At 52.3% G+C, this 57,671-nt stretch carries 37 protein-coding genes and 1 pseudogene; 21 read left to right on the top strand and 17 right to left on the bottom strand.

Annotation, left to right across the window (positions count from 1 at the left end; genetic code table 11):
• Positions 1–207: 207 nt before the first annotated feature.
• Positions 208–1,281 (top strand): LacI family DNA-binding transcriptional regulator, encoded by a 1,074-nt coding sequence (locus F1593_RS09890; protein WP_149401391.1) that lies wholly within the window; start codon positions 208–210, stop codon positions 1,279–1,281.
• 146 nt (positions 1,282–1,427) lie between these two features.
• A complete protein-coding gene (locus F1593_RS09885) occupies positions 1,428–3,389 on the top strand; it encodes a glycoside hydrolase family 9 protein (RefSeq protein ID WP_149401390.1) in 1,962 nt (653 codons plus the stop codon).
• Between the two features lie 108 nt (positions 3,390–3,497).
• On the opposite strand, the gene F1593_RS09880 is transcribed toward F1593_RS09885, so the two are convergent.
• A complete protein-coding gene (locus tag F1593_RS09880; protein WP_149401389.1) occupies positions 3,498–4,304 on the bottom strand; it encodes an alpha/beta hydrolase family protein in 807 nt (268 codons plus the stop codon).
• Between the two features lie 174 nt (positions 4,305–4,478).
• On the opposite strand from F1593_RS09880, the gene F1593_RS09875 reads away from it, so the two are divergent.
• The 3 genes from F1593_RS09875 to F1593_RS09865 all read left to right on the top strand — a co-directional run bounded on the left by F1593_RS09875 (position 4,479) and on the right by F1593_RS09865 (position 7,215).
• Positions 4,479–5,030, top strand: coding sequence for a DUF6036 family nucleotidyltransferase (locus F1593_RS09875; RefSeq protein WP_149401388.1), 552 nt, complete (start codon positions 4,479–4,481; stop codon positions 5,028–5,030).
• A gap of 160 nt (positions 5,031–5,190) precedes the next feature.
• A complete protein-coding gene (locus F1593_RS09870) occupies positions 5,191–5,643 on the top strand; it encodes a hypothetical protein (RefSeq protein ID WP_149401387.1) in 453 nt (150 codons plus the stop codon).
• Between the two features lie 219 nt (positions 5,644–5,862).
• Positions 5,863–7,215: a hypothetical protein gene (locus tag F1593_RS09865; protein WP_149401386.1), complete on the top strand. Its 1,353-nt coding sequence runs from the start codon at positions 5,863–5,865 to the stop codon at positions 7,213–7,215.
• Between the two features lie 89 nt (positions 7,216–7,304).
• Here F1593_RS09865 and F1593_RS09860 read toward each other — a convergent pair whose 3' ends face one another.
• Both F1593_RS09860 and F1593_RS09855 read right to left on the bottom strand, forming a co-directional pair.
• Positions 7,305–8,954: an FAD-binding oxidoreductase gene (locus F1593_RS09860; protein ID WP_149401385.1), complete on the bottom strand. Its 1,650-nt coding sequence runs from the start codon at positions 8,952–8,954 to the stop codon at positions 7,305–7,307.
• A 303-nt stretch (positions 8,955–9,257) separates the two neighbouring features.
• On the bottom strand, positions 9,258–10,892 hold the full coding sequence (locus F1593_RS09855; protein WP_443092061.1) for a cellulase family glycosylhydrolase: 1,635 nt from the start codon (positions 10,890–10,892) through the stop codon (positions 9,258–9,260).
• Between the two features lie 440 nt (positions 10,893–11,332).
• On the opposite strand from F1593_RS09855, the gene F1593_RS09850 reads away from it, so the two are divergent.
• The 5 genes from F1593_RS09850 (at position 11,333) to F1593_RS09830 (ending at position 18,182) form a co-directional block, all read left to right on the top strand.
• Positions 11,333–12,754, top strand: coding sequence for a helix-turn-helix domain-containing protein (locus tag F1593_RS09850; protein ID WP_149401383.1), 1,422 nt, complete (start codon positions 11,333–11,335; stop codon positions 12,752–12,754).
• A gap of 6 nt (positions 12,755–12,760) precedes the next feature.
• Entirely contained in the window at positions 12,761–13,144 is a 384-nt protein-coding gene (locus F1593_RS09845) for a hypothetical protein (RefSeq protein WP_149401382.1), read from the top strand.
• Between the two features lie 43 nt (positions 13,145–13,187).
• Entirely contained in the window at positions 13,188–16,352 is a 3,165-nt protein-coding gene (locus tag F1593_RS09840; protein WP_149401381.1) for a winged helix-turn-helix domain-containing protein, read from the top strand.
• Positions 16,353–16,549: 197 nt separating this feature from the next.
• Positions 16,550–17,428: a haloalkane dehalogenase gene (locus F1593_RS09835; protein WP_149401380.1), complete on the top strand. Its 879-nt coding sequence runs from the start codon at positions 16,550–16,552 to the stop codon at positions 17,426–17,428.
• Between the two features lie 241 nt (positions 17,429–17,669).
• A complete protein-coding gene (locus F1593_RS09830; RefSeq protein WP_149401379.1) occupies positions 17,670–18,182 on the top strand; it encodes a dihydrofolate reductase family protein in 513 nt (170 codons plus the stop codon).
• A 230-nt stretch (positions 18,183–18,412) separates the two neighbouring features.
• Here the strand turns inward: F1593_RS09830 and F1593_RS09820 are convergent, their stop codons facing one another.
• The 3 genes from F1593_RS09820 to F1593_RS09810 all read right to left on the bottom strand — a co-directional run bounded on the left by F1593_RS09820 (position 18,413) and on the right by F1593_RS09810 (position 26,509).
• Positions 18,413–20,869 carry a serine/threonine protein kinase gene (locus tag F1593_RS09820; protein WP_149401378.1) on the bottom strand — a complete coding sequence of 819 codons (2,457 nt, stop codon included), beginning with the start codon at positions 20,867–20,869 and terminating at the stop codon, positions 18,413–18,415.
• An 8-nt stretch (positions 20,870–20,877) separates the two neighbouring features.
• Positions 20,878–23,559 carry a hypothetical protein gene (locus F1593_RS09815; protein WP_149401377.1) on the bottom strand — a complete coding sequence of 894 codons (2,682 nt, stop codon included), beginning with the start codon at positions 23,557–23,559 and terminating at the stop codon, positions 20,878–20,880.
• Between the two features lie 337 nt (positions 23,560–23,896).
• Positions 23,897–26,509: a serine/threonine-protein kinase gene (locus F1593_RS09810; protein WP_172632006.1), complete on the bottom strand. Its 2,613-nt coding sequence runs from the start codon at positions 26,507–26,509 to the stop codon at positions 23,897–23,899.
• 352 nt (positions 26,510–26,861) lie between these two features.
• Here F1593_RS09810 and murJ point away from each other — a divergent pair, with 352 nt between their 5' ends.
• A complete protein-coding gene (gene murJ / locus F1593_RS09805) occupies positions 26,862–29,117 on the top strand; it encodes a murein biosynthesis integral membrane protein MurJ (protein ID WP_149401375.1) in 2,256 nt (751 codons plus the stop codon).
• Between the two features lie 14 nt (positions 29,118–29,131).
• On the opposite strand, the gene F1593_RS09800 is transcribed toward murJ, so the two are convergent.
• Positions 29,132–29,479, bottom strand: coding sequence for a hypothetical protein (locus F1593_RS09800; protein ID WP_149401374.1), 348 nt, complete (start codon positions 29,477–29,479; stop codon positions 29,132–29,134).
• Positions 29,480–29,547: 68 nt separating this feature from the next.
• Positions 29,548–30,108 (bottom strand): REP-associated tyrosine transposase, encoded by a 561-nt coding sequence (locus F1593_RS09795; protein ID WP_149401373.1) that lies wholly within the window; start codon positions 30,106–30,108, stop codon positions 29,548–29,550.
• A gap of 542 nt (positions 30,109–30,650) precedes the next feature.
• Between F1593_RS09795 and F1593_RS09790 the strand changes: the two genes are divergently transcribed.
• A complete protein-coding gene (locus F1593_RS09790) occupies positions 30,651–33,953 on the top strand; it encodes a type ISP restriction/modification enzyme (RefSeq protein WP_149401372.1) in 3,303 nt (1,100 codons plus the stop codon).
• Between the two features lie 59 nt (positions 33,954–34,012).
• On the opposite strand, the gene F1593_RS09785 is transcribed toward F1593_RS09790, so the two are convergent.
• The 3 genes from F1593_RS09785 to F1593_RS09775 form a co-directional block, all read right to left on the bottom strand.
• On the bottom strand, positions 34,013–34,810 hold the full coding sequence (locus F1593_RS09785) for a DUF1838 family protein (RefSeq protein ID WP_149401371.1): 798 nt from the start codon (positions 34,808–34,810) through the stop codon (positions 34,013–34,015).
• Between the two features lie 663 nt (positions 34,811–35,473).
• A complete protein-coding gene (locus tag F1593_RS09780; protein ID WP_149401370.1) occupies positions 35,474–36,790 on the bottom strand; it encodes an MFS transporter in 1,317 nt (438 codons plus the stop codon).
• A gap of 46 nt (positions 36,791–36,836) precedes the next feature.
• Positions 36,837–38,066 (bottom strand): HAMP domain-containing protein, encoded by a 1,230-nt coding sequence (locus tag F1593_RS09775; RefSeq protein WP_149401369.1) that lies wholly within the window; start codon positions 38,064–38,066, stop codon positions 36,837–36,839.
• 270 nt (positions 38,067–38,336) lie between these two features.
• Between F1593_RS09775 and F1593_RS09770 the strand changes: the two genes are divergently transcribed.
• Positions 38,337–38,906 carry a DnaJ family domain-containing protein gene (locus F1593_RS09770; protein ID WP_149401368.1) on the top strand — a complete coding sequence of 190 codons (570 nt, stop codon included), beginning with the start codon at positions 38,337–38,339 and terminating at the stop codon, positions 38,904–38,906.
• 221 nt (positions 38,907–39,127) lie between these two features.
• Here F1593_RS09770 and F1593_RS09765 read toward each other — a convergent pair whose 3' ends face one another.
• The 3 genes from F1593_RS09765 to F1593_RS09755 all read right to left on the bottom strand — a co-directional run bounded on the left by F1593_RS09765 (position 39,128) and on the right by F1593_RS09755 (position 42,240).
• Positions 39,128–39,961: a PIG-L family deacetylase gene (locus F1593_RS09765; RefSeq protein ID WP_149401367.1), complete on the bottom strand. Its 834-nt coding sequence runs from the start codon at positions 39,959–39,961 to the stop codon at positions 39,128–39,130.
• 303 nt (positions 39,962–40,264) lie between these two features.
• The gene (locus tag F1593_RS09760; protein ID WP_235932536.1) at positions 40,265–41,188 is read right to left on the bottom strand and encodes a DUF5996 family protein; all 924 of its coding nucleotides are present in this window, start codon (positions 41,186–41,188) and stop codon (positions 40,265–40,267) included.
• A 68-nt stretch (positions 41,189–41,256) separates the two neighbouring features.
• The gene (locus tag F1593_RS09755; protein WP_149401366.1) at positions 41,257–42,240 is read right to left on the bottom strand and encodes a ring-cleaving dioxygenase; all 984 of its coding nucleotides are present in this window, start codon (positions 42,238–42,240) and stop codon (positions 41,257–41,259) included.
• Between the two features lie 564 nt (positions 42,241–42,804).
• On the opposite strand from F1593_RS09755, the gene F1593_RS09750 reads away from it, so the two are divergent.
• On the top strand, positions 42,805–47,826 hold the full coding sequence (locus F1593_RS09750) for an ATP-binding protein (protein ID WP_149401365.1): 5,022 nt from the start codon (positions 42,805–42,807) through the stop codon (positions 47,824–47,826).
• A gap of 56 nt (positions 47,827–47,882) precedes the next feature.
• On the opposite strand, the gene F1593_RS09745 is transcribed toward F1593_RS09750, so the two are convergent.
• Together F1593_RS09745 and F1593_RS09740 are read right to left on the bottom strand one after the other, a co-directional pair.
• Positions 47,883–48,305 (bottom strand): methionine-R-sulfoxide reductase, encoded by a 423-nt coding sequence (locus F1593_RS09745; RefSeq protein WP_371873810.1) that lies wholly within the window; start codon positions 48,303–48,305, stop codon positions 47,883–47,885.
• Positions 48,306–48,650: 345 nt separating this feature from the next.
• Entirely contained in the window at positions 48,651–49,283 is a 633-nt protein-coding gene (locus F1593_RS09740) for a tetratricopeptide repeat protein (RefSeq protein ID WP_172632005.1), read from the bottom strand.
• A 97-nt stretch (positions 49,284–49,380) separates the two neighbouring features.
• On the opposite strand from F1593_RS09740, the pseudogene F1593_RS09730 reads away from it, so the two are divergent.
• The 4 genes and pseudogenes from F1593_RS09730 to F1593_RS09720 all read left to right on the top strand — a co-directional run bounded on the left by F1593_RS09730 (position 49,381) and on the right by F1593_RS09720 (position 51,123).
• Positions 49,381–49,857: pseudogene (locus tag F1593_RS09730) on the top strand (sensor histidine kinase).
• Positions 49,858–49,860: 3 nt separating this feature from the next.
• Positions 49,861–50,022: an ATP-binding protein gene (locus tag F1593_RS28260; RefSeq protein WP_172632004.1), complete on the top strand. Its 162-nt coding sequence runs from the start codon at positions 49,861–49,863 to the stop codon at positions 50,020–50,022.
• Positions 50,023–50,075: 53 nt separating this feature from the next.
• Positions 50,076–50,360 carry a response regulator transcription factor gene (locus tag F1593_RS09725; RefSeq protein WP_235932534.1) on the top strand — a complete coding sequence of 95 codons (285 nt, stop codon included), beginning with the start codon at positions 50,076–50,078 and terminating at the stop codon, positions 50,358–50,360.
• Positions 50,361–50,652: 292 nt separating this feature from the next.
• Complete coding sequence (locus tag F1593_RS09720; protein WP_149401361.1) at positions 50,653–51,123, top strand: heme-degrading domain-containing protein; 471 nt, start codon at positions 50,653–50,655, stop codon at positions 51,121–51,123.
• A gap of 209 nt (positions 51,124–51,332) precedes the next feature.
• Here the strand turns inward: F1593_RS09720 and F1593_RS09715 are convergent, their stop codons facing one another.
• Complete coding sequence (locus F1593_RS09715) at positions 51,333–52,481, bottom strand: V4R domain-containing protein (protein ID WP_149401360.1); 1,149 nt, start codon at positions 52,479–52,481, stop codon at positions 51,333–51,335.
• 579 nt (positions 52,482–53,060) lie between these two features.
• Between F1593_RS09715 and F1593_RS09710 the strand changes: the two genes are divergently transcribed.
• From F1593_RS09710 to F1593_RS09700, 3 genes are all read left to right on the top strand, one after another.
• Positions 53,061–53,705, top strand: a complete 645-nt coding sequence (locus tag F1593_RS09710; protein ID WP_149401359.1) for a TetR/AcrR family transcriptional regulator — start codon at positions 53,061–53,063, stop codon at positions 53,703–53,705.
• Between the two features lie 86 nt (positions 53,706–53,791).
• Positions 53,792–54,595: a class I SAM-dependent methyltransferase gene (locus F1593_RS09705; protein ID WP_149401358.1), complete on the top strand. Its 804-nt coding sequence runs from the start codon at positions 53,792–53,794 to the stop codon at positions 54,593–54,595.
• Between the two features lie 336 nt (positions 54,596–54,931).
• Positions 54,932–57,415 carry a beta-glucosidase gene (locus F1593_RS09700; RefSeq protein ID WP_149401357.1) on the top strand — a complete coding sequence of 828 codons (2,484 nt, stop codon included), beginning with the start codon at positions 54,932–54,934 and terminating at the stop codon, positions 57,413–57,415.
• Positions 57,416–57,671: the final 256 nt, after the last annotated feature.

The following is a 57,671-nucleotide window of genomic DNA, read 5'->3' as shown; positions in this document are numbered from 1 at the left end:
ACTCCGCCTCATGCTTGCTAGTTCGTAATTCTCGCATCAAGCATACTCTGTGGTTAAACTATCTGTAAGAGTACTCTTGAATTTTCGTCAGCAATTGACTTTTCTGTCAAACTCAATTATGCTATTTTAGTGAATATTGCGATGAAATAATAACAATATGATTTCATGAAACTCATTGCTATTGAATAACAAGGAGAGTTTTAGGACGTGGCATCATCAATAACTGCTAAAGACGTCGCCCAACATGCAGAGGTGTCTGTGGGCACTGTTTCGCGGGTCTTTAACAATCATAGCAATGTCAGTGAGGAGATACGGCAGCGCGTCCTGAAAGTCGCCGCTGATCTGGGATATTTTCGCTCCAGCAATCAGCCTGCGGCAACTAATGCGACGGGGCGTGTCCTGCGCGAAGTTGGCTTTCTCTATTCTTCCAGTATTGAAGAGACGCCAGCCACGACCGATCCTTACTGGGCCCCTATTTTTCATGGCGCGGAGAGCGCATCGCGTAAGGCCAACATCAAAATTACCTATCGTACAATTACCGATATTTGTCGCGTTCCCCATTTATTGACAAACATGCTCTATGAGATGCGTCTGGGCGGTATTTTACTGGTGGGACAGGCAGACGCCGCCACAATCAATAGTATTCGGGCCACGCGCACCCCGGTTGTCCAGGTGGATAACTACGCGCCCGATCTCTCTGTGCCCATTGACACGATCCTGCCTGACAATGGGCGAGGAGCGGGCATGGCGATGGATTATCTCTTCAGTATGGGGCATCAGCGCATCGCTTTTATCGGTGGCCCCACACTCCCCGGATCACGTCCAGCCTATCGGATACACTCGGTGCAACAACGCTGGATGCAGTATTGTATGGCGTTACTGGATCGCGGTGTACCTGTAGAATATGACCTGGTGGAAGCTGGAAATCTGACGATGGAAGGAGGCTATAAAGCCTGCAAGCGTCTGCTCGAACGAAAAGTAGATTTTAGCGCTATTTTTTGCGTGGATGATATTACCGCGATTGGCGCTATGAAGGCGCTACGCGAGGCGGGCCGTAGAGTACCAGAAGATGTTTCATTGATTGGCTTTGATGGCATTGATCTGGGACAACATATTACGCCTGCCCTTTCAACCATCCGTGTCGATGCGGAGGCTCTGGGCGCTGTTGCACTGAAAACCTTACTTGAGCGAGCTAACGAGCCAGATGCTCCCTATGTCACCCGCTTGATTGGTGTGGAACTGATCAAAAGGGAAACAGTTGCTCCGGCAAGATTGACATAACAAGAGCCTGCTATGTTGCTTCATAGACCAACCTATAGCGTAAGCACACTAAACCCATGGCGTAAGCACAAAGAACGATTTTCAATGCTTATTGCGAGAGACATGCTTATTGCGAGAGACATGCTTAGCGGAAAAGAGGAAGACCCGTGGAACACAACGTCAATCGTCGTCACACGCGCTTTTCTTTGGTCCCAGTGGGAATGATCCTTTGTAGTGCGATCCTCGTATGCTCATTATTTTTGTTGCAGATCACCAATACTCACGCGGCCAGCAGTGCCTATGTACGCTTGAATCAGGTGGGCTATATTACCGGTGAAACCAAACAGGCGATATTGCTGGCATCTGGTTCGGACAGCGGGGCCAGCTTTAGTCTGGTTAATACCACCACGGGAATAACCGTCTATAGCGGCACGGTCGGCAGCAGTAAGGGTAGCTGGAGTAGCACGTTCCCCGATACCTATTTGATTGATTTCTCTTCTTTCCAGACTGCAGGCAGTTACAGTATTCATGTCAGCGGTTCGATTAAAGCAACATCCCCAACCTTCAAGATCGATAGTGGCGCGAACCTCTATACGAATTTGTTGTCTAATGCGCTCTTCTTCTATCAGTCGCAGCGGGATGGCGCGAACGTCAACTCAAGCGTGCTGAACCGTCAGCCCTCTCATCTCACCGACCAGACGGCATCTATCTACAGCACGCCCAGCTATAACAGCAGCGATACCTTGCAGGGTTCGTTGAAAAAGATCGGTGGTCCTATCGATGTTTCGGGTGGCTGGTTTGATGCTGGCGATTATGTCAAATTCGTAGAAACCGCCAGTTATACCGACGCCATCATGCTCTTTGCCGCACGCCAGTATCCCGCCCTGCTTACTGGCGGCTCGGCAGATATCAATGGTGAAGGTAAGTACGGCCTGGATTGGTTGCAGAAGATGTGGAATAATTCCACAAAAACGCTCTATTATCAGGTGGGCATCGGCGATGGCAATGGTGGTAGTATCCTGGGCGATCATGATCAGTGGCGCTTACCACAGGCGGATGACAAGTTGAGCGTCTCATCCAGTAGCCCTGCGTACTACATCAAATATCGTCCTGTCTTTGAAGCTGGCTCAGCTGGCGCGCAGATCAGCCCGAATCTGGCAGGTCGCCTGGCTGCTGATTTTGGACTCTGCTATCAGTTGTACCACACCAGCGATCCCACTTATGCGAACCAGTGTCTGAGCAGCGGTGAGACCGTCTTTGATCTCGCGAAAACCAGCAGCGTCAGTCAACTGCTGACCACGGCTCCAAATGATTATTATCCAGAGACTGAGTGGCGTGATGATATGGAGTTAGGCGCGACCGAGCTCTACAACGCGACCGCGCTGGGGAATCTGCCCTCAGGACTGGCTCATAGTGATCCTTCATTCTATCTGAGCGCAGCCGCCAAATGGGCCAACGCCTATATCACAGGACCCAATGACGGTTCTGACTCCCTGAATCTCTATGATGTCAGTGGTCTGGCCCATTATGAACTCTATAACGCCATTACCAGGGCGGGCAATCCCAGTGGCCTGGCCGTCTCACAGGCCAGCCTGCTCAGCGATCTCAAGGCGCAACTGGATGCTGGTACCACGCAGGCAAAGAGTGATCCTTTTGGCTTTGGTATCGCCTATGCTGGTGCTGACGCTACGCCGCATGCTCTTGGCTATGCGCTTGAAGCCTCTTTCTATGATCAACTGGCAGGGGTCAGCACCTATAAAACCTTTGGCCTGACGCAGCGTAACTGGGCGCTGGGTTCAAACGCCTGGGGCTCATCCTTTATCGTCGGGGCTGGCAGCACCTTTCCCAATTGTATGCAATCTCAGATTGCTAACCTGGCGGGATCGCTGACTGGAGGCTCACCGCTCCAACTTGGCGCGGTCGTCGACGGGCCAAGTGCTACCTCCAATTTCAGCGGACTGAGCCTGCAAAGTGGTATGAAAGCCTGTCCGCCCAGCGGTGGTGACATCTTCAAGACCTTCACAGGCAAAGGGGCCCGCTACTATGACAACGTCGTCGCCTGGCCCAGCACCGAGCCCGCCGATGACTATACCGCCCTCAGCATCCTCGTCTTTGCCCAGCAAATCTAATCCCTGAGCCAGACAGGATTCTGCAACGAGAGATGAGCGCATTGTCCTTCCCGCGCTCATCTCTTGGGTCGTTCACACATTTATGATAGAACCTGCGTAACTTCTGTTTTATCGCATCTGGATGGCGGCCAGGGTTTGTCGCCATGCGTCTGTATTGGGATCGATGATGGTGAAATGGTCGGCTTCGGGCACTTCGAGATAGGTGATCTGGTCACCAGCGGCGTGCGCTTTACGGGCATAATTCTGGCTGACAATTAAAGGGACATGCTTGTCGGCGGTTCCGTGAACCACGATCTGGGGAATGCCCAGTGGGAGATGGGCGGCGGGCGAGGCGGCTGCGTAACGCTCCGGTACGGCTGCTGGCGTGTCCCCAAGCAGTTCAACTACCGCGTCGTGGCTAAGATGCAGTTGATACGCCTGTACCAGATCGACCACGCCCGCGAGGCTGACGACTGCGCTCAGGTGCAAAGGGGATGTGGCAGTCGCCAGTGGACTCTCTTTGGAGAGTTGTGGTCGCGTCGCCAGCCAGCCAGCCAGATGTCCCCCCGCCGAATGCCCCACTGCGATGACGCGTTGTGTATCCAGTTGATAAGTAGAGGCGATTTCATATATATAATCGGTGGCCTGCGCGACATCCAGGAATGTGCCGGGCCACGCGCCTCCGGTATTTCCGACGCGACGATATTCTATATTCCATACCGCATATCCATGTTGGGCCAGATTCTTCGCCAGCGGATGCATGAGCGTCAAATCATAGGCTTTGCGCCAATAGCCGCCATGCACCAATATGACGACGGGATGTGGTCCGGTACTTTTTGGAAGATATAATTCACCGTATTGCCAGCGACCTTTTCCATATGCCAGCCTCTGACGGCTCTGTGCGCGTTTTTCATATTCAGAAGAAGAAGACTGCATTGTAATTCTATACACCTTTCGTCGTAATTGATTTATACTAGAGAATAGCAGGGCGACGCTCATGATTTCCATTTGTAACACAGCAATGATGATCTCTTTGAGTATAGCGTATGCTTGTTGCCTTGAGTAGCTTTTTGGTGCTGTAAGACGTGAAGAAAGAGAGACGATGGCGGCGTGCAAAGGCAAGAAATTGAACAGTATTTGCAAGAACTGGGTGATGAGTTGGAGGTGCAAGGCTTTGAAATGCCGGTGCGGGTCATGGTGGTTGGTGGCGTTGCGATGCTCTTTCTGGCCTATAATCGGGAGTCAACTGAAGATGTCGATGTGGTCTTGATGGATATTGAAGGTGATTCATCCACCAATCCGACCCCTGAAACGAAGGCCTTCAAGTCGGCTGTGCATGCGGTGGCGAAGCGCTACAAGATGAAGCGTACCTGGATTAACGATGATGTGGCATATTTTATCCGGGACATGGCCCCTAATCCAGAGGCATCTCTCTGGCGTGCGTTTAAGAAGTTGCATGTGTATCTGCCATCCAAAGAATATATCCTGGCCTTGAAGCTGATGGTCTATCGGCAGAAGGATATGTCTGATATTGAGGCGCTCCTCAAGCAGCTCAATGTGGAAACACGCGAGCAAGCACAGGCTATTGTTGATCACTTTATTCCCGATGATGCCTATAAAGAACATTATCAAATCGAAGATACGCTGGACGAGTTGTTTTAAGATGCTGTAAGCTATTTTATTTTTTGCTAGCTTGACGTCCTTATTGTAGAGATGTAGTGTTACACCAGAGCTTATCCAGGAAGTTTCATCGTCAATTGGCCGCAGGATGATTGGTCCGCATGTTACAATACAAATAGGAAGACAGGAGCGAGGTGTCCAGATGAAGACGTGTACCGAATTGCAGACAATGGCAGTTTCTTATCAGGAGATTTGTGCTGGGGCGGACCCGTGGTTGCCGCTGGGAAATTTTATGAACGATTTTTTCGGCAACTTTACGGAGCAACGTGCGGAATTACTGTTGGAGCCATTACAATTACCTGATGATCCGAGCGAGCACGAGCTACGCTGGGCTGTCTTTTGTATTGCTTCGGTCGAATATCTCAGCCTGCGCTATGACCTGCCCATCCCTGCCTGGATTAATTATCCTGCCTATCGTTTATGTCTGGATGAAGCCTGGTATCAATCGCCGGGTGCGCATAAACCCAATGTACGCGAGCGCCTCCAACGCGATACGCCCGAGCCATTTGCGCGCCGCAACGTCTACTGTGGCGGACGCGTCTTTGCCAATAAATATGAACTGGCCGCCGAACTGCGCCAGCGCCGCTCAGCCTAAACATCCCTCACGGGCAATGCCGCTCAAAAACGAGGAATGTAGGGGAAAAGCACAAATGACGAAAAACGTATCTCAATCATGATTCTCGGTATTTGAGCGGTATTGCCTGTGAATGGCGGCTGCTACATGTAATTCATTTTTTTGTGTGCTATACTTCTGCTACAGATACTGTTTTCCTTTGCTCTATGGATGTTGGCGTGAGTTGGGAGGATGAAGCAATTGGATGATAAAAATTATCTTGGAACGCAACTCGATGTGGCGTCTTCGTCAGGCGATCACGATATCCCATTCTGGTCCTGGCGTCCTCTGCTCTTGATTGGCAGCCTCTCTTTGTTCTACATTATTACTGCTCTCTTCACCCATGTCTTTCGTCTTCCTCTGCTTCCGGTTGTCCCACAACCATCGCAACCATCAGCCCTACGCCACTATTTCTCGGCAGTACAGCATGTGACAGGCACCTTCTCAGGATCACATTTTATCTATCTCGCGAATGGTTGGTTGCAGGGACATCTCTATATCAATCAGCCAGTAGGTGGTACAGGCGATTATACTTTTTTTCATGGACACTGGTATGTGGCGTTTCCTCCCTTGCCAGCTGTCTTCTTCCTGCCTCTGGTCGCTATCTTTCACTATACCCATCAGCTGGAACTCTCGTTGGGCGTCGCGCTATTTTTTGGGATTGTCAACATTGTCCTGATGTTTTTTGTGCTACAGCGTCTTCCGGTGCTGGCCTTTGCTCACATCGCATGGCTCCTCAGCTTTTTTGCGTTGGGCACTGAATTGTTTTTCGTGACCATGCAGGCCAGCGTCTGGTTTCTCGCGCACGTCATCGCCACTACCTTTCTCCTCTGCTATCTGCTGGAATTGATCGGTCCGCGCCGTGGCTGGCTGGCTGCCCTCTGGTTAGGATTGGCCGCCCTTTCACGCAGTACTGTTCTGTTGGCCTTTCCCAGTTATCTCATTCTGATTTATCTCTCTGAACGGCAGAAGCCGCGTCTGATGTGGCAGCAGGTCCTCACGTTTAGCTGTGTGCTGGGCGCTTTTGTCACTGGTATGCTCCTCTACAATCTGGCCCGCTTTGGTTCTCTCCTGGATTTTGGCTATCTCAGCATGAACGTCAGCCCCAGGCTAAGCTACAGACTGCATACCTATGGACAATTCAGCTTGCACTTCTTATCCACTAACATGTATTATATGTTTATCCAGCCACCACAATTCCTGACCATCTGGCCTTATCTGCAATTCAATCCCTGGGGAACGAGCATCTTCTGGACCATGCCAGCGCTCTACAGGGCTGTGCGTGTCTTTCTAGCGCAGCCATCCTCCTGGCTCCCGTGGGGAATGCTGGGAGGATGCATCTTGCCGCTGGGAGCAATCCTGCTCTACTTTAATACTGGTTGGTATCAATTTGGCTTTCGCTTTGTACTGGATATCCTTCCTTTCCTCTTTGTGCTCGCTGTTTTCGGCTATCGAGGACGCCTGCCCTGGTACGATAAAGGTCTGATCGGTCTCTCAATTGGCTTGAACCTGTGGGGCTGGATGGATTTCCGCTATTTCCCGCCTCTCCATTAACTTTTATCCCCAAATGCCTGTTAATAATATATACTGATAGAGGAGAAATGTTTAAATGTATCGGATGTAACTGATGCCTACATCTTCCTTCATGATTTCAATGGGATACTCTGTTTGAAATGGAAGAGGTTATTGGGATCATAGGTGGCTTTGACCTGTTGCAGGCGGGCCAGATTGTTGCCATAGTACGCTTGCTGCCAGTTAGACAGGTCGGGATCAATATAGTTTTGATAGGCGCTACCGCTGGCATAAGGACGCATGCCCTGCCAGGTCTGATCCAACCAGCCAATATTGCCCGCAATGGTTCTCTGCGTATCGTTCGGAGACCAGGTGGCGGTATATTGAATCGAGAAGAGCGTGTTGCGATGGACAAAGGCCGTGGCATCCGGTGCGACCTGATTGATTTTTCCTCCGAAAGCATCAATGCCGATGCCAGCCGTGCCTGAGGTTGGCGATATCTGCCGTTGCTCGATGGCGTTGACGAGCGTTTTGATACCCTGCTGGGATAATCTTCTGGTAATATAATCCGATTTGGCTTTAGAGGTGTCGCGTTGCAGGCTTCCCTGAGGACCCATACCGGGTAAGCGACACGCTTCGATGCTTTTATTGTAACAACCCGCTTCATAGAGCATGGTATCCAGCACGCTGGTTGTGTTACTATAGCGACCAGTTGGCGCGACGCCGACCTTATCAATGACCTGTTGCAAGAGTGTATTCAGTGGACCAAGATCGCCAACATAGACGCCGTTAATGCGTACCAGTGGATCTCCCTGACCATCGCTACTTGTCAGGAGCAAGCAATTGGACCATAGTTCGTCAGGCGCGCTGGGAGCCCAGTTTTGCCAGGCATCCAGGACAGCAGCGGCATTGCTCCATGACCAGCTCAAGGTAAAGATTGAGAGCGTGTTAAGTGGATAGGTGCGGAAGGTGAAGGAGGTGACGATACCAAAGTTGCCACCGCCTCCACCACGCAGGCCCCAGTAAAGATCAGCGTTGTTCTGTGCGTCACAGGTGACGAGGCGACCATCCGCCAGAACTACCTGCGCGGAAAGCAGATTATCACAGGTCAATCCAAATTTGCGACCGATCACGCCGACGCCACCACCCATAGTAAGTCCAGAGATACCAACAGTTGGACAGGAGCCACCAGGGAGGATTCGATTGTGCTGCGTGAGCGCTTGATAAATATCGATCAGGCGTGCGCCACTTCCGATAGTTGCATTGCCTGATACGGCATCAATGCTAATAGAGTTCATACGGGTCACATCGAGCAACAATCCCGTGGTGGTTGAATAGCCCGCATAGGAATGTCCACCCGCACGCGGCGTGACTGGCAAATTGAACTTGCGCACAAACTCCAGGCAAGTCTGGACATCTTTGGGTGAAGAGCAGTAGGCAATAGCAGCCGGTTTGATCGTATCAAAGCGTGTATTAAACAGTTGATGTGCAGTCTCATATTGAGCGCTATTCGGCCGTAGCAGCGGACCAGCCAGCTTCTTGCCAAGCTCTGACCAATCTTGTTCTGATAATACAGGGGCCTTCGTCGGAGTAGGTTGCGCCGCTTTTGTCGCCGCGCTAGTAGCTGTTCCAGTCGGAGTTGGATTAGCATTAGCCGTTGGTGCCGTCTGGCAGGCACCCAGCAGAATAGGTAAAGTACCGGCGGCGCAGAGCGAGAGAAAATTACGTCGGCTCACCTGATTATCTGTCAACCACTGTCCACTATTTTTCTGTTTATCCATACGAGTATCCTTTTATATATTACTATTGATAGAGCTATTGGTGCATCTCTTCGCTATACTCTCGTCTCGCTAGCCGTATCAGTATTGGATTATCTGGAGTATACATAGATTTTAATTGATACACGCATGGAATGCTGTGACTAGCTTCACATTTTCAGCAGAAGTACACGTCCAAAGGACAGCACTCTGTCGATCTCAAGCAAGCTCCGGCAAAGGAAAACGATGCAGGATGGCACGACCTTTGTAATGGGTCATGCCATCCTGCAGGATAAAAGTTTTGCTTCTCAGGTGTACAGCGTAAGACTAGGGTTCGGTCCCCCAGATGAGTTGGCCTTGATAATAGGCAGTGATTTTGGTTGAAGGTGCGTAGCTGGTCTGGCTACCGTTGAATGAGTAGTCGTTGGTTTCGTTATAGCTTGTCCAGTCGCTTTTATTGATACGGTTTTGAATGTCTCCAGTATTAGCACCCGGAGCCAGATTGCCTGCGCCAGTACCGAAACCGATTTGTAGATAGTAGTCGGCGTTGGTGCGACCGCTGACCGCTACAAATGTGCCTTTGATATTGGTACAGCCAAGGGCGGCATAGTCGCAGCTATAGGTCTGAGCCTGATTGCTGTCGATGGTATACCAGTAGCGGACAGTGACATCGCTTAGGTTGATGCTGTTAGAGCCTGTGTTGACAAGCTCGATAGAGGGTGAGATCTGGTTGACGGTAGTAGAGCCTGGATTTCCTACCTTGTAGTTGACCTGCAAGTTGATACCGGTTACCGGCGTGGGTGTTCCCGTGCCGCCGGACGTTGGCGTGGGTGTCGGTGTTCCAGTTGCGCTACCGCTCAATGCGAACTCAATCGGCGTAAGATAGGCTTGCTTGGCCTGGTTGACGGTTGTCCAGTCGTCCTCCAGGATGCCTCCCGTATCGCCTGAGTCGGGATTCCAGCACCAATAGGTCCAGTTCAGGCCGCTGGCTCCTTTGCCCAGATAGTTGGTAATTGCCGTGAGCCATTGTTTATCGGAGGTTGTGGCAAGCGTAGTGCCAAATTCGCCCAGCCAGACCGGCGCGATATTCTGTTTGGCAATATAGCCCCAGTGTTTGTCCCAGATGGCCGGCAGATTGTTAGGATAGGTCGGATCGCTGAACCAGGGCTGGCTGGCGACATCCAATGGATAGTCGTGTGCGGAGTAGACGACGCGGTTCGCTACGTTCAATACTACTGGCTTACTGGCAACTCCTTCGAGATTGCCTCCCCACCAGTAGCAATCGCCGCTCGTCGCGCCATTAGGTCCATAGCAATCGACGCCTTCCACAAAGATCAGCCAGTTGGGATTGACACTCAAAATGGCATTGCCACCTTTCGTGGCCGCTATTTGCCAATCGACCGTTGGATCACCACAGCCCCAACAGGCGGGGGAGTGTGGCTCATTATGCAGATCGGCCCCGATGACCGTAGGATTATTCGCATAACGTTGCGCCAGCATCTTCCAATCCGAGAGCCAGCGGGATTCTGGATAGGCCGAGGTATACCATAGGGCTGATTGTGAGCCTGAGTCCGGGCGATGCTGATCTAGAATGACTTTCATGCCCTTCTGGCCCGCGTAATTGATGATCTTATCCATGATCTGAATGCTGCTCAGTCCTTGCAGATCAGGATTCTTGTTATAGTCAATGCTATTTGGAGCGCTCCCGGCATCAAATAGTTGATTTGAGAATGGTAAGCGAATCGTATTATAGCCCAGGCCACTCATTTGATCGATCATATCTCTATAGTTGCGTGTCCAGAGTCCATGGGCTACATAGTTTCCGGTCTCAAATCCAAACCAGTTGATTCCTGTAATGCGTACCGGCTGATTATTGGCATCCAGGATTTGTGAGCCGTTGGTGTGCCAGTAGCCGCTCCCGGCTGCTTTGGCTTCATGGCTCTGAAATTGAAACATTCCCATACTGAGTATAAATGCTAGCGTGCCCAACATCAAAAATGAACGGCGCCAGTGCCATCCGTTCGTCCTATGAACGTGTATGATAAGCATGCAAGCTTCCCCTTTCAAAAAAACATCGGCCTGCATCGGCGGATGTTCTATAAGATCTCTCTTATGCATAAGCTATCAGCCCATGTGCCGTCAATCAATTGTGTAGGACTGAATAAGAACTGACTAGATTTTTGTCATTTTTTCTTCATTTTTGTGCTTAATAATAGTTATTCATTGTAGACGTGCTGCAGATCGTGATGGCACTATAGGTTGCACTTTCTGGAGAACTTGACAGGTAAAGATCAGAATAGGTAAAATAAGGGAAATCTTGTTTAAGGAAAGCAAAGAAGCTTTAATGGGGAACAAGATAAGCAGAGTGCCTGGTTCTAAAAAAGTCTAGGGGGACTTAGGGTATGGGTACACATCTCTTACGTAGCGCACGTCGTCAGCACAATCTCACCATCAAACAACTGGCGGATGTCGCCGGTATTGGTGCCTCAACGGTGTGGCGTGCCGAGCATGACTATCCTATCAACGCGGAATCACGTCGTCGTCTTTGTGCGTATTTTAGTAAAACTACCTGTGAACTTGGTCTGATACAAGAGGATCAGCCAGCCAGCCAGCTCCCCGCCCCACAGGCCGCGCCATATATTTCCCTCTCCACACCTGCTGCGCATCCAGTGCTGCAAGCGGGCAATAGATCGCACGCCTATGAGGAGCAGGTGCATCAGCGCAGCGCCAACTCCACGCAAGGACAGCATATTGGCACATGGTTAGCGCTCAATGCAACCGAACTCTCATCCCTCTTTGAGGCGGGCTGGTCGCTGGATGAGGTTCTCAATTCGTTACGTGTCGTCCTACGTAGTGCGCAAGGATTGCCGGTAGGAGTGCGGCAAAAAATTGGTCAACTAAAAGACATTCTTCCCAACTCGGACAGACATACTTCCATCGATGAGCGGGTACAGCTTACTAACGCGATGCGTCAGGGCGTTGCCGAAGGCTGGAAACGCTTTCACACCATGCGCCCCTCGGAAGTACTGGTTGCCACGCAGGCCCAACTCTATCTCGTTCAGCAAACGCACGATCTGATCCTTCCTGAATACCGTTCCAGCCTTTACGCGGCCCTCTACAATCTGACTGGCGCGGCTTTATTTTATCAGGGAGCTACTGAGGCGGCGCAACGAGCCTATACTCAGGCTCATATTGCCGCGCTTGAGGGAGCGGACATCTGGAATCTTGCCCAGAATCTCAACTGGCAAGCGATCAGTGCTAATTCTCATGGACACTATGACAAGGCCATCGAGCATATTGAAGCTTCCTTCCGCTTGATCAATGGGCAGCAGGAAGAGCAACTGGTGCGACTGCGAGCGCATCTCCTGGCGGACTGGGCCTACAATGCGGCTCTATTACAGGATGGCAATTGTGTCGAAGCCAAACTTGAAGCCTCCTCCTCTTTCCTCGATGCCTTAGGTCCCGCTGAAGAGTTTGATCGGACGAGATGGTATCAGGTTGCCGGTAGTTGTATGCTTAATTTGAAACATTATAGTAGCGCGATTGAACATCTCGAACGATCTCTATCGCTCTTGCCATCCACATGGATCAACCGCAGAGTGTTGACACTCGTTCCGCTAGCGGAAGCTTACGCCCGGCGGCACGAACGGGACGCCAGCATCGCTGTCGCTGAAAACATCATCACCCTGTTAGAAGAAATTGACTCAAGTCTATTGAATCAAAGTTTCTACAATTATCAACAAATCTTGCTCAAAGCCTTCCCGCGTGATCAACGCACCCAGACCTTCGTCGAAAGCATCCGCCATCATCCCTTGTTGGCGTAACGTTTTGTGCCCATTGGAGAAAACCTTTTCCTCAACGGGCACAATCCATCAGAACCGGCCGTCGCTACACATCCGGTAACCGAGAGCAAGGCTCCCATTGGCACCTCGCGTGGCAAGATGATCTACGAACTGTTCTTCACTGCCTCACCTATGGATGCGTTTACTCCTGCTGATGTCGTTGCCCTGTATTTGCATCGTGGGGTGTTTGAAACCGTGCTTGCAGACGAAGATGGCCCGCCGGAGAAATTTACAATGCTAAGCTTCAACCTGCTCTCTGAGCGGGGATCAGGCACAACACGAAGCATTCCAGTAAAATGGCGGCGTTGCAACTCATCTTTTTGTTGCCTAACCGGCCAGGCTGTGCTATATTTGTTGGGTTACAATTGTTAGGCAACACCATGTGCTTCTTGTTAGCGCGCCGAAAGTACGCTCTATGCCCAGATATGCCCATTCTCAGCTTCGGTGGTCCGAGCAAACACAAACCTATGTCCTCTCTCTTGGCGATCAGGGAAGCGAACAGGCTTTCACGAGTGATTGGCTGGAGCAGAGCAACTCGTTCGCTTTTCACAGTCGTTGGGGTATGCACTATACTGTCCGGAAGCAGAGGGTGCAACGCGGGAGCAGCTACTGGTATGCGTATCGACGCTTGCACGGGCGCATCGTGAAGCGCTATCTTGGCAGAACGGCAGACCTCACACTTGCTCGTTTGGAGGAGATCTCTCACCTGCTGGAAAACGAGTCCGAGATGCCCCACCGTGCTTTCCAGCCGTCACAAACAACGAGTCTCATCCATTCTCTGCCAGACAGCTTGCCCGCAGAGGATGCCTTCAGCTCTTCTCATATGGAAGCACACCCGCTGCTCCGCTCCAAGCTGTCGCAGCCTCGCCTGCCTGTTTTTCTGCTTGATCGCCCGCGCCTGCTTTCGCTGCTCGATACTGGACGAGCAGGTCCGCTCACGCTGCTCTCGGCTCCTGCTGGCTTTGGAAAGACGACCCTGGTTAGCCAATGGATAGCAGCACGACGCGCCAGTTCTGATTTTCCTCCGGTGGCCTGGGTTTCTCTGGAGGTTTCTGAGAATGATCCGCTGCGCTTCTGGCGCTATCTCATTGCGGCCTGCCAGGCGTTTCAGGTTGATCTTACACAGGTTCACCGCGCGTTCGTTGTGCTGACTCCGCAGCCCCCCTTTTTGCCTGTAGATCTTTCGGGGTGGCTTTCGATCCTCCTCAACGCACTGATTCAGGCCCCGGCAGGGGGCATTCTGGTGCTGGAAGATTATCAGGTGATTACCGAGCCCACGATTCATGAAACGCTCTCATTTTTTCTCAACCACCTCCCAGAAACGCTCCACGTGCTGATGGTTACAAGAGCCGATCCTCCTTTCTCCCTGGCCAGCCTGCGTGCTCGCAACGCGCTTATCGAAGTGCGTACCGCAGATCTGCGCTTCTCGCAAGAGGAAACAGTCATTTTATTGCATCACTCTCTGCCGTTTCCTCTGGACGCGACGATTGTTCAACGACTCCATGCACAGTTGGAAGGCTGGGGAGCCGGGCTGCATCTCGCGAAGCTTGCACTTCAGCGCGCCACTTCTTCCACAGAAGAAGTTCGCACGATAGCGCTCTTTTTCCGGAACAATGCCTCCTTTCAAGAGTATTTTGTCACTGAAGTACTCAATCTCCAATCAGAACCAGTGCGGCAGTTTTTGCTCCAAACCAGCCTGCTTCCGCGCTTGACGGCATCTCTCTGCGATGCTGTTACTGAGCAAATACATGGTCAGGATATGCTCGCCCAGCTGGAGCGCACCAATATGTTTCTCGAACAGCTTGACTGCGAGCCGCAGCGGGATGAAGCAGAGGCTCGCCAGTGGTATCGCTATCATGCGCTTTTTGCCGAAGCCATGCGTCACGAGGCGCGCCGCCGGTTGAGCGAAGATGACCTGCAGCAGATCTCCGCACGCGCCTCCCGCTGGTATGAGCGCTACGGTTTTCTGCACGAAGCTATTGATGCTGCGCTGGCTGCCCGGGATTACGCGCGAACTGCGATGTTGCTGGCTCGTTTTCTGGAGGAGCGCATCCTTCCAGGAGAAGTACAGGAGCCGCAGGCATTGCTGCGCTGGTTCAAGCAATTACCGGAGGCCCTTTTAGAGCAGAAGCCTGCCTTTTGCCTGTGTTATGCTACTGCGCTGCTCTTGCAGAGCGCTACCTGGCTACCCGATGCGTCGTTACTTCCCTTGATGGAAAAGATCTTGAGCATGGCTGAACGCCGCTGTCGTGCGGAACAGAATCTTCCCAAGCTGGGGGAGCTTTTTGCCTTTCGCGCTTTATTCGCTCTGAGGCAGGGGGAGATGCGAGTTGCGGTCACGTATGCAAGACAGGCGTTGGATTGGCTTCCCCAGACGCAAGACATCTGGCGGGGCCTCAGCGCGACCATTGCTGCGACGGAATTGGTAGAGTTGGGACAGTTCCGGCTGGCTCACGACGGCCTGGAAGAAGCCTGTGTTCGACTTGCAAAGACGAACAATCACCTTTTCCGCCAGGTTGCTACGATCAAGCTTGCACAGGTGTATTTTGAACTGGGAGAAATCCAGCAAGCGGCTTCTTTGTATCGCCAGGCCCTTGAAGCTGCCACTTCTCCTCTTGACGAAAACCTCACAACACCGCTCGCCAATTGGCGTTGTACGGCATTGCTTGGCATGGCCGCACTTTCTTATGAATGCAATGAGCTGGAGCGAGCCTCTCAGCTTCTTCAGGAGGCTAAGACTTTCAGTCAGACATACGCGTTTTTGCATCACGAAGTCTCTGCGTCTCTTGTGCTCGCGCGTGTGCAACAGGCCCGGGGCCAGGTTTTTGTTGCCCAACAACAACTCGCAGACCTCCTGGAGCATATAGCCGCTTCCCAATCCCGGCTTGTTCAGGATATCCAGGCAGCGCAGGCACGCCTGGCGCTCTCTGCGGGCGACCATCTGACCTTGCAGCATTGGGCGTTGCTCCGAACACCGCACACTGATTTTACACAGAGAACTGAGACGGATCTGCTGCTGGCGCGCTGGCTGCGCACCCAGGGCAAAGAGGAAGAAGCCTATCGTCAGCTTGAGCAGACCCTCCTTGCAACGCAGGAAGCAGGACATACCCGCTGCGTGCTTGAAGCGATGGTGGAAATGGCGCTGAGCGCCCTGGCCTGCAAACGCAAAGCCGAGGCTCAAGACATGTTGCGTGAGGTGCTTATCCTGGCTCTGCCCAATCACCCGGTACGCCTGTTCCTCGATGCTGGTGCACAGATGGCCGTGCTTTTGCGCTCTCTGCTTTCCCAAATCCACGACCAGCCTTTGCTTGCGTACATCCGTAGCCTGCTTCTGGCTTTTCCTGCCCAACAGCAAACAGGCATGCCTGCCCTGGCAGCAGCGCTGGTTGAACCGCTCTCGCCTCAAGAACGGCGAGTTTTACGCCTGCTGGCTGAGCATCGAACCAACGCGGAGATAGCTGAGGCGCTGGTTGTCTCGATCAACACCGTGCGCACCCAGGTGCAGAGCATTTATAGCAAGTTGGGCGTGCATAAACGCAGCGAGTCCCTCGAAGTTGCTCGTGACCTCAAGCTCCTCTGACCGCTCGCAATCTCCTCGCACGCTGCTGTGTGCGAATCATGCAGGCAATCACCCGAACGGATGAGGCCCACCTGCCTTGCGCGGGCTATACTTCTGACATCGGACGAACACCGCTGCTTCATCAAAGCCAACAAACATCTGGCTCTGAAAAAAGCAAGATATTGTATCACATGATTTCAGAAAGGCGCAGTCCATATATGATAAGCGCAGCATTTCCCTACACAAAAAAACGGAGAGCCGTCCTGGGGCTTGAGATGGCCTATGTCGAAGAGGGACTGGGTGATCCCATTGTTTTTCTCCACGGCAATCCTACCTATTCCTATGTCTGGCGCAACATTCTGCCGTATGCGCAGGGTTTTGGCCGCATCATCGCCCCGGACCTCATCGGCATGGGCGATTCGCAGAAGCAGCCGGAAAGCGGCCCGGGCTCCTATACCTTTGTCGAACATCGTCGTTATCTCGATGGGTTGTTCGAAGCGCTGGGAGTACATGAACGGGTCATCCTCGTAGGGCACGACTGGGGAGCAGCTCTGGCGTTCGATTGGGCGCGTCGCCATCCAGAGGCGGTGCGCGGCATTGCCTATATGGAAGCAGTCATGGGAACCTCCTTGTGGAGTGAGATACCAGAGATCGCTCGCTCACGCTTTCAAGCTCTGCGATCCGCACAAGGTGAGCAGTTGGTGCTAGAACAAAACTCGTTCATCGAGTTCAACCTGCCCAAGACCATTCTGCGCACCTTAACAGATGAGGAAATGAATCAGTATCGTCGCCCATTTGCCGAGGCCGGCGAAGCGCGTCGCCCGACCCTCTCGTGGCCACGTCAACTGCCGATCGAGGGCGAACCAGCCGATGTCACCGAGATCGTTACCGCCTCTGGGAAGTTTCTTGCCCGGAGTCCCATTCCCAAATTGCTCATCCAGGCCGTTCCGGGGACACAAGACCCACAGAAGGTCGCGTTCAATCGCATGTGGCCAGCGCAAACCGAGGTGAGCGTGCGCGGGCATCATACCCCTCAGGAGGACTCTCCTGATGAAATTGGGCAGGCCATCGCAAGCTGGTTGCAACAACTGCAATAGATGATGCTGAAGTATTGAGGATGGCTCTCCGTCCTTGCGGGTGAAAGCGGGGTACAGGGGCGGCAGCCCATGACGGAGCGCGAGGTGTCCTCGCAAACTCCTCCTCCTCTCAATCCCCCGGAAGGATAGAGAGCCTTGAGGATGCAGGAAAATAAACGTAATTTCCTGTGAATGAACCCTATAACGGATAGTTGTCTTATGTGTAATCACACATGTATTAGAAATAGAAGGATATCATTTCATGAAAACAATTCTTTGGGCAACCTTGAGCGCAAATGGAAACTACGCACGCAATGCCAGTCCCGAACACCCTCCCAAGCAGGAATCGTTCAGCGATTTCCTGGATCAGGTGAAAGCGGCAGGGAATTTCATCGTCGGACGTCGAACCTTCGAGAGCTTTCAAGCAGGTGGAGAGAGTCCTTTTGGCGATGTTGACATCGTCGTGCTCTCGAAGAGCGTCAAAGATATTCCCGGTGTCAAGGTTGTGGCGTCGCCGCAAGAGGCCCTGGCGTACCTGCAAGCAAAAGGCCATACCACCGCCCTTCTTTCAGGTGGCGCGGATCTGCACAACACCTTTTTACAACAAGGACTTGTTGACGAGATCATATTCCCAATCGCACCAGTATTGGAGGGAAAGGGATACAATATCTTGCTCAACCAGGACCACTATCAGTACAAGGATATCCAGTTGTTGGATTTCAAGTCCCTTGGCGGCGGCGTCGTCCGGTTGCATTATGCGATTGAGCATGAATAAAGCCATTCGATAAGCATACTCGATCCACGGGCGCGTAGGCGAAGCCGGATATCACGGTGCCTCGCCTGCGCGCGCCCGCTTGAGAGTGTCTCTCCACATCTGCTGCGGCATAGCCTGGCGCGACGCATGCTCAAAAAGGGAGCGCACCTCCCCGAAGTGCAGCGCATGCCTGGGCCTAGTCGGCTTTCTACTGCCTCGTAGTGCTGGTAAATGCCTGTAATGATGTTCTGTTATGATCCCTGGTTGGGATCTGGGGATGTGAGGGTGATGTTGATGTCTTTGGTGATGGTGGGGAGATGGTTGCTGCCAAAGGGGAGCTGGATGTCGACGGCGGCGATGCCGGGTTGCTTTTGCAGGTAGGTTTTGGCGGCATCGCTGCTGTTGCCTTTGATCGATGTGGTTAGCTTCTTGATCCGGGTGGCGCTAAGACTATAGATCCAGGTGCCTTTGACGTTGAGGGTGAGGTAGAGGATGCCGTTTTTGCCAGCCTTGATACTGGGCTCTCCGATGAGCGTGGGTTTGCCCTGGAGTTGATAGCCGTCACCGAGCTTTTTCTGGGCATCTCGATTGAGCAGGACCATGGCGGTCGATACTGCGACGTTCTTCTGGTAGACGATGAGCCTGCCCTGGATTTTGACTTTGACCTGTACTTTGTCGGCGCTGGCGTTGACAGGATTGTCACTCTCTACACTGATGATCTGATAGTCCGCTTGGCCGAAGGTGCTTTCACCACTTTTGATCTGTTGATTGAGTTGCTGGTTAATCTGCTGCTCAAGTTGCGGAACCAGGCCGTTTTTGGCGTTATCCAGATCGGACTGCGCGACGAAGTGCGTGCTACTGCCGTCAACTCCTCCCTGAAAGGCGCTGGGATTGTTGATGAAGAGGGTTGGCTGGCAGCAGGTGCCGCTGATGGCATTGGGAGGGATATTTCCGACCTGCCCCGCCTGGACGGCTTGCGCGGGTACTTCGATTTTGCCGGGTTGAGTATCTTGTTTACCCGGGACCGTGGTGTCTTGCGTGAGCTGGATCTGTACACCGTTGGCGGCGTTGAGCATGAGGGATTTGGGGACGGTGACGGGCTGTTTGTTGGCATTGGTCAGTTGAACCATGCCGTGTGCTTGCTGTCCCTGGATGGTATTCTTGCCGGTTGTGTTGACGGTGACACTACTCTGCTCGGTGACGCTTAGCCAGCGATCAGGGATGGTGTGCGTGTCGAGATTGCTGGTCTGCGTTTGTGGGGAGGCGGTGAGCAGGAAGGCGTTCTGGATGACGCTGGCTTTGGGCGTGATATGGATGTTCGCGGTGCTTGTTCCTCCGACCCATGAGACCATTGTGGTGGTGCCGTTGCCGTTAGTGAGCTGGGAAAGCAGCAAGATCATGAGCAGGAGTAATGGGACGAGTACGATCAGAAATAAAAAGAGGAGGCGGCGCGGTCGTCTGGTGACTGGTCGGGATCGCATAGGCTCTTCGGTGATACGCTGCCTGGCCGCTTCGGCCCGATAAGGACGCTCGGTTTTTTCTGGATACTCAAGCACTTCTGGACGGTTGAGCCTTTCGGTGCGTTCAGCATATTCCGGGCGTGCGTTTCTGGCGCTGCGTTCGCGTTTCTCGCGGATGGTTGTGGCTGGCGGGGAAGGCTGAACTTCGCCGCCCCGTGGTCTCTGATGCATGATAATTGGCCTGGGTGGCTCCATGGGCCGTCCCAGGGCGGCGGTTTTGCGGTTCTTCCCGTTGGGCGCGGCTGGCTCAATCTCTCCGGTGAGCTCGTCGAGACTGATGGGGCGTGTGGGCTTGTGTCCTGGCTTGACATCTTCCGTGACCGGCAGGGTGATTGTGGGACCCTTGAGCGCGCGCTGAAAGGCGGTGCGGAGGGCCGCGACATTCTTATACCGATCTTGTGGATCTTTCGCCATGGCCTTATTAACCACATCCCCGAGTTCCGCCGGGATTGAGGCATCGTCTTCGCAGGGCGAGGGTATCGGCGCTTGCAGATGCATCTGTATGACGCGCACCTCGTCTGGATCGTTATAGGGCAGGTTGCCGGTTAGCATCTGGAAGAGCAGGACGCCCAGGGCATAGATGTCGGTTAGCGGCGTGACAATGCCCAGGGTTTGCTCGGGAGCCATATAATGCGGCGTGCCGGGTACCTGCTCAAGAGGGATCGGTTTACCTACCTGTGTGGATGCATTCTGCCGGACCGTACGCACGAGGCCGAAGTCTGCCAGATAGGCATAGGGAGCTGTGTTGCGCTTAAGGTCCAGCAGGACATTCGACGATTTGATATCCCGATGGATCAAACCATGGTCATGCGCGTATTCAACCGCATCCAGGATCTGCTCATAGAGGGTCGCCACCTCACCAGTCCCCGGCAGATTATGCCGGAGATAGCTGGTGAGGGTGCCACCATCAATGAAAGGCATGACTAGATAGAGAATGCCTTGCTCATCGCCAAACTCGATCAGTGGCAAGATATGCGGATGTTGCAGACGTGCTACTGTCTTCGCCTCACGCGCAAAGCGCCGGCGCATATCAGGATCGGCGGCATAGTCCCCAAGAATTACCTTGATGGCGACGCGGCGATCAAACGCAGTGCGTTGTCGCCCTTCGTAGACGGCCCCCATACCTCCCACGCGTATACGCCGGGTGATATCGTAGTTGCCGAGCTGCTTACCCTCCAGAGACAGCATGTATGCATTTATCCTTTCAGTGCTTTCGTCGGAATATCTCCACGCCCGATCGAGGGCGTCGCGGTCGCATTTGGTCCATTGACGGGAAGAGGTGTGCTACCACCGCTCGGCGTCGTGCCTGGGCCCGCGCTACCGCCGGTCACGGCTTCCAGCTCAAGCTTAATCTGGTTTGGATCGGTTGGCAAGGTTGCGTTATTGCCGCCTGCCGTCGTAATTGTCGCTTGCTTAAATCCCTGCTGCGCATTCAGAATCGCCTGGGCGGCAGCTACTTTCTTGCCAGCCAGTTGATTGACAAGAGCCGTCTTCTGAGCATCGCTCAACTGATAAGCCAGCGTCTCCTGTGCATTCACCTGCAGGGCCACGCTTTGTCCCTGTGGGGTGACATTCACGATATGGGTTGTCACATCACCGGACAGAGCATAGCCGCTACCCAGATCAGCGGCAGCCTTTTTCTGCAAGCGATCCTGCGCCACTTTTTGTGCCCCCGTCTGATCATAGGCCATACCAGTACAGGTCGCCGAAACAGTCACATTCGTCGAGTTGACATTATGTCCCTGATCCCCGATGGCGGCATTGTTCTTATCAACATTTTGTGAGCATTGCGGCGTCCCCACCAGCTTCTCATTGGACTTCAGCTCTTTATTAAAGGTAGTTTGTGCCTGCTGAGCCAGCGAGTTCACCAGCGGCGTCACCACCGCATCCACATCGCTCTTCTGCACAAACACATAATCCTGTGGGTTCTGTCCACCTGTAAATGAGTTCTGGTTTTCTGCGATTACATTTGCAACGCAGCATGATCCATTTATTCTTTGTGCAGCAATGTTGCCTGCTGTGCCAGCGGCAAGTGCATGTGCTCTGACTGTACGTTGTCCAGGTGTGAGGGACCCATTCAATGTACCTGCCGGTATATTAGCCATGGTATCCGTTGCGATTTGTACGCCATTTGACAGAGTGAAAATGGTGTTTCCTTTGATGGTAAGTGGCGTTGGTGGTGCAGTGAAATTAAAAAATGTAATGGTGCCAGTGGCCTGTGTTGCTGTGGTCTGGGTATGGCCGGTGGCGTTGACTTGCCGGGATTGTGGGGCTGGCGAGGCTGTGAGGTGGCGCAGGCTGATCTGTCCGAGATTGGCCTGTGGATTGCCGGTCACGGCTTGCAGGACATAGCTATCTTGCACGACATGGCTGTTGGGTGTAATTTTGACGGTCACGGCGGGTTGCACGGCCGGACCGGCATTTTTACTACCGGGCATGATCTGCGAGAGCGGTTGGACAACCGTGCTATTAAAGGTGCTGGGAAAGAAGAACGAGCAAAGGAACAGGCTGAGTACCAGGAGCAAGATCAAGCCAATGATGAGCCCGCCGATGCGACCACGATTGCTACGCGTGCTGCGCTGGTTGCGATTGGGAAAATTGGCCGGGGTGGGACCAGTACCGAGCGGAATCGGGCGTTGCGCGGCCATATGACCGGTTGAACCGCTCCCTGTTCCCTGCTGATTCCCTGCGCTGGCATTGCCAGCTGCGGCACCCGCGGCCAGGGCACCAGCGCCTGCGGCGCTAGATGCCATACTGCCGGTGCGGCGTTTCTTACTGCCGGTCGCGCCATGTGTGGGCGGCGGCGTATAATCCTTATAATCCTCATAATCCTCCTCATCCAGATCGTTGGGTGTGGAGGCGGGTGGCTCATTGGGTCTTAATGGATTATGCGTGATGCGTCCACCTGTGCGCGGCGCGTTCACTGGTTGCAGATCAATGATGCCCGGTCCGTTGCCAGTATCCGCGTTGCCCTGATTGGTATTTTGATTGGAGTTCTGCGCGAGCGGCGCGGATAAACGCGGGCTGCGCTGTCCGGGTGTGTTGGCCCGGGGATTGGTCGCCCCACGTCGTGGAGGGAGATCTTCCATATCGTCATCATCGATGGCAGATGGCTGCTGTGGTTGGCGACCTGGTCCCCCCAAATGATCGGCGGCCAGACCCGCGCCCGCGCCCAGTGCAGCGGCACCCCCGCTACGTTGTTGTTCAGATGGAGGTGGTGGCAGGGCATCATCCTCATCCTCATCCAGGCTGGAGCCATGATTGGCGCTCGGTGTGGATGGGAGGCGTGGCGTGGCGGGTATTTGATTCTCTGCCGGGTTGCCGGGTTGTGGGGTCGCATTAAAGGCCGGGAAGCGTCGCGGCCCCTGGAGCGTTCTATCGAGCGGCTGCGAAGCCGGACGATTGGCTGCCGCGCTCCCTAAAGCTGCGCCAGCGGCCGCGCCAGCCGCAGCGGATTTGCCGCGACCACCAAAGAGGCCCCATTTCTTCTCAGGCGCGGGCGCTGGCTCTTCATCGGGCAGATCATCAATCTCGCCATCGCGCAAGGCTTGCGTATACTCCTCAAGCGAGTCATAGACCGGAAATTGACGCTGACGAGCAAATTCCGCCGGTCCGGGGCCATGGGGTGCGATAAAAATAATTTCGCCCTGGACTCTGAGGCGGACACTCTTGAGATCGTCGAAATCCTGTGGACGTTGAAAAGATTTATTGGGGTTTGGTAGCACAATGACTATCTCTTGGCGGCTCAGCTTGCCCTGCGTCAGGATGGCAGCGAGCACACTCTTGCGATCATCAGTGGGAGAAACATAGATGACACCTATACTTGCACTCCGAGGGTCATTCATTCCCAGCAAATCCGTGCCGTTACCCTGTCTCATAATTCTATCCCTCTATGCCATAAAATTGCGTTTCTCGCCTATGGCGTTCATTTTACACTATATCAGCCAATTCGGAAAGAGATGAACAAATTGTTTATCCGGTATGAGAAAATTATCTTCCATAATAAATGCCAGACAGGTGTGCGTTGAGCGATCTGGCTGCAATGGATCGCCGAACACAGGGTATATATTCGTGTCTGGTCGCTAAAAAGATTATTCCAGGGTTTATGCGATATTCCTGGTATACTATTGTCTGGTATACGTTTGCGCGGCGTCGAATGGCTCGCGAGGTTGACCTTTTCCTTTTTTGCCACCTGATCACCGCTATCGTTATAAATTATGGTTGTCGGATGATAATGGTGATGGCGCTTGGATCGGTAGGTAAGATGGCTGTATTATTGCTCCCGCTCGCGCCATTCTCCCCCATTGAAATAAACGCAGTTGCGACGCCCTTTTGCCCATTGATCAGATTTTGGGCTACCGTGACCTGTTTTCCGGCCAGTTCCTCGCGCAGGTGCTCTTGCTGGCTCTCGCTTAGTTGATAGGTCCAGCGGCCCGAACTGGTTGTAAGCAGTGAAAGCAGAGCACCCGATTGTGTCGTAGCAGAAGTCTCGGTCGTCTGAAGCGATCCAACCTGAGCATATCCCGTTCCCAGCGTCGCGAGAGCCTTTTGCTGTAGACGCGTCTGCACCAACTTCTGCACTGCCTCCTTGTTATAGGACGTACCGCTACAGGTGAGCGTCACAGTCGCCTTTGTACTGGTAACATTATGGCCCTTATCTCCTACTGGTTGCTCAGTTTTAACCGTCGGCTGACATTGTACACTCTCAGTCAATAACTGCTCGCCCGCCGGAACCTGCTGACCGAGCGCGCTACGCGTAGACGACTCCAACCCCTGCGCAAGTGTCTTCACTACCGCATCCACATCCCCCTGCTGAACAAACGTATAATCCTGCGCATCCTGACCACCAGTGAATGCGGCTGTATTTTTGACCGCTACAAAATTTCCCTGCGTGCAACACGCCTGATTTATCGCTAATGCCTGGATATTTCCCTGTGCCCCAATCTGAGTTGCATGTGCTGGTACTGTTACTTTGCCTAATAATTTTGTATTGGGGTCATTGGCTGGGATCGTAAAAGGACCGTCTGTTAAGAACTGAACGCCGTTAGGACCAGGGATTGTGATTGCTGTGCTTACGCTGAAAGGATTGAAGGAGCCATTTAGAAAGGTGAGCATGCCTCTGGCGACGGTTCCATTGGTGTGTTTATGGCCGGTGCCCTGGACGGTCTGGTTCTGGGGCAGGCTATTGATGCTGATGGTGTGGCCGGGGGCCTGGAGTTGTTGGGTATTGGTCGGCCCGTTGACGAGCTGGATGTTCTGGCTATCAGTTATCGTCTGGCTGAGTGGATTGATGGTGACGGTGACTTTATTGCTGTGGATGAGGCCCAGGCCGGGCGCGATCAGCACAAAGAGCAGCCCGAGGATGGGCATGAGGACCAGTATGCCGCCACCGATGAGCCAGCGTCGTGATACTGACGCGGCTTTCCTGGTGCCTGTTGTGACCGGCTGTCCCGGTGCGCTGTGCTGACGGGTTGACGGCGTGCCGGGCATCGGGAGCATTTCATCCGGTTCGGCTATGCTCAGGGGCTGGCTACGATGGGAGGCGCTGGAATCGCGTGGCATGGCTGACTGCTCACTGTCCGACGGCGTAATCGGCCCGCGATTGGATAGTACCGCCTGCCCGCCCGTTTGCTGTGAGCGGGCCTGGATGGCTGTTCGCCGACCTGTTTGTTGTGAGCGAGCCTGGATAGCTTGTTGCCTGCCCGTCTGCCTATTGCCGATCTCTATGATGTCGCTGCCCACCTGTGCTTGCATGGCCGGGAGGTGGGCAGTATTGCCGGGCATGGCTGGTATGCGTCTGGTATCTCTTCTTGAGCGCAGGCCAGGTTGTGAGGGATGTGAGGAGCGAGTGACGCGTGGCAGGGCATTGGTCGCCTCCATCCCGGAGGATGAGTCGGGCATGGCCTGCATGGATGGATTGGAGAGGGTGCGGCGTAGCGCTTCACGGCGCGAAATCGCGGCGATGGTGCTGGCTGAGACGACTTCCTGGATGGCGGCCCAGAAGTCGAGCGCATCGGGATAGCGCTGCTGCGGCTGCTCGGATAGCGCCTGCATGATCACAGCATCCAGTTCGGGTGGCAGGAGCGAATTGAGCATGCCGGGTCGTGGCGGTGTGGGCAGTGGATCACGGCGGCGCAGATCGACCAGCGAGCGGCGGAAGGGCAGGCGACCAGTGCAGAGTTGATAGAGGATCACGCCGAGCGCGAAGATATCGCTGGCCGCTTCAGCCTGGCCCCGCAATTGTTCAGGTGCCATATAGGGGAGAGTGCCACCGGCGGCGAAGGTAAAATGGGATGCATCCTTCTCCACGGCCAGTCCGAAATCGCTCAGCACCATCTGCTCGCTACCATCGGGCAGGGCGCGGAAGAGGATATTAAGCGGCTTCAGGTCACGATGGATCACACCCTGGGCATGGGCATACGAAACGGCCTCGCAGAGCTGCTCAAAGATCGTGAGTGTCTGGGAGAAAGGATAGGCTGTGCCGGGTCGCAGGCGCTTCTGTAGATCCCCATTGCGAGCATACTCCATCACTATATAAGGAACTATCGATCCTTGCCGCACATCCAACAGCTCCAGGCGTACATCGCCATAGATGCGCAAGATATTGGGATGTCGCCAGCGCGCCACCTGAGCTGCCTCCTTCAAAAAGCGATCCAGCGTCTGCTGATCGAGATCATTGGGCTTGATCACCTTGATTGCCACCTCATGAGCATCGTGTTCATCCCAGGCCAGACAGACATCGGCCATTCCGCCACTTCCCAGCACCCCATCCAGGCGATAGCGCTGTCCCAGTATCTCCAGAGGTCGATTATAGCGCCACAGTTTCATCGTTAAACCCTCGCACATATTTAAGGACGACAGCAAAGAAGTCGTCTCAATATCAGAAATACATCGTATAGCGCATAAATATATATCATACAGGCAATTATTTCATGCTGATAGGAGAAAAGCAAGGGTGAGCGCATCGCTCTCTGCAAAGAACATATCAGAATCAGGCGATATGCCGGTAACAGATGATATTAGCTGTCAGGAAGGAGGTATATGGGTGGCTGGAATCGGTACTTTTTTGTGGTAACACTAGTCATAGCTGGGATAACTATGTTAAATTGGATATATCATAAGATAGAGTTTTTTTGTCATTGATTATCTCAATATATTTAATGCATCAATAGAGAAGAATGTGGAAAACGAAACAGCATATCCGCACCCGGAGCAGCAGCCTTCTAATCCTGAGGATTCATCGGTGCCACGCCATCATTTAGATGGAAGACCAGAGATTGCACAACCAGATGAGACGCCAGCACCGGCAGAGGATCTCATACCGCCTTCGCCAGCGCCCACGGGACCGGAACGCCGTCCCAATGGGACACTACAAGATCCAAAGTATCAGCAGCCTATTCAAGATATGGGTGCCACCTTTGGGTTTGGGCAGACCACTGATCAGCAATATTTCGAGGTTCCGCAGCCAGCCCAACCCATCGCGCAACTCCGACAGGAGCGTCTCCAGCAGTTTCTTGAGGAGCGCATGCGTCGTCGACAGCGCAATGAGCAGGATGGAGACGGCACCGGAACGTTTCCCTGGCGCAATGGGAAAAGCCCTCGCTTCAGTGATCCTGAGCTGCCGATACCGGATAACGGTAGTTCCGGCGTGCATCCTCTGCCGACCGCCAGCGCGACGTTTCCACCAGTCTCCCAGCCGCTTGCTCCCAGTGTTCCGGTAAGTGTTGAGAGTTCGCCTGTCACGCGCCCCTTTCGCCAACCATCCGGCCTCTTAAAGCAGGATACAGGTGTGATGCAAAAGGTGACTGTGCGCCGGGCCACCGCCATCTTAACCGTCGCCTTTGTCGCCAGCCGAGTCCTTGGCCTGTTACGTTCAATGATGTTCACCTCTGTCTTTGGCGCGAACCATCTCACCAACATCTACTATCAAGCCTTTCTCGTCCCCGACTTTATTTTCAATATTATCTCAGGCGGCGCGCTCAGCTCTGCCTTTATCCCCGTATTTACCAACTATATGATCGGGGAAGGGAACGCGAAAAAAGCCTGGCACATCGCCAGTTCGGCCCTGAATCTCTCTCTGGCCTTGATGACCTTCCTGGCCCTCGTCTTTATCATTTTCGCACGTCAGCTCGTCCCGCTTTACAGCTTCAACTACTCGCCCACAGAACTGGATCAGATTGCCTCCTTGACCCGCGTCATGCTATTGCAATCGGTGATCCTGGGTGGTGGGGTCATCGTCACGGCGGTGCTCAACGCCAGGCAAAATTTCAAGCTGCCCGCCATTGGCACCGTCCTCTATAACGTGGGGTTGATCCTGGGACTCCTGCCCGGCCTGTTCCTGTTACTGATTGGGCATCGCAACGATGATCTTGCCATGTCTCTGGCTACCTGGGGAGTCGTGCTGGGCGCGGCATTACAGGTAGCCTATCAGATCCCTGGCCTCTTCAAAGTCGGCATGCAATACTCCCTGCGCGCCTTTGACTGGAAGCATCCCGGCGTTATCCAGATCGCACGCCAGATGTTGCCGCGCATCATGAACTCTGCGATGGTCTATTTATCCACCTTTGTGGACCGCACCCTGATCTCCCTCGTCGTTGATCCCACCGGTGGCGGTTTCACGCTCTACAACCTTGCCTTCACACTCGTCCTCTTACCCTATGGTATTTTTGGTCTTTCCGCCGCCTCGGCCGCCTTTCCCATGCTGGCCGAAAATGTCGCCCTCAGGCGTTTCGAGCGTGTTCGCAACACTATCCTGGAAACATTGCGCAGCATCATCTTCCTCTCAGTCCCTTCCAGCATTGGACTAATCATCCTGGGACTGCCCGTACTCCAGGTCCTCTACCAACATGGTAACTTCACCCTGGATCTGGCACAAGCCACCGTCGTCCCGCTGGCATTTTACGCCCTCGGCCTGCCCGCGCTGGCCGCCGTCGAAATCCTCGTGCGCTCATTCTACGCCATGCGCGACACCCGCACCCCCGTCATTGTCAGTATCGCCCAGTTTATCTTCAAGATCGCTCTGAGCATCACCATCGTCAACGCCACCTACTTCGGCATGGTCTGGGGCTTAGGCGCGCTCGCCCTATCCACCTCGATTGCCAACCTTGTTGAGGCCGGTGTACTCCTCTTGCTCCTGCATCGACGCCTTGGTGGCCTGCGTCTGCGTGAACTTAGCCAATTCGTCGGACGTGTCCTCATCGCCGTGCTCCCCATGACTGTTGGACTACTCATCGTCCGCCTCATCCTCGACGCCGTCTTTGTCACCACCAGCACACCCAATCTAGGCGTCAGAGGAGCACTGGAAGCCGTCATCAAGCTGCTCATCGAATGCTTCGTAGGGGTATTCCTCTATGTACGCATGACACGCTGGCTAAAAATCGAAGAACTCAGCTCACTCAAACGCATCCTCGACCGCCTCAAACTCTCCTGGATCTAGCGCACCAACCAAGCTCACCCAAAAAATGCCCAACCGCATAAAAATGAACAACAACGTAGGTGCGTGCCGAGGTCGCAACCGAGGTACGCTTTGCCGTTGTTCGTACGACCATCGCGCCCCAACGCTCCCTCTTGTCCCCTGGCACCGCTGTCGGGGTATGGATGAGCCGACGGCGACGGGCACGCAGGTATGGGATCAACAACGTAGGTGCGTGCCGAGGTCGCAACCGAGGTACGCTTTGCCGTTGTTCGTACGACCATCGCGCCCCAACGCTCCCTCTTGTCCCCTGGCATCGCTGTCGGGGTATGGATGAGCCGACGGGCTACGGGCGAGCGGATCGTACGATGAAGAGGAAAGCGCACCTCCACTTCTCCATCAAGATTCGCGTTATTGGAGCGGTATTGAGGATCACAACGCTAGGGATGAGCTGTTATTCGGGGAAAGGAATATGCTCGCAGGAATCGTAAGGGCATTGGTGGTCATTATAGACGTAATTTTGTATAGGTTCTAGTTGAGCCTTGATGGGGTTATTGCGCATGTAATTGCGCTGTGCTTCTAAATCATTTTCTTGGCGGATGATATGTTCATAGAAGCTCATTTGCCATACTTCTTTGAGCGTCTCGTCTTCATTCTTGTTGGCGGTCAACAGATTACGCCAGCGGCGCGTCACGTTTGATTTATAACCACATACAATATTGGATACGCTTGTGCGTTTTTCACTGTGAGCAGAATCTAACAAAAGGATAGAATGTAAATGGTCGGGCATAATCACGATGATATCGATAAACGCGTTGCTATAGCGCCGTGGGAGCTTTTCCCATTCTTGAATGAGGATCTCTTTTAGTTCGGGGAGGTCCAGAAAATGTTCTCGGCGACGGTCCTGGGCACAGATACAGAGAGCATAAGCTCCATCATTGCTATAATCATAATGGGGCAGACGACGAGCTTTCACTTGAACAAAACCCTGATTTGGAAGATTCTTCAATTTCATCTACTACCTTTCAATTCACCACGTCACAACATTCCTTCTACTCTTTCTATACATCGATCGCATCCCAAAATGGAAACATGCAGAGCAATGGGTTGCGACCTCGGCACGCACCTCCACTTCTCCATCAAGATTCGCGTTATTGGAGCGATATTGAGGGTAACGGACCTCAACCACATTTGTGGGCCTCGATGCCGACGGGCACGCAGGTATGGGATCAACACTGTAGGTGCGTGCCGAGGTCGCAACCGAGGTGCGCTTTGCCGTTGTTCGTACGACCATCGCGCCCCAACGCTCCCTCTTGTCCCCTGGCACCGCTGTCGGGGTATGGATGAGCCGACGGGCTACGGGCGGGCAGAGCATACGAGGAAGAGGAAAACGGTTGGGACCTTGGCACGCACCCACGTTTTTCGGGGTGCAGAGCCGACGTTTTCCACCATTGCGATCAGGTGGTTTATTTATTGCTTATGATGCAGATATAAGGTAAACTATAAAAACATTACAAATAAATATATGAATGTCTTTCTCTATAGGGAGGGAATCCTGTGGCTGATGCGCTATTAAAAGGATATTTGGATAAGATTGAAGCGTACTTTCAGGGTGGTGAGGCGACGGAACATACTTATCGTGAAACATTGCAAAATCTTCTTGAGCAGATAGGCACGGATGTGAAGGCGATAAATGAGCCGAAGCGCATGGAGTGCGGCGCGCCGGACTATGTGGTGCAGCGCAAGCACGATAAACTGACGATTGGCTATGTGGAGGCGAAGGATGTTGGCCGTCCTCTGGATAAGGTTGAGAAGGATGAACAACTGAAGCGCTATCTGCGCGCCCTGGATAATCTGATCCTGACGGATTATCTGGAGTTTCGCTGGTATGTGCAGGGCGAGAAGCGCATGTCGGCCCGCCTGGGGAGTATCCGCAATAAGAAGATTGTGCTGGATAAGGATGGCGTAAAGCTGGGTGAAGAACTCCTGCAACTCTTCCTGCAACATCGCGGCGCACGGATCAGTAAGCCGGAGGAACTGGCGAAACGGATGGCCCGCCTTGCCCATATGATCCGCGATATTATCATTGATGCGTTCGACAAGAAGCAAGCCTCCGACAATATCAAAGATCTCTATACGACCTTCCAGAACCTGCTGATCCCCGATCTGACCACGAATGCCTTTGCCGATATGTTTGCCCAGACGATCGCTTATGGCCTGTTCGCGGCCCGCTACAATCATACAGGCAATGCGGCTTTCACCCGTAGGGACGCCGCCAGTGAGATCCCACGTACCAATCCCTTCTTGCGGAAGTTCTTTGGCGCGATTGCCGGTCAAGATCTGGATGATGAGCCGTTTGTAGGCTTTGTAGATGAGCTGGCCCAGGTGCTGGCCTTTACCGATATGGAGGCGGTACTGGCGGATTTCGGTAAACGCACGCGCCAGGAAGATCCGATTGTCCACTTCTATGAAACCTTTCTGTCACAATATGATCCTAAGATGCGCGAGATGCGTGGCGTCTATTATACTCCTGAGCCGGTTGTCTCCTATATTGTGCGCTCCGTTGATCACCTGCTCCGTGAACATTTTGACTGTGCCGAGGGCCTCGCCGACACCTCGACCGTCCCCTATTCCTATACTGGTGAGGATGGCAAGGAACACATTGAAAGAACCCCACGTGTGATGATCCTTGATCCAGCCACGGGCACCGGCACCTTTCTCTATAACGTCATCGCCCATATTCGAGAAAGCTATCAGCGCATGGGCAACGCCGGTATGTGGTCCGGCTACGTACGAGAACATCTCCTGCCGCGCCTCTTCGGCTTCGAACTGCTCGTCGCCCCCTATGCCATGGCCCATCTCAAACTCAGCATGCAACTCGCCGCCCTCGACCTCCCACCAGCCGACCGCAAAACCTGGGCCTACGACTTCAAAACCAACGAACGCCTCGGCATCTACCTCACCAACACCCTCGACGAAGCCCTCAAACGCTCCGACCTGCTCATGGGACGCTATATTTCTGATGAAGCCAACGAGGCAGCCAGAGTCAAACAAAACTATCCTGTGATGGTAATTTTGGGGAATCCACCTTATTCTGGTCACTCCGCCAACAATGGAGATTGGATCAAGGACTTACTGCATGGAAAAGATGCAAAGACAGGTCGCTTGACCGGAAATTACTTTGAGGTTGATGGTCAATCGCTGGGCGAGCGTAATCCCAAATGGCTCAATGACGATTATGTCAAGTTTATCCGTTTTGCCCAATGGCGTATTGAGCAGACAGGGCATGGCATCCTGGCCTTCATCACCAACCACGGCTACCTGGACAATCCCACCTTTAGAGGAATGCGCCAGAGCCTCATGCAGAGCTTTGATGACATCTATATCCTCGATCTCCATGGTAATAGCAAGAAAAAAGAACGTTCACCCGATGGATCGAAGGACGAAAATGTCTTTGATATTCAGCAGGGCACAGCCATCGGCATCTTTGTCAAACGACAAAAGAAAATAAGCACATCAAAAACAGCACAGGTACATCATGCCCATCTCTGGGGACCACGCGAAGTATATGAGAAGATAGACCAGGACAAAAAGCTTGTCAGCGGTAAATATCATTGGCTGGCTGAGAATGATGTAACAACTACTGAATGGACAATGTTGAAGATAGAGAAGCCCTTTTACTTGTTTGTGCCACAAGATGCTCATTTGAGAGAAGAATATGTGCCTGGTTGGTTATTAACTGATGTATTTCCGATAAATAATATTGGGATGCAAACCCACCGAGATTATTTTGTTACAGATGTAGATAATGATGTTCTTCGTTCACGTATCACACAATTTCGTTCCAATATTCAGCACGATGATGAAATAAGAGAATTATTTGGTTTGGGTACTTGGAATATCTTAAAAGCACGTGCAAAACTTCGCTCAGATAACGATTGGGAGAAAGGATTTACGCAATGTCTGTGGAGACCATTTGACATACGCTCCCTTTACTATCACAAAGAACTAATTGACCGGCCACGCCAACAAGTAACGGAACCTTTGTTAAAACCCAATCTAGCATTGTTAGCAATGCGCCAAATCGCACTACAAGATGGTTGTTCTCATTTCCTGGTAACAAATAAACCTATTATAGATCGAGTTTTTTACAGCAATAAAGGTGCTGCTAGTGTATTTCCTCTCTATATATACCCTGATAAAAAAGTCACACTCTTTGAAGTCGATTCACCAACAGACGCTCCAGGTGGCCGTCACCCTAATCTCTCCACTGAATTTATTAAAGACTTTGCAAATAAACTCAACTTGCACTTCATCGAGGATGGCAAAGGCGACCTGCAACAGACCTTCGGGCCTGAAGATATCTTTAACTATATGTATGCTGTCTTTCATGCGCCAATGTATCGTGAGCGGTATGCTGAGTTCTTGAAGATTGATTTTCCGCGTTTGCCGCTGACCTCGGATGTGGAACTGTTCCGTGAGCTGTGTGCGCTGGGCGAGCGGTTGGTGGGGCTGCATTTGATGGAGAAGGTTGGCAAACAGACGGCGAAGTATCCAGTGCCGGGGAACAATGTGGTGGAGAAGATCGATTATACACAACGCGCTGATGCCCCAGATCAGGGTCGGGTCTGGATTAATAAGACGCAATATTTTGAAGGTGTGCCGTCCGAGGTGTGGGATTTCCACGTTGGCGGTTATCAGGTCTGTCAGAAGTGGCTGAAGGATCGCAAGGGCCGCAGGCTCGACTTCAATGATATCATGCACTATCAGCGCATCGTTGCCGCTCTCAGCGAAACCATCACGCTCATGGAAAAGATCGATATCATGATTGACGAGCACGGCGGCTGGCCCCTCGCCTGAAGACACGGCAACTATGGCAATGTAGGTGCGGACCTCCGTGCGATCACCTCGGCCCACACCTACGTTTGTGTTCTTTGGGCGAGCTGTTTTTTGAAATAGGTCCAGGATGTTTCGTTGGGTCGGGTGAATGCGGTTGGGGCGTGCTGATATTCTGGATGGCGCCGCTCAACATATTGGCGGATATGCTCCGGTAAGGCGGCATAGCCTCCGTCCAGCTTATAGCCACTACATTGATACAAGAGTGAGCCAGGGCGATCAGCCATCTCCATCCAGGGCAGCCAGGGACCGAGGCGTGTCCAGGAAATATCGCAGGGGATTGAGTCCCGGGCAGGATCTTCAGCCGCGCTGCGGCTAAAGAAGAACTGGAATAGTTCCGCGCCCTGATAGAGATCGCTCTGCGAATATTGTGGATAGTGCGCACGCGGCAAGGCCGAAGGATAGGCCAGCATGATATCCAGGCTTGCACAGAGGCGATCCTCGCTCAAAGGAACGATTGGCAATGTAAATGGACCATAGGGACCATGCAGCAGATACTGCTGGTTGACCGGATCATTCCAGACATGGACTACCTCTACCTGAGAGGCCGTAAAAGGATTATCCCAGCGCTCCAATACCGCGCTACTGGCGGGATCTTTGTACAGCGTAATCTCGCGCATCAGATGCTGATAGCCGCCCTCGACCGCGACGCAGCGCCCAATATTATAGCCATCAATCGCGAACAGCAAACGATTCCTCTCGCCCGGAATCACGCTATAGACATTCCCACTCCACCAGAAGACCACCTCCTCTGGCTTCAGTGATCCACGCACCTTCACAAAAGTCTGGAGCACATTTTCAGTTTTCGTCAAATCCAACATATTTTATCCTATTCTATCCTCAATGCAGGTGTTATCCGACCCGCTTCTTTAGATCTCTGTTCCACCCGTAGGTGCCACCCTTCACGGGCAATACCGCTTCGATACCGCGAATCATGACGAAAAACGTAGGTGCGTGCCAAGGCCGCAGCCGAGGTGCGCTTTCCCGTTCATCGTACGGATATCTCCCCCGTAGGCGCCACCCTTCACAGGCAATACCGCTTCGATACCGAGAATCATGACGAAAAACGTAGGTGCGTGCCAAGGCCGCAGCCGAGGTGCGCTTTCCCGTTCATCGTACGGATATCTCCCCCGTAGGCGCCACCCTTCACGGGCAATGCCGCTTCGATACCGAGAATCATGACGAAAAACGTAGGTGCGTGCCAAGGCCGCAGCCGAGGTGCGCTTTCCCGTTCATCGTACGGATATCTCCCCCGTAGGCCATTGATCCCACAAATAGTGTTGAGGCACGGTACAGAGCGTTGGAGAGAGAGGATCGTACGGGACGAGGAAAGCGCACCTCGGCTGCGGCCTTGGCACGCACCTACGTTCTCCATCATATTGTAGTTTTCTCCCATGTTCTTCTTATTTTAGCGATATTGCCCGCAAGGACGGGGAGCCTTATCCTATGCATGAGATATATGGATCACATCTCATACATAATATTTATGCCACGCTTTTGATGCGCACAACCAGGATGCCACCAAGGGCAGCCAGCAGACCTGAGAAGCCAAACAGGGCGGGATATCCCAGGCTATTGACCAGCAGAGCAGCCAGGAGCGGCGAAACGATCAGGGGGATCGAGAGGGCCAGATTGATGATGCCCAGATCTTTGCCTCTATCTTCTGCCGTGGGAAGCACCTGGGTAATCAGCGCGGTGTCTACCGCCAGATAGCCACCATAGCCCGCGCCCAGCAGGACAGCAAAGATCAGCATGGCGGTCCAGGTATGCAGGATAGCGGGTATAAACAGGGCCAGCGCGATCAATAGCGACGCGATAATCACGACTGGCTTGCGGCGTCCCCATCTATCCGAGACGATGCCAGCCGTAAAGGAGAAGATCAGAATCATGACCGTCATGATGCTCTGAATCTGCAACGTTCCCTGTAACGCTTGCTTGCCGGGGAAGAGTTGCTCATAATGCAAACCATCCTGAATATAGTATTGCAGATAGGCGGAAATGGCATAATAGCCCAGGAAGAGTAGCAGGCGTGTCACCAATGCCCAGGCAAAATCAGGATTCAGGCGTGGATTGATCCAGAAGCGTGCCAGGAAGTTTCTCAGATTGAAGCGCGCACGACCCTCCTGCGAGAATGGGCGATCCTTCAGAACGGCAAAGAAGAGGAGGATACAGATGATCAGCGCAACCATAAAGACATAATAGGAGGTGAGTGGGGTATTCTTGAAGGCCAGCGCGACCACAACACCACCGATTACCGCGGCAAACGGAATAGCCAGACCGACATAGGCCGAGATCATCCCTCGCTGCCGTACCGGAACCTGATCGGGAAGCACTGCCTGTAAGACCGTCAAGAGAGCACCGCCAAAGAATTGTAACAGCGACCAGCCGACGATCAGCAGCCAGATCGAAGGTGCGTTTGCCAGCAGCACAATCGCCAGCGACGCGCAGAGCATATGGATCAGCATCCAGAAGCGCCGTCGTCCCAGCACTGAAGTTGAGCGATCACTGAGCGCGCCAGCCAGCGGAGCGGAAATAAGATAAAATAGCCCCCCAATAGACTCAACAATACTCAAACTCGTCACATGCTGCCCAGGATCAAGCTGGAGAATCTGATGAGGAATCAAATAAATAATGATCGGCAATAGAATGACATTGGCGACCAGATTGGCAAGGAAATAGACCACTTGAAACACAACGGAGACCTTTTTGCTGGGACCTTCTCCGTGAGCATCGGGAGCCATAATCGAACCCGCCTGCGCATTGGCAGATGAGAGATTATCGATGCTAGAAGCATCAGCCATAATAACGATATCCTTTCAATAAAGAAAAAATAAAGGGACACACCTGCTATTCCTGGTTTGTCTTCTTCCTGTTTCCATAGAACATTCCCAACTGGTTTGCTGGATTGGAGGCCGGGAATGGTCGTTGCTCGCTGGAAGTATCTGGCGGTGTTGACAAAAAAGATGTGGGGATGGAAGCATTTGGGACTGCGCTCGCTTCTGCGACAGGAGCAGGAGCAGAAATAGGTGGAGGAGAGGCACTCAGTGCGGCCAGGAGACGTTTTCCTGCCAATGAGCGTGTAGCGGGCAATGCTGCTTTTGTGCCGTGTCGCAATGCTTCTAAATAGGCTGCAATTTGTTCAGCATCCTCCTGTGTCACCAGCCACTCCTGGCGTTCATAGGCGAACTGCTCATAGCGTGCCAACAAATTATTCAGCGAGCGACCAATCTGCCAGATCTCAGTATTGGTCCGTACAGGAGCACGGATCGTATAATTGCCCGCGGCAACCTCGCGATGGACCAGCAGGATCTGCGCAACTTCAGCCTCTAACTGGGCTTTTTGTTCCGCAATCTCCTGTGTCTGTAGCGCCACCAGATTTTGGGCCGCCATCAGTTCTTCCGCACGATCAGCGCGTAAGAGGGATTGATCCACGCTGCGCCGTCCCAACCAGTTGGCCAGCGCGATAACGATCAAAACCGCCGCCGGGCGTATCAGCCAGATCACCACGCCAGAGGTTCTTTTTACATGCTCAATATCCGGCGAATGGGCCTGAAAGAGCAAATTATAAAAGATAAACGCAATACAGATGAGGGTAAACGGGACAATGAGTTTCCTGGGTATAAAAAGGCTACCGAGTACAATGGGATACACGAAGAAATCATAGGTGGGAAAAAGATCTGCCGCCGCTTGCGTACTGGGCGTCAAAGCGATCACAAACATAATCGCCATAATGATCGCCGCTACCAATGCTACTGCGGTCGCCTGCATGTGGCCGGCATGGTTTAAATAAGCCAGAAAGCTGAGGAATACGATAAAGGCAAACACAAAGATAATGCTCTGGAGGTGCCCCAACACGATTGCCAGCACAAGATCAAAGATCATGAAAAAGGATAAAATAAAGAGCAAATAGCTGATTAACTCAGCTTTACGCATCTGCTCGCGCAATGGCGGACTTGCCATCGTACGTCCATTCAATGGTGGTGCCGTCAGGTTCAGCCACCATCCCCAGAAGCCCCTACGTTCTCCTACTATGGTAGAGACTGTGGTAAAATCGGCCCCCGCAGATTTTTTAACCATCTACAATACCTTCTCCCTAAATGAAATTGATACATTATTACATTCGATAACATAAATGTAATAATGTTGGCTCAGATAATTTTTTTCAACGCAATTGCCATATATGCAATCTTTTGTAGGATAAATAACTTTCCTTGAAATGTCAAGTAATGAAGTACTGTAACATATCTACCCATAACATCTTATTCCACATCTTTTTCATAGCATCTATTTCTTGCTCTCCTGACGTGTCAATAGAGAGAGAATTGTGAGATTGGAAAGGGGGAAGGTATGCGTTTTGTTGATTGGCGCAAGGTGTCACAGGAGGAGCGGGAGGCCGCGCAACGCCTGCAACGGGAGCGGGAAGCAGAGATATTGAAGCGGCCCTTCTATGGGATGGCCGATTATCATATTCAGCGCGCTCAAGAGGAAGGAGCCTTTGATAATCTGACCGGGACAGGTAAGCCGTTTAGCGATGATATCTTGAAATCCAGCGGCATTCACGATCTGGCGAAGAGTATTCTTAAGTCAATTGGGGGTGAGCCGGTAGAAATCTCTGTGCGCAAGGAGATCGAGCGTAAGCGCCAGCAATTGGAGAAGCGCTTGCTCTATTTCACGCATCGCCTCGCGTATATGCAGAGTTTGAAGCCTGCACGCTATAAGAGTCGCATCAAGTCCTATATCCGTGAGGTACACGCTTTTGAACCTGAATATCAGGCACGCTTGCAAGAGATAAATAGTCGCATTTTGTCCTTGAATATCATGGCTCCTACGGCCATGCATATGCAGCCATTATCTATTGCAGAATATATCCAGGCGTATCGCGAGAAATATTATGTATTGGATGACCTGATACAATAGTGAGTTTGCGTGCCTGCTCAATCCTGCCTTAGATACCAATTGACTTACTCTCTGCGTCTGATGGACAAGGGTTTTACGGGGCGTTTTTGCTAAGTATCTCGTGCTCTATCAGCCCTCAATTGGAGGAAAACAGCAACAAAAATAAAATATATATAAAGAAGCAGGCAGAGATTGTGATAATCTCTGCCTGCTTCTTTGGGTATTGTGAATAGTGGGAATGATCAAGGATTGACAGTGACGCCGCTGAAGAGGTCGTGTTCGATGAGTTCGCCTGCTTTATGTTCAGGCCAGGCACGTGAGAGCGTAGTGGTTCCAAATAGCAGCGGTCCAATCACCTTGCGCAGTACACGGAACAGCGGTGGGATCGAGATCTGGCTGGCATAACTTTGCAGGGCCTGCCAGCTTACTTCTTGATATTTCCGCACACCGATACGGGTTGTAATGGCATCCTGAGCCTCATAGGCTGCGACCATATCCACATCGGCATTACGTCCCGACTTGCGGGGATCTTTACCCAAAAGCCGCATCAGCGTAAGTTGTATACGTAACATATTTCTGGGAATACTGGTATAGTACAGCTTCTGTGGATGCTCTGGCTCCGCCAGTAATATTTCCAGGGCGGCATGAGTCGCCTGATTGATCTTAATGTGATCGGGATGTCCGTAGGCTCCATAGGTATTGAAGGTGAAGACGATCTGTGGGCGTACGCGGCGCATTACCTCTACGACGCGTTGCGTGACCTCTTCCAGTGGTGCCTGCCACATACTCTCAGGATGCTGATTGTCCTCAGTTCCCATCATGCCACTATCCCGGTAGCCAAACGTGACCACTTCCGTAAAGCCAATCGCATCTGCGGCCCGTTGTAGTTCCGCCCGCCGTAGCTCGGCAATCGAGGCATAGCCTTGCAGATGATGGGCATCTACCGTACCAACATCCCCGTTGGTCGTGCAGATTAAGGTTGCCTGTGCCCCTTCAGCTCGATATTTTGCAATCAGTGCTCCCAGGCCCGCCTCATCATCAGGATGCGCAAAACAGGCCAGAATACTTTTAACCATTGTTACTCCATTATGTATGTTTTATTGAATTATTGTTTGGCTCTTTATCCTTCCGGGTGATCAGGAAGCGGGATTGCAAAGCCTTATGTTCGCGCCTATGGGAAGAGAGCTCCTTCATCTTCTTATAAGGAGCTCTCCCCATTGTGGTATATGATCCTACTATTGCTTCACAGTGGAGTATACCATATTTACAGGTATGCAAATATTTGTGTGCTTCTGTAGGATCGAGAATGTTGCATAGAAGAAAGTATGTGTGTAAGCACTTTACACCGCTCTTGCCTGGTCGCCTGGTCGCCTGGTCGCCTATCTTTTCTCTAAGGCAGTCCGGTCCCAATGGGCTAGATTGGCGGCGGCCTCATAAGCATGCTGATAAAAGTCCAGCAGGGTCTGGGCAGGTGCCGGGGTATTGCGCATTGTGTTATACGGTAAGATAAATTCACCCATCTTCTGATTATACGCGCCCAGGGCAGGTTGAAGCGTGGCGTTTTCGAGTCCTTGAGGGATGGGGGCGGCATAAGAATAGAAGGCAGGTTCGGGAAAGTTGTCGCCGCCGGGCCAGAAGCCAGCGCTGATCACTTCGTGTGAGTAGGCTTCGCGTGTAACCGGATCGACTTCTGGACGTTCTGGTGCGGCGCGTCCTGAGAAGAAGGTTACGGCCAGATCGAGGCTGCCCCAGAAGAGATGAATAGGACTGCTCTTTCCGATAAAGTGGGAGCGATAGCGTTGCATGACTTTGTCGGTCTGCACCAGGATCTGCCAGTAGCGATTGACCAGAAGTGGATCATAGGTAGCGTGTACCTCGTCTTTCTCAAAGCGGATGGGATGTGGGACCTCTTGCGGGAGGGTATAGATGTGAACGTCAATGCCCAATGCCTGCAATGAGGTCATGACTTCTTGATAGAAATTGGCGACAGAGCGTGAATACAGCCGTAAGGTTTTGCTGGCACCTCTGCTGGTATGAATAAGCAGGTTATGGTGGAGAAAGTTAAATTGGATTTCAAATGTTCCACCTGCATAGGGAATGGCGGAGGTGGTTAGTCCAGATGCTGTCACATAGAGAGGGACCTGCCACCAATGATTGACATAAGGATTTAAGGCCAGCTTGATCTTGCCAATGATCTGTGTCCACATATGGAGCGTTTCGCCCGTTGGCTTCCAGGTTGTGAAAGGTAACTCAGGCCAGAGTTCCTGGTTTGCCATTTGCTGTGATGTTTGTGCCATGGTCATAATTGGCTCATTCCCCTTTCGATTGCTGCTTATGGATACTTTGAGCTTTCTTCTGGCGGAAATCTATCTCACACGTCCTCTTTTGCTGGCATTGTTGACAATGAGAGAGGTGGTAAGGCGGCCTCTATCTCGGCGCGTGAATCTTCCATCCAGGGTGGTAGCTGTAGTTGCGTGCCCAGTTGCTCGACCGTTTCATTGATAGTAAAGCCGGGAGGATCAGTAGCGATCTCGAAGAGCACGCCGCCGGGCTCTGGAAAGTAGACGGAATGAAAGTATTCGCGATCCATGACCGGCGTAGCATTGAATTCCTGAGCTTTCAGGATCTCTCGCCACGCCAGCAGCGTTTCATCCGTTGCTGTTCGCCATGCTACATGATGGACTGTTCCCACCGCAACCTTGCCCGTCCAGAAGCCAGATGCTCGGCGCACATCGATACGTGTACCGGGTATTCCTATGCCTGCGTCTGTTGCGAGTGCGTAGCGGGTGACATTCTCCTCCTCTGCGATGTGCTGGAAACCTAATATCTCGGTGAGCGTGCGTGCTGTTTGATCATAATCCTCTTCCCAGAGCATGACGCCGGACAGGCCACGGATCGCATGTTCGGCTGGTACCGTGCCACCACCCCAGCCTGCACGGTGTTCAGTTCCGGCGTAGCCAACCAGTTCCAGGGCCAGCCCGTCTGGATCACGGAAAGTAATCACCCGTTCACCGAGGCGCGATACGGGTCCATCATAGGAGACACCGTGTTCGATCAAGCGTCCAACCCAGTAACTCAAGGACGATTGAGGTACTGAAAATGAGGTTGAAACAATTTGCCCTGTTCCCTGGCGACCCCGGCGCGCGCCCGGCCAGATAAAAAAGGTGAGGATCGTACCTGGATTACCTACCTCATTTCCATAATACAAATGATAAGAAAAAGGATCATCAAAATTTACGGTTACCTTCACCAGACGCAGTCCAAGGACTCCTGTATAAAAATGGATATTGCGCTGTGGATCACTCGCAATTGCAGTAACATGGTGCATCCCCAATAGAGCGGGCATTGATGTCATGTATGGCTTTCCTTTCAATCTATGAATGTGTCAGACTATCAGGTTAAAGTGGGGTGCAGGAGCGGCAGCCCCATAGGTGCGAACAGAAGGCTTTTCAAGCGGGATTGCAAAGGGCGGCCAGCCCTTTGCCGGGGTTTGGGGTGTCCCCAAATACCCCTTTTTCTTCTTTTCTTCGCCGCCGCGCGCGGCGGCGAGAGGGAGGTGAGAGATCGGGGCACAGCCCCGAACCCCAGGTTAAGGGTTGCACCCTTAACAATCCCGCTTACGTTCGCACCTATGGGGCGGCAGCCCCTGACGGAGCGCCACCTTCCCACTTCCATCACTACTGGGAAGGGTGGAATGCCTGGAGACCGCAGGAGTCTGGCACATTCTATCTGTCAGAGTAGAGAGGTCATTGCTTAAAAGATACAAAGATCCTTGCGAAAACGCAAGCTGTTGAAGATACTGGTACTCTTTTCTTGAATAAGATAAATTGAGCAATTTTCGTGTTATACTCTTTAAGAGGCGCTAAACTCACTCATCTTTACGAGGCTCAGTGGACCAGGGGAAAGGATTGTGCTGGATATGTACGATAATGATGGATTAAATTATGGCGATTTTACCACTCTGACAAATTCCCTGACACAGGGATTGCGCGCGCTGCCAACCGATGCTGCGACACGTGTTAAAAATTTTCTGACCGAGTATCTGGGCGACGTGCACCATCCTGTTCCCTTCGGTGGACGCACGAAAGATTTTGCACAATTGGACGCCTGGGTGACTGCTACTGAGCATGTTTCTCCTTATCTACTGCTGGCAGCTCCCGCTGGTCGCGGTAAATCTGCTCTCCTGCTACGCTGGTGTCAGAGACTGCTGGCCCAGCGCCAGCGCTCTATCGCGGTTGCGTATTTCCCTGTGAGTATCCGCTTTCGCACCAATCTGGCCGGGGTCGCCTTTCCAGCGCTGGTGGCGTTGCTGGCAAGCCTGCATGGCGAAAAGGTTCCTGCCGATCCCAATCTGCCCGAAGAGGTCTGGCGTTCCTTGCTGGTTGAATATGTGACGCGTCCCCTGGCGGATGGGCGGACGCTGGTGCTGGTTTTGGATGGTATCGATGAAGCAGCCGATTGGTCGGTGGGTCCTGATCTCTTTCCGCTTGATCCGCCCTCTGGCTTGCGTATCGTTGTTTCGGCGCGCTATCTGGCGAATGATCCAGGGGCAGGCGCGTGGTTACGCCGACTCGGCTGGACACGTGAGGATCTGACACACACAATGGAGCTCTATCCTCTGGATCGTACAGGCATTGCCAGCGTTTTGACACAGATGGGATTCCCGTTGGATCTTTTGAGTTCGCGCATCGATATTATCGCAGAATTCTATCGATTGAGTGAGGGTGATCCTCTGCTGGTACGCCTGTATGTGGATGATCTCTGGGAGCGCGGTGAGGCGGCTGTACGCTTGCAGCCAGAAGATTTACGTGCCTGCCGTCCCGGTCTATCCGGCTATTTCGAGCGCTGGTGGAAAGACCAACACGTGCTATGGAGTGAGACGGCTCCCCAACGTGAACAGGCAGCTCAAGTAGTCCTGAATCTCCTGGCGGGCGCATTGGGACCGCTGAGTAAAGAGGATATGCTGCAGTTGTTGCCATCCGCGGCGGATTTTACGGTGCTGGATCTTGAGCAGGCGATGGCGGCCCTTGCCCGTCTGGTGACTGGCGATGGGAGAGATCAGGGCTATGTTTTTAGCCATCCACGCCTGGGCAATTACTTCCTGGAGGAATTCCTGCGTGCTGAAGAGCGTCAGCAGGTAGAACAGCGTTTCCTGGATTGGGGCGAGCGCACCCTGACGGCGTTGAATACTGGCAACCTGGACCCTGCCGCTGCCTCCTCCTATATTATCCAGTATTATGGAGCACACCTGGAGCGGGCGCAAGCTGATGCGGATATGCTGCTGGCGCTGGTGAGCGATGGCTGGCGACGAGCCTGGGAGAAATTGGATCGTGCCAGCGCGGGTTTTCTCAGTGATGTGGAGCGAGCCTGGCGTGCCGCCGCATATGAGAATCAAGAGGCGCTGGCGGTTGGTAAAGAGATCCCTTACTTGGCCGAGGAACTGCGTTGCTTGTTGTGTCTGGTGAGCATTAATAGTGTGACTAATAATATCTCGCCCCGCTTGATGTTGGAGGCGGTCAAAACTGGCGTCTGGACGCCCGCACAGGGCCTGGCCTGTATCCGTCTGATCTCTGATCTTCTGCCCCGTGCCCGCGAACTGGTGGAACTGGCTCCCTATGTGCAGGAGCCACTGCGCACCAATATCTTACAAGAGGCGCTGGACAGTGTCATGTCGTTCAAGGACGAATATGCTCGCCTGGATGCGTTGATTGAGCTGGCCCCTCATTTTCCTGAAGTGCTCCTCTGGCAGGTGCTGGAAACCATTATGCAGATTGAAGATGAGGCTGATCGAGCTGGCACCCTGGCTGAACTGGCTCCCTCCCTGGCTGATCATCCACAACTCTTTGAGAAGGCGCTGGCATATACGCAAGAGCTTCTGGATGAGGAATATTATGTCCTGGCTTTGGAAGGATTGGCCCCCTATCTCTCTGCTGAGCAGCAGCGCCCGGTCTTGCATACCCTCTGGAATGTACAGGATGAGCGCTATCAAACGCAGGCCGTGCTGGCATTGCTTCCCCGCCTGACCGCTAAGTTGTTAGAGGAAATTGTGCCATATGCCGAGCATATGCACGATGGGCTCTCGCAACTTCGCCTGCTGACTGAACTGGCCCTTTTTCTGCCGCAGCAGGCTCGACAGGAGGTGCTGCAAACGATCTGGCAGCTAGAGCCGAAGATTGAAGATCAGATGGTGCACATTGATATGCTGGTCAAACTGGCTCCTTTTTTGCCATCTGACCGTCTGGAGCCGCTCCTACAAGAGATTGAAGACTACTGGGATGAAAGCTATCGTGCCAGTGCTCTGGTGGAGCTAATTCCTCATCTGCCTGTCGAAAAGTTTGCGTTTTTGTTGCGGGTCATCCAGTCGATCAAAGGGAGTGAGTTGCGCATCCATGTCCTGATCCAGCTCTTGCCGCGCTTATCCGCCGAAGGATTGTCGCAGGTGCTGGCGAGTGCGCAGGATATCTGGGATGAAGGCTATCGGGTGGAATTGCTGGCCCAAATGGCTTCCTACTTTGCGCTGGATGACCTTTCCCGCTTATTGGCCGCTGGCTCAACTATCCACGATCAAGGCTATCATGTCTGGCTTTGGGCTGAATTGAATGCCTGCTTTGCTGAACGCAATCATGGTCGTGAAGCTATTGCGCTGGCGGATGTGTTTTATGCTCTGAAAACGCCCGAGGAGCGCTTGCAGACCTTGCTGGCTATCCTGCCTCGTCTGTCGGATGCGGCACTGACAACCATCTTCGACTTTATGTTGCCAGAGATTTTTAAAGTAAACTGGCGCTCTCAAAGCGAGGAGATGCGTACCCACATCCTGACCAAACTGGGGAGCCGTCTGCCCGAAAACTGGCTACCGCACGCCTTAGGCGAGGTACGTAGACTCTGGAATGAACAATATCAGGTGCAGGCCTTTATTGCCCTGGCTCCTCGCCTGCCTGAATCCCTGCTCCTGGAGGCACTGAGCATCATCAAAGGCATGCATGATCGTGGACACCGTGGGCAGGTGCTAGAGGTCCTGGTTACCTCTTTACCTGCCGAGCATAAAGCTGAAAGAGTGCGCGAAATGCTCCAGGTGCTTCAAATCATCAATGATGATGAGGCCCGTGCCAACATTGTCGAGCGCAGTGCTTCCAGCCTGCCAGAGACGCTTTCCACAACCAGCATGCAGACCCTGCTCAAGGCCATTTATGCCATGTCAAATGAAGAGCTGCAAGTAAAAATAATTGAGCAGATTGCTACACATATACCCGCCGCTTTGTTTGAAGATGTGCTGAACGTCGTGGCAGGCTGGCATAATGAACTGTTGCAGACGCGTGCCCTCAAAGAATTGGCACCTCACGTCACCCAGAGTACGTTTACCTCTTTCTACGCCATCTTGCGAGCCCAGCAGCATATGCAATGGAGCGAAGAGATCCTGAAGGTCATTATCCTCTATGCAGCGCAGCGTGACTCATTCAATATCTTTCAGCTCATTCAAAATACAGAGGATGAAAAGAAGCGCCAGGAAATCTTGACCTCGCTGGTATCGTATGCGCCAGAGTCCTTTTTCATGCAACTCTGGGATACTATTCAGGGGCTTCCCGACGAAGAGCAGCGTGCCTTATTTCTCAAACAACTGGCGTTGCGAATGCCGGAAAGCTTCTTTCCTCAATTCTGGGCTACCATCCAGACGTTCAGTGACGAACGCTGGCGTAGTGCCATCCTGAGAAATATCCTGGTGACCATGTCAGAAAATCTCTTTCCTCAGGTGTGGGCAGCAGTAGAAACCATCGAGAATCCTGCTGAGCGCGTGCATATGCTTCGTAGTCTGGCGATACGCACGCCAGAACGCTTTTTTGCCCAATCCTGGGAATTTGTCCAGAGTCTCCAGCCTTCCGAACTGGATAGTGTGAGCTTAACGCTTTTGCGTACTCTGGCTTCCCGTGTGCCTGAAGCATCATTCCTGGCTTTCTTCGATTTCATCCAAAAGTATACGCAGACAGAAATGTTGGTACAGGTAATGTTGGCCCTGCTGCCACGGATGCCGGAACACTATTTCCTGCTGGTCTGGAAAGCTGCCATGCTCTTCCGTAATAGCCGTTTGCGAGGCATGCTGCTCTTACATCTTATCCCATACATGCCAGCCCGCGATTTTGCCGCCGTCTGGGAAGATGTGACGTTTATGCAGGGGAGCGAGCTCTGGTCGCAGATAGTGTTGGAGCTACTTCCGCACCTCTTAGAGCGAGAATTTGCTGATACCGTGGAATTGATCGTTGAAAAAATGCACTACGGACCCGAAAAGTTAGAGCTACTGGATGCGTTGTTGAAATCCATCTCCGAGGAAGCACGTATTGACATCATAGGACTACCTTCAGACGAAACACTATCTGAAGATGCCCGGGCCGAGCTACGGAGTAATCCCTGGCAGTTTCGTACCTTTGTGCTGCTGGCATCTTATTTGCCAACAGACCAACTTGCCAAACTTTTGCCCTTCTTATTACCGATGATACAGCAAGTAGAGACAGAAGGAGAGCGAGCGTGGCTCTTAACGAAACTGGCGGCCTCTATTCCTCTGGCGTCACTGCCTGCCTTGCTCGAAGTGCTCTGGTCAATCGAGAATAAAGAACACAGCAAGGATGTCTTATATGCGCTCTTCCTCAACCATCCCGAGACTGAATGGATGACGATAGGAGAAGCGATCAAGGCGCGGTTACGCACGACCGGGGATGCGCAACTGGGCCTCAAGACCTTACAGGCCATCGCGCCCATTTTGCAATCAGCGCAGGCGAGTCAGTTCTATCCCATCCTGCACGACAGCCTGCGTATTATGGCACACCAGACACGGCGCGAAACACTGGCCGATCTCGCCAATCTGATCCCTGTTATCCAGCGTATAGGTAATCGAAGCGTCATCGCAGACATCTGTACTGCCACATTAGAGATTGGCTACTGGTGGCCGTAAACGCCAGCTCAACTTCAAACTAAAAAGCAGGCGCGTTAGCGCCTGCCTACAAGTGATTATTTGTCGGGATGGATGGTTGCTGGTATATCTTGCCCTTTAGGAATGAAGCGGATCGAGACAGAATTAACGCAGTGGCGTGTATTATTTTTAGTAAAGCGCTCGCCTATGAAAACATGGCCCAGATGACCACCACAATTTGCGCACTCGATCTCCGTCCTCATGCCATCGGGATCAGGCAGACGCTTAACGGCGTCGGGATAATTGGCATCAAAGCTAGGCCAGCCGCAGCCCGAATCAAACTTGGTCTCAGCCGAGAACAGCGGTGCATTACAGCGGCGGCAAATGAACGTCCCATCCGCAAACAGGTGATCATATTCGTTTCTGAACGGCGCCTCGGTTCCCTTATGCAGGATCACGCGTTCTTCTTCAGGTGTTAATTTATTCATTTTTTTATCCCTGGTATTGTTGTATTGATACACGGAAAGAGTTCCCTCTGCTATGGTAGTACACGCAGTTAGTGTAGTCAAGGAGAACCAGCCAGCCACCAGGGCATTCCAATTCTCATGCGCAGGCCAGAACACCAGGTCCAGCATAAGCGAGAGGAATGGAGAACAACGTAGAATGGGGGAGTTGGACGACTATCTCGCACTGTGCGATGCCTCAACGCCGTGACGTGTGCCTCCATTCCCGTCTTCGGGGCGAGGTTTACGTACGACGCCACCGTAGAACGGTGGCGGTTACGTGGGTTCTCCATTCTTTTGTGCCCTGGTTGGACCTGGTGGTCAAGGTGCAATCACCTATAAACTCCAAACAATAAGAAAGAGCTAATATTCATAGCATTCTGGGCATGTGCAATTGAATGGATGAATAATATTGTTGTGATTCGTCATCGGAGCCGGCTCGATTATCAAAGGTGCATCTTTCATTCTGATATTGGTAATTGTGCGACGAGCCCGAATGTCATCTGGATTAAAGGAAAGTACTGTATAATATGCTTTAATAGCTTCTTCCCACTGTTTTTCATGTTCAAACTGGTATGCTATTCTGCGCAAGGTATTTGCTTTTTCGAAGTAGCCTTTCTCGAATTTTTTATCGAGATGGATCGCTTTTTTATAGAAGATACGGGATTTTGCATAATCTTCGAGCATGTAAAATAGTTCTGCCATATCCTTACAGATTTTGGCATTAGTAGGAGCCAATCTATTCGCCTGTTCATAGGCTCTTTTTGCTTCTTCGTATGCTTTCATTTGAGTCAGTGCTAGGCCTTTCCCATGGTATGCTCGGGCATAAGCAGGATCAATTTGGATTGCTTGTTCACAGGCCTCTAAAGCTTCTTTATATTGTAAATTTTCATAATGAGTAATACCCTTTTTTAGCCATTGTTCTTTTGTGAGACCTTTTTCAGAAGAGGACGTTACCTGGGTATTTGTATGATTATTTATTGCTTTATTAAACAAATTTGGTTCCTCCTGCAAAAAGATTATTTGTTCTTATAATAACATATTTATCTTTCCCTACACTATATAAAATGACGAAGATGCTGCTCCAGAGGAACTGGCGGCCACTCGTGAGCGAACCCGCATCGCTCGTGATATCCATGATGTGCTGGCTCATTCCCTGGCAATCCTCTCGATCCAGGTGTAGGCGGCGCGCAAGCTTGCCTCACGTGATCCTGAACGCCTGTCAGCCAAATTGGATGAGATGGCGTCGTTGTTGCGCGAAAGTATGGCTGAGAGTCGGCGCGTGGTTGGCTTATTGCGTGACGCGCCAACCCCGCTGCTGGATAATCTGGGGGCAAATCTGCGCTCAATCGCTGAAAATTTTACCGAGCGTACAGGTATCCATTGCAACTTTGTCGAGGAGGGGAGCGCGCATATGTTGGATGAGCAGTGGCAACAGGCATTGCTGTTTGCGTTGCGCGAGTGCCTGACCAACGCGCATCGCCATGGCGCGGCCCATACGGTTACGAGCGTGCTGATATGGAGTGATCAGAATGTCATGCTGCGCGTAGAGGATGATGGCATGGGATAATTGGTGCCATCTCTCAATGCGCAGGTCGATCAGCCACAGCAGGGCGGGGGACATCATGGTTTGCAGGGAATGCGTGAACGATTGAGTGCGTTACAGGGTGAACTTGAAGCGGATCCAGGTGCTCATGGTGGTTTTTCCGTGTGCCTGCGCCTACCTCTCCGATAATTGACATGTATGGTTGGTTGTTCTGCATAGAGAGCGAATGACAGAGAGGTTTTGTGGATACACCGAAGATACGGGTCTTGCTGGTTGATGATCAGCGCCTGATGCATGAGGGCCTGCGCATCATTCTGGAAGATGCGGCTGATATTGACACCAGCCATGAACTCAACGTTTTACAGCTGATTGCCGCCGGACATAATAATACTGAAATAGCTGATAAACTCTCTGTGAGCGAATCAACCGTCAAAACACACATCAACCATATTTTTAGCAAACTGGGAGCGCGTGATCGAGGCCACGCCATTGCGCTCGCCCATCAACTTGGCCTGACTGGCAAGTGAGCTGTTGCAGTTCAACCTCTGGCAAAAGGACAACGACCACCAGTCCGATCAGCAGGATTCCAAGGTTGATCAGAAAAACACTGTGTAAGCTTTGCATCTACCAATTCTAACTCTCAGCGCACCGTCTCTCAGCGCACCGTAACAGTACTCCGACCACATGTATGTGAAACGTAGAGGGAGTGTGATCAAGCGAATTACAAGTGTGTGGTCGTGGGCACCGAGATGTGTTACGCTGATACAATCAGGATGCTTGCAAGAGCAAAATCAACCTGACAGAAAGAGATGATTATATATGGGTGCGACCAAAGAATTATTGCAGACGCTGTTAGAACAAGAACAGGAGTTGCAATTTACCAGTTTTACACACGAAACGGCACTGGCACTTGGCCTGGCACTGATCCAGGCGGCGAAAGACAAAGGCAAGGGTGTTACGATTGACATTACACGTCATGGACAACAACTCTTCCATTTTGCGATGGAGGGAACGACGCCTGATAATGATGAGTGGATCAAGCGTAAGAATAATGTCGTGAACCGCTTCGAGCATAGCTCATTTTATGTCGGGCAATATTTGCAGGATGCGGGGAAAACGATTGATGAGAAATATTATGTTTCGTCGCTGGAATTTTCTCCCCATGGCGGAGCTTTTCCTTTGATCATTGCGCAGGTGGGAATTGTCGGTACGATTACCGTCTCGGGGCTTCCCCAGCAAGAAGATCATCAACTGGTGACGACAACCATCAAACGTTTTCTGAAACAGTAGCCGCCTCCCTCCACCTGTAAGTTCCTCTACGAGAGTGTCAGCCCCCCAATGCCAGCGGGATCCTGCTGCTCCCTGGCTGGCAGGCGCGCACGCGCCTGCGCCCTTTTTAGTGTGTAGTGCAGGAAAGGTGCTGTGCACCTTTCCTGCACTACACACTAAAAAGATGTTTGAGCACCGCAGGTGCGAAAACTCATGGATCTCTGGATCTGTCAGGATCTTACGGGTGTGAGCTGGAAGACGCAGTGTCCGGTATAGGTTTGTCCACTACATTCAAGCTCACGTATCTGCCAGCGCTTTTGCATTTTCGTGATTTCTAATATTCTTTCGAAGGTAGCCAGCCAGACGTAGCAAGATGGTTGATTGGCGCCCATAAAGCCATATATAAACAGATTGCTATAGAATACAAAGAGGAATGATTCGTCTTCGAGCCGTTTCCAATCCGCTAAATCCTCTCTCCGTTCTTCATGGAGTTCGTTCGTGAAGGTCTTGAGTACCTCGCGCATGGTGCGGTCCTGCCCGAGAACTTTGGGTATCTGCTGCAACATAAAGATGAATGCGGGCTTTTGTAAGATAGCAGCATCGACGAGTTTGGCCCATTTATAGACCTGCTGGATCGGCTCAGCGGGCTGTGAGAACATAACGGCACGATTGAGGCAGGTTGTGTATTCGGGGGGGATGATATATTCGTCGGCACTGGAGGGCCAGTTCCGTTCTTTACAATATTGTGCCAGCCCAACATCAGTAAGCAAAAGTTCCCACTGCTCGGTCGGAATCACCTGTTTGGCGGCTTTCAATTGGAAGCGAAAATGGGAGGATGCAGAGCGTTTGGTTTTTGCGACGCGCGGAAAGAGGCCCATTTCTGGCAATTTGTCCGTGGCAAGACTATGTTCGGCGACTTGTAGCGGAATCTGTGCCGAGGGCAACACCCTCCAGATCATCTTGAGGATCTCACTATGCGTCTGGGAGACACGGTGTTTCGTGCTCGAAGCAGATTTGTCTGCCAGCAAAAGATTGCCATCCTGAAGTTGGATTTTTGAAAGTGTCAATATCGGGGTATCACGTTGAAATTCTTGCGTCAGACGCTGGAAGAAACGCGCAAAGAGGGGCGTTGTCATCTCTTCCTGTTTACCGAGGAGGATCAAACCAGGCATAAAGCTTTCTTGCAAGAAGCGTTGGAATGCCTGATAGGTTGTTGTTGTCACTATAGCGCGTAGCCCGGCTAATGTTAGCAAGCAAGCCAAATTCTGAGCACGCATTTCATCCACATCAATAATCAAGATAATATGTTTACGAGCCAGAGCAATTGGATCATGCGGGACATTGGATAGCATATCCCTGGGTATAGATATAGATGTCATTATGGGAGATTCCTTCCTCAGTGAGGGAAGATAATTTCAGTATAGATGTACAAAAGAAGAGGATATCTATGCTGAAACAGTCAAAACGAGTGCGCTTGTACAGATAGAGTGTATCTAGTTGGCATAAAAAAGTCAATAATGAAGTTTTTTAATCAGAAACAAAGTATTTGATGCTCATTGTCTCTGTAACCACACCATAAAAAGGACGCAGGCAGGTGCGTGAGCGCCTGCCTGCGAACGAGTAGCTGGTTTATCTGGTTTGTGTTGGGGATTGTTGTTTCCCGCGTAGCAATGATGCCAGGGCAGCTACCAGGCACATGGCGGCTGAAAGATAAAAGACATTATGAAGGCCGACTTGAAATGGAGATAAGATGAGATAAGTTGAGTCCAAGAAGATGTGCTAAAAAATATATTTATTTCTTATAATTAGAATTGTATTCTAGTATTATATTCTAGTCAAGGTGTGATACAATTGGGAGCAAAAACGAGCCTGCTTTGGGCCAGTATCCTGGGTGAGCGTGATGCTGCGTAAAGTAAGGACATGGGAGAGCAGGGGTTGTGCTTGAAAAGGAGCTTTCAATGGTGACTGGTGCTTCAGATCGTGATGCGGCAACACACACACGGCGACAGGCTATTCTGGACGCTGCGTTAACCTTATTTTCGACTAAAGGCTTCACCGAGACCACCATGGAGGATATCCGTCGGCTTTCGGGTGCCAGCACGGGCAGTATCTATCATCACTTTGAAAATAAAGAGATGCTGGCGCGTGCCCTTTATCTTGATGGCCGTAATGACTTAAACAGAGTGCTCCTCACCTCTTTCAAGGAACTTCCTGTGGACGCTCTCCAGCCGCGTACAGGCATCAAAGCTTTCGTCTATGCGTATCTGGATTGGTTTGAACAGCATCCAGACTTAGGTCAATTTTTTATGCAGGCTGCAGATACAGAATATCTGGGAGCCTATATCAAAGTCTTGCGTCAAAAGATTCTCACGACACTGCCAATTGAAAGTTTTCCAGAGCAATTTCTGCTCTGGCTCACCCCATATATCGAAGAAGGCATCATCGTACGGTTACCCCAATCCCTTTATTATCCACTGGTGATCGGAGCCAGTCGAGAATTTGTGCGCCGCTGGCTCCGGACGCGCCTTCCTGAAGAGATACAAGAGGTGCGTGAGCCCCTGGCTGAAGCCGCCTGGATCGTCCTGGCGAGCCCTATTGTTTGAACAAAGGCTTGTATTGTTTGTTTCATTCAACCGTGGCGGGATAGCAGTCATCCAGGCCACTATCCAGAGAAAAGGTTTGTATTGTTATGGTATCCAGACCAGAGCATCTCACGGCTGAGAATGCCGCCCGTTTTCAGGATCAGAGCGTTGTTGATCGTTATCAATTCCGGCTCCCCTATCCGCCTGAAACCTTCAGCATCCTGCTGGAACTCATTGTTGACTATCCTCAAACGGTCCTGGATATAGGTACTGGATTGGGCGATCTGGCGCGTCATCTGGTCCAATTCGTGGATCATGTGGACGCCATTGATCTCTCTTCGCCGATGACGCGCAAAGGCCGGACCTTGCAGAACGGCCATCATCCCAATCTACGCTGGACCACGGGCGCGCTCGAACAGGTCAAACTGCGTCCTCCCTATTCTCTCATTACCGCCGGAGACAGCCTGCAATGGATGGATTGGGATGTCGTATTGCCACGCCTGAGTGAGGCCTGTAGCCCCAATGGCATCCTCGCACTGGTCAGCCGCCAGGAGATCCTCCCATCCGCCTGGAAAGACGGCCTGCGCACCTTAATCGGCCAATATGCAACCGACCACGTTGCGCTAGCCTTTGATCTTGTCGGCGAGTTAGAGCAACGACATCTTTTCCAGAAAGTCGGAGAACGCGAAACCGCGCCCGTCACCTATACAGCCGAGCTTGAAGACTATATCGCCTCCTTCCACTCTGGCAGCAGCCTCTCCCTTGATCGTATGCCAGCCGCCGATGCAGCCGCCTTCGACCAGGGCATCCGTGATCTTGTCGCGCCCTGGACCGAAAACAACCAGCTCCAACTTCAGCGCACCGCTCGTATCATCTGGGGAAAACCCCAATCCCCGAATCACCAGAATTAAAAATAAATATCGGGATTGATAATAATGAATAAAATGTAGGTGCGGCACGAACGAACGTGAGTCCCGCTTTCCCATTCTCGTACCGAAATATCCCCACCATTGTGCCCGGAGTTGCATACGGAGCCCTGGGGCAAGATGATCGTACGATGAAGAGGATGCGGGACTCACATGCGTTCGTGCCGCGCCGCACCTACGTTTTTATACATTTAATTTAATTTAATTTTTGATTTTTTTTGTACTAGCAGATGCATAAGGAGGTTGAAATACCTGTTATTATATTCTCATGCCTTTTCTCATAACGTTGAATGTATGCATGTAGAAAGAAGGAAATAGGTTATGGCAGATTCTATTGATACCTTGCTGAGTCAGATGACATTACAGGAAAAAGTGATGCTGCTGGCTGGAACGGATATGTGGCATACCGCTGCTATCGAGCGGCTGGCTATTCCGGCTTTGAAGGTCAGTGATGGCCCTAACGGTGCTCGCGGCGCTGAAATGAGTGGAGGCACGACCGCAGCCTGTTTCCCGGCTGGCGTATCCCTGGCGGCGAGCTGGAATACTGCTCTGGTTGAACGGATCGGGCAGGCGTTGGGACAGGAAACCAGGACCAAAGGGGCGCGTGTCCTGCTGGGACCGACCGTGAATATCCATCGCTCACCGCTGGGCGGGCGCAACTTTGAGAGCTTCTCGGAAGATCCTTATTTGACCGGGCAAATAGCTGTCTCATACATTACTGGTGTTCAGAGTCAGGGCGTGGGCGCGACGGTAAAGCACTATGTCGCCAACGAAGCCGAGTTTGAGCGCTTCAGCATCGACTCGCAGGTGAGCGAGCGAGCGCTGCGTGAAATCTATCTGGCTCCCTTTCAGGCCGCCATCCGCGATGCCCACACCTGGGCGCTGATGGCCTCCTATAATCTGGTCAATGGCGTCGCGGCCAGCGAACATCCCTACCTTCTCCACGATGTGCTGCGCGATGAATGGCATTTTGACGGCGTGGTGATGTCCGACTGGTTCTTCTCGGTCAAAAGCACCGCTCCTTCAGTCAATGCGAGCCTTGATCTGGAGATGCCCGGCCCTGGCCTGTGGCGCGGTGAAAAGCTGATCCAGGCGGTCAAGGATGGCGAGGTCGCGGAAAGCACTATCGATGAGAGCGTGCGCCGTTTATTGCTACTGTTGGACAGGACCGGAAAATTCGCCTATCCAGAGGAGGAAGCCGAGCAGGCGATCAATCGTCCTGAACATCGGGCATTGATCCGTGAAGCCGCTGGCGAGGGCATGGTCTTGCTTAAGAATGAGCAGAATATCTTGCCTCTGCAGCGCGAACAGCTTACATCGATTGCGGTGATTGGGCCAAACGCCAGAGTCGCTCAGATCATGGGCGGTGGCAGCGCACAGGTCAATCCTCATTATACGATCACGCCATGGGAGGGTGTGCTGTCCAGGGTTGGTGAGCAAGTGGCAGTTAATTATGAACTCGGCTGTACCAGCCATAAGCAACTCCCTCTGCTTGATACCGCGCAGTTGTTCGCCAATAGCGAAGGAACGGCCCATGGCTTGAGCGTGGAGTATTTTAATAATACTGCTCTCACAGGCAGTCCTGTCTGGACGGAGCAGAAGCAATCCAGCGAGCTGCTCTGGTTTGGTCCCTTGCCTGAACAGGTAGATGCTCAGCAGTTTGCTGTCCGGGCGCGTGGACGCTTTGTACCACAGGTGACGGGAACGTATAGCTTCAGCCTGATAAGCGCGGGCCAAAGCCGTTTCATCCTCGATGGAAAAGAGGTGATTGATAACTGGACCAATCAGACCCCTGGTGAGAGCTACTTTGGGATGGGTTCTGCTGAATTGACGTATCCAACCGAACTGGTCGCCGGGCAGGAGTATGCGATCACGCTCGAATTCGGCAAAAATCCCGAATTGATGTTGGCTGCTGTCCGGTTGGGCTGTCTGGCACCACTTCCTGCCGACTCTATCGAGCGGGCGGCAACGCTGGCAGCGCAATCGGATGTCGCGCTGATATTCGCGGGACTGAATGGCGAGTGGGAGAGCGAAGGTTTCGACCGGGTGTCTATGGACTTGCCGGGCGAGCAAAACGCATTGATCGCCAGAGTAGCGCAGGCCAATCCCCGTACGATTGTGGTCCTCAATAGCGGTTCGCCCCTCACCATGCCCTGGCTGGAGCAAGTCGCTGGCGTCGTCCAGGCCTGGTATCCCGGTCAGGAGGCTGGCAATGCCATTGCCGATGTACTCTTTGGCGATGTTAATCCTTCCGGCAAGCTGCCACAGACCTTCCCTGTACAGCTTGAAGACAATCCTACCTATCTCGACTTTCCGGGCGAGAATGGGAAAAATCCTTATACCGAAGGCGTCTTTGTAGGATATCGCTATTATGAGAAGAAGAAAATCGCTCCTCTGTTCCCGTTCGGCTTTGGCCTTTCCTATACCACCTTTGAGTATAGCGGGCTACAATTAAGCGCTAGCGAGATCAAGCCTGATGAGACGCTCAAGGTATCCATCGATGTGACTAATACCGGACAACGGCAGGGCCAGGCAGTCGTACAACTCTATGTACGTGACCGCAAGGCGAGCCTGCAACGGCCAGAAAAAGAACTCAAGGCCTTTGCCAAGGTCGCTCTGGCACCAGGTGAGCGTCAGACCGTGATCCTCTCAATCGCGAAGGAGGCATTGGCCTATTTTGATGATCGCTTGCATGCGTGGATTGCTGAGGCGGGTGAGTTTGATGTCCTGGTAGGCGAATCGTCACAGGATATTCACGCTACGGCTCCGTTTACACTAATCGACTCACGGCAGTGGCTATCATAGCCCTTCAGGGCAGGTGTTAACCTCTGTGGAGAGCAGTCAGCTTATTGCCAGCTGCTCTCTTTTTGTATCGTGATACTGCCCTTTATTTATGGTTAAAGGTATGCAATTTGTATCTGTCAGGCGATAAAAAAGAGGGTGCCATTCATTTTTTTGCGCCGCCAAAATGGTAAAATAAAATGGTAGTAAGAAATTTCACCAAAAGAAAGGTGGGCGAGATCATGAATGCAGAAGACCTGGAAAAGCGTTGGCAGCAAAA

This window comes from Dictyobacter arantiisoli (genome assembly GCF_008326305.1).
Lineage (GTDB): Bacteria > Chloroflexota > Ktedonobacteria > Ktedonobacterales > Ktedonobacteraceae > Dictyobacter > Dictyobacter arantiisoli.
The sequence above is the reverse complement of the archived record's forward strand: the minus strand, read 5'-3'. Positions and strand labels throughout refer to the sequence as shown.

Bases quoted from the DNA above. Each gene is read 5' to 3' on its own strand.
- F1593_RS09870 (WP_149401387.1), top strand. From the start codon at position 5,191: ATGAAGACGTGTACCGAATTGCAGACAATGGCAGTTTCTTATCAGGAG.
- F1593_RS09850 (WP_149401383.1), top strand. From the start codon at position 11,333: ATGGGTACACATCTCTTACGTAGCGCACGTCGTCAGCACAATCTCACC.
- F1593_RS09795 (WP_149401373.1), bottom strand. From the start codon at position 30,108: ATGAAATTGAAGAATCTTCCAAATCAGGGTTTTGTTCAAGTGAAAGCT.
- F1593_RS09840 (WP_149401381.1), top strand. From the start codon at position 13,188: ATGCCCAGATATGCCCATTCTCAGCTTCGGTGGTCCGAGCAAACACAA.
- F1593_RS09785 (WP_149401371.1), bottom strand. From the start codon at position 34,810: ATGTTGGATTTGACGAAAACTGAAAATGTGCTCCAGACTTTTGTGAAG.
- F1593_RS09710 (WP_149401359.1), top strand. From the start codon at position 53,061: ATGGTGACTGGTGCTTCAGATCGTGATGCGGCAACACACACACGGCGA.
- F1593_RS09775 (WP_149401369.1), bottom strand. From the start codon at position 38,066: ATGGTTAAAAAATCTGCGGGGGCCGATTTTACCACAGTCTCTACCATA.
- F1593_RS09820 (WP_149401378.1), bottom strand. From the start codon at position 20,869: ATGCTGTCTCTGGAGGGTAAGCAGCTCGGCAACTACGATATCACCCGG.
- F1593_RS09810 (WP_172632006.1), bottom strand. From the start codon at position 26,509: ATGAAACTGTGGCGCTATAATCGACCTCTGGAGATACTGGGACAGCGC.
- F1593_RS09830 (WP_149401379.1), top strand. From the start codon at position 17,670: ATGAAAACAATTCTTTGGGCAACCTTGAGCGCAAATGGAAACTACGCA.
- F1593_RS09750 (WP_149401365.1), top strand. From the start codon at position 42,805: ATGTACGATAATGATGGATTAAATTATGGCGATTTTACCACTCTGACA.
- F1593_RS09700 (WP_149401357.1), top strand. From the start codon at position 54,932: ATGGCAGATTCTATTGATACCTTGCTGAGTCAGATGACATTACAGGAA.
- F1593_RS09860 (WP_149401385.1), bottom strand. From the start codon at position 8,954: ATGGATAAACAGAAAAATAGTGGACAGTGGTTGACAGATAATCAGGTG.
- F1593_RS09770 (WP_149401368.1), top strand. From the start codon at position 38,337: ATGCGTTTTGTTGATTGGCGCAAGGTGTCACAGGAGGAGCGGGAGGCC.
- F1593_RS09715 (WP_149401360.1), bottom strand. From the start codon at position 52,481: ATGACATCTATATCTATACCCAGGGATATGCTATCCAATGTCCCGCAT.
- F1593_RS09815 (WP_149401377.1), bottom strand. From the start codon at position 23,559: ATGAGACAGGGTAACGGCACGGATTTGCTGGGAATGAATGACCCTCGG.
- F1593_RS09765 (WP_149401367.1), bottom strand. From the start codon at position 39,961: ATGGTTAAAAGTATTCTGGCCTGTTTTGCGCATCCTGATGATGAGGCG.
- F1593_RS09705 (WP_149401358.1), top strand. From the start codon at position 53,792: ATGGTATCCAGACCAGAGCATCTCACGGCTGAGAATGCCGCCCGTTTT.
- F1593_RS09780 (WP_149401370.1), bottom strand. From the start codon at position 36,790: ATGGCTGATGCTTCTAGCATCGATAATCTCTCATCTGCCAATGCGCAG.
- F1593_RS09760 (WP_235932536.1), bottom strand. From the start codon at position 41,188: ATGACCATGGCACAAACATCACAGCAAATGGCAAACCAGGAACTCTGG.
- F1593_RS09755 (WP_149401366.1), bottom strand. From the start codon at position 42,240: ATGACATCAATGCCCGCTCTATTGGGGATGCACCATGTTACTGCAATT.
- F1593_RS09835 (WP_149401380.1), top strand. From the start codon at position 16,550: ATGATAAGCGCAGCATTTCCCTACACAAAAAAACGGAGAGCCGTCCTG.
- F1593_RS09720 (WP_149401361.1), top strand. From the start codon at position 50,653: ATGGGTGCGACCAAAGAATTATTGCAGACGCTGTTAGAACAAGAACAG.
- F1593_RS09855 (WP_443092061.1), bottom strand. From the start codon at position 10,892: ATGGGAATGTTTCAATTTCAGAGCCATGAAGCCAAAGCAGCCGGGAGC.
- F1593_RS09880 (WP_149401389.1), bottom strand. From the start codon at position 4,304: ATGCAGTCTTCTTCTTCTGAATATGAAAAACGCGCACAGAGCCGTCAG.